Origin of the sequence: Streptomyces sp. NPDC012794 (assembly GCF_042901085.1) — a bacterium.
Lineage (GTDB): Bacteria > Actinomycetota > Actinomycetes > Streptomycetales > Streptomycetaceae > Streptomyces.
In genome coordinates this window covers 222,210-278,933 of record NZ_JBIBCI010000001.1, presented here as the reverse complement: position 1 = coordinate 278,933, position 56,724 = coordinate 222,210, and the positions used below count along the sequence as shown (strand labels likewise).

Below are 56,724 nucleotides of genomic sequence, written 5' to 3'. Positions count from 1 at the left end.
GAGCGGCACCCACGGGGAGCTGATCGCCGAGGACGAGCTGTACGCACGGCTCGCGGCGACCCCGCTCCTGCTGCCGGCGAGGCGCCCCGGCGGGTGAGGGGCGTGCCGCCCCGCCCGCGCTACCGGGTGGCCAGCACCAGTGCCAGACCGATCAGCGCCGGAACGGTCTGCACGAAGAGGATCTTCCGGCTGGCCGTGGCGGCGCCGTACGCGCCGGCGACGGCCACGCACGCCAGGAAGAACACCTTCGCCTGGAAGCCCACCGGGTCGGACGCCACGACGCCCCACACCAGCCCGGCGGCGAGGAATCCGTTGTACAGCCCCTGGTTGGCCGCGAGCGCCTTCGTCGCGGAGGCGAACTCGACGCTCGTCCCGAACGCGGCCCGGGCCCGGGGCCCGGTCCACAGGAACATCTCCAGGACCAGGATGTAGACGTGGAGAGCGGCGATGAGCAGCACCACGACGGTTGCGAGGATCGACATGGGCACCAGGCTCGCACACGCGCCAGGGTCCCGATCCCCGGCCCGGACACGGACTTTGGTGGCACACCTTTGCGGACGCTAGGGTCTGACGCCTTGATGAGGGAGGCGGGAATGGGGCTCATGGACGCGGACCACGCGGGGCTGGTCGTCGCGGCGCAGGCCGGGGACGACCGGGCGCGCGAAGAACTGATCGCCGCCTACCTGCCCTTGCTCTACAACATCGTCCGGCGAGCGGTGAGCGGACACGCCGACGTCGACGACGTGGTCCAGGAAACGCTGTTGCGCGTGGTGCGTGATCTTCCTGCGCTGCGCGCCCCCGACAGCTTCCGCTCCTGGCTGGTGTCGATCACCCTCCGCCAGATACAGACCCATGGGCAGCGGCACCGCGTCCTGGCGGGCCGGACGGCGGTCATCGACGAGGCCGTCCACATACCCGACGCGGGCCCCGAGCCCGAGGACGCGACGATCCTGCGCCTGCATGTGTCGGCCGAGCGCCGTCAGATCGCCGAGGCCGGCCGGTGGCTCGACCCCGACCACCGGGTGCTGCTGTCGCTGTGGTGGCAGGAACGTGCCGGACTGCTGAGCCGTGAGGAAACGGCCGCCGCGACGGGCCTCACCGTCGCCCACGCGGGAGTGCGCCTGCAGCGCATGCGCGAGCAGCTGGACCTGAGCCGGACGATCGTCGCCGCGCTGGAGGCCCGCCCGCGCTGTCCGCAGCTCGGCGAGACCGTCGCCGGCTGGGACGGTCTGCGTACATCGGTGTGGCGGAAGCGGATCGCGCGGCACACCCGCGACTGCCCGGTCTGCACGGCGACGACGGTGAACCGGGTCCCTGCCGAGCTGCTGCTCCTCAGCGTCGCGCCCCTGGCCGTCCCCGCCGGACTCGTCGCCGCGCTGACCGCCAAGGGCCTGCTGTCGGGTTCGGCCGCGGGCGCCGCCGGGCTGGCCACGGCGCCCGTCGCCGTCGGCACGGCTACGGCAACGACGGCGACGGCGACGGCGGGAGGCGGTCTCAAGGGCGCGCTGACCGGGAAGCTCCACGTGGTGACCGCCCATCCGCTGGCGAGCCTCGCCGCCGGCGCGGTGCTCGTCACCGGTGCCGCCACCTACGCGGCCTGGCCGGAATCGGTCCACCGGGCACCCGGCGTCAGCGCCGCTCCCACGGCCGGCGCTCCCACGGTCGCCGCTCCCACGGCCGGCGGTCCCACGCCGGTCCCGTCGAGCACCCCCACGTCGGCCGGACCGCCGTCCGCGAGTCCGTCCGCGGCCGCGGGCACGGTTCCGCTGGGCGCGCAGTCACTGGAGTCCGTGGACGAACCCGACCTCTACCTGACGTATTCCGGCGACTTCGCGACGCTGGGCGGGGTCTCCGCGTCCAGCAGTGCGCAGGCGCGGCAGCGCGTCACCTTCACCGTGGTCCGGGGGTTGGCCGACACACGGTGCGTCACCTTCCGTGCCGCCGACGGCCGTTATCTGCGGCACCACCTTCTGCGGCTGCGGCTGAGCACCGACGACGGCAGCGAACTGTTCCGCAAGGACGCCACCTTCTGTCCGCGCCCCGGGGCGGTCGCGGGGTCGGTGACCCTGCACTCCCACAACTACCCGGGATCGGTCATCCGCCACCGCGACGGCGGCATCTGGCTCGACGGCTCCGACGGCACTCGGGCCTTCGCCGGCCAGGCCTCCTTCGTCGTCCGCAAGGCCCGGTCCTGAGGACCGCTCCGTGACCCTTGCGGGCCGAGCCGCGCGGTGACGGCCTGCGAGCCGCCCGCGTGCCGCCGCGGATCCGGGGCCGGTCCCCGCGCGTCGACCGGCACCTCGCCGAACCGGACGACGGCCTGAAGACCGAGCTACGAGTACCGAGCACCCCGCACGGCGGCCGCCCACCGGTGCCGCGGGAGACACCCCCGCTGAGCAGGGCGGCCTGCCCTCCCACACCGACGGCCGGACCGCGGGGCCCGGCGTAACACTTTTCGGCTGCGAGATCTGTCACGGGGCGATCGCCGGGGGTGGCGCCGCTTTTCCGTTACGCGGCCTCGCGTTCGGGAGCCTCCACTTCGTGGGGGTTCTTCCCGCCGCTCATCTCTCGAGCCGGCGTGAGCGGTCCCCCACCTCCCGACCGCACATCCGCAGAAGAAAGCCCCCCATGACGCGACACACCCGTGAACCCCGCGCGACCCGTACGCAGGACCGGCGCCTCGTCCTGCTCCGCACCCGCCCCGCGGCGGACCAGGCCGTACCGGCCGGCGCACCCGCGGTCACACACCCCGAGGCCGCCCGAGACCAGCGAGGAGCAGCATGAAGGGCCTGCACCGGCGCGGCCGGCGCCGCCGGACACTGACGATCGGACTCTCGGCCGCGGCGCTGGTGGCGGGTGTCGTGACGCTCCTCCCCAGCTCCGCCGGAGCCGCGACGCCCCTGGGCACGCAGGCGGCGCCCTCGGGCAGGTACTTCGGCACCGCCGTGGCCGCCGGCAGGCTCGGCGACGCGAGGTACGCAGCCGTCCTGGACCGGGAGTTCAACGTGATCACCCCGGAGAACGAGATGAAGTGGGACGCCGTCGAACCGTCCCGCGGCAGGTTCACCTTCGGCCCGGCCGATCAGATCGTCAACCGTGCGGCGGCGCACGGCCAGCGCCTGCGCGGCCACACCGCGGTCTGGCACTCCCAGCTCCCGTCCTGGGTCAGCTCCATCGGCGACGCGAACACCCTGCGCGGCGTGATGAACAACCACATCACCACCTTGATGACCCGCTACAAGGGCAAGATCCACTCCTGGGACGTGGTCAACGAGGCGTTCGCCGACGGCTCCACCCAGCACCGAGCCTCGGTGTTCCAGAACGTGCTGGGCAACGGCTTCATCGAGGAAGCGTTCCGCACCGCCCGGGCGGCCGACCCCTCCGCCAAGCTCTGCTACAACGACTACAACATCGAGAACTGGTCGGACGCCAAGACCCAGGGCGTCTACAGCATGGTCAAGGACTTCACGTCCCGTGGCGTGCCGATCGACTGCGTCGGGTTCCAGAGCCACTTCGGCACCGGCGGCCCGCCGGCGAGCTTCCGGACCACCCTGTCCAACTTCGCCGCCCTGGGCGTCGACGTCCAGATCACCGAGCTGGACATCGCCCAGGCGTCACCGGCCCACTACGCGAGCACGGTGAAGTCCTGCCTGTCCGTGGCCCGGTGTACCGGCATCACGGTCTGGGGGATCCGCGACAGCGACTCCTGGCGCAAGGGCGAGAACCCCCTGCTGTTCGACGGCAACGGCAACCCCAAGGCCGCCTACACCGCCGTCGTGAACGCCCTCAAGACGTCCCCCGGAACCGGCACCGGCACCGGCACCGGCACCGGCACCGGCACGATCAAGGGCGTCGCCTCCGGCCGCTGCATCGACATCCAGGGCTCCACCACCGCCAACGGGACCCAGGCGCAGCTGTGGGACTGCCACGGACGGACCAACCAGCGCTGGACCCACACCGCCGGCAAGCAGCTGACGATCTACGGCAACAAGTGCCTGGCCGCCAAGGGCAAGGGCACCGGCAACGGCACCGCGGTCGTCATCGCGGACTGCGACGGCGGCGCCGGCCAGCAGTGGAACGTCAACACCGACGGCACCATCTCCGGGGTCCAGTCCGGACTGTGCCTCGACGCGGTCGGTGCGGCCATCGCCAACCGCACCAAGATCCAGCTGCACACCTGCTGGTCCGGCGGCAACCAGAAGTGGACCGGCCCGTCCGGGACGCCGGCCCCGGCCACGCCCGCGCCGACGGGCACGTGTGCTCTTCCGTCGACGTACCGGTGGACGTCGACGGGTGCGCTGGCGCAGCCGGCGAACGGGTGGGCCTCGCTGAAGGACTTCACCCACGTGACGTACAACGGCAAGCACCTGGTCTACGGGTCGAACTTCGCGGGCTCCTCCTACGGCTCCATGATGTCCGGGCCCTTCACGAACTGGCCGGACATGGCGTCGGCCCGCCAGACCGCGATGGGCCAGGCCGCGGTTGCCCCCACACTGTTCTACTTCGCGCCCAAGAAGATCTGGGTGCTGGCGTACCAGTGGGGGGCGTGGCCCTTCATCTACCGCACGTCGAGTGACCCGGCCGACCCGAACGGCTGGTCCGCGCCGCAGCCGCTGTTCACCGGCAGCATCCCCCGTACCGAGTCCCCCACCGGCCCGATCGACCAGACGCTGATCGCCGACGACCGCAACATGTACCTGTTCTTCGCCGGTGACAACGGCAAGATCTACCGGGCGAGCATGCCGATCGGGAACTTCCCGGGCAACTTCGGCTCCTCGTACACGACTGTCCTGAGCGACGCGCCCGACAAGCTGTTCGAGGCGCCGCAGGTCTACAAGGTCCAGGGCCAGAACCAGTACCTCATGATCGTCGAGGCGAAGGGCGCGAACCAGACGCGCTACTTCCGCTCGTTCACGGCATCAAGCCTGAGCGGCTCGTGGACCCCGCAGGCGGGCAGCGAGAGCAGCCCCTTCGCGGGCAAGGCGAACAGCGGCGCCACCTGGACCAACGACATCAGCCACGGCGACCTGATCCGCGACAACCCCGACCAGACCATGACCGTCGACCCCTGCAACCTGCGGTTCCTCTACCAGGGCAAGGCGCCCACGGCGGACGGCCCCTACGACCGACTGCCCTACCGGCCGGGTCTCCTCACCCTGCAGCGCTGACCTGCCCCGATCCACAGTGACACGCAAGGAGAACAACTCCCCATGAAGAACCCCACGAGCGGCGAGCGCCGCGGACGTCACCGCCGTCGCCGGATCGGGACCGGAGTGCTGATCGGTGTGCCCGCCGTCCTCGTGCCGTACCTCCTGTACGTGCAGGACGACTCGCAGGCCGCGACGGTCGACGGCGACGCCTACTACCGGCTGGTCTCCGTACGCAGCGGCAAGGCGCTGGACGTCAACGCCTTCTCCACCGCCGACGGCACCCGCATCCAGCAGTGGACCGACCAGAACACCGCCAACCAGCAGTGGAAGCTGCGGCCCACCGGGGACGGCTACTACGAGCTGGTGAACCGCAACAGCGGCAAAGTGCTGGGCATAGCCGGCGACTCGACCGCCCAGGCCGCCGCCGCCGAGCAGCAGGCCGACGGCTCCTCCGCCTCCCAGGAATGGCGGATCGACGACGTGAGCGGTTCCGACGCCGTCGTCCTCACCTCCCGCAAGAGCGGCCAGGTCCTGGACGTCTCCGGCAGCTCCACGGCGGACGGCGCGGCAGTCGTCCAGTACCGCGGCCACGGCGGCACCAACCAGCAGTGGAAGCTGGTGAAGACGGCCGGGACCAAGGCGCCCGGATCCGGCCCGTACACGTGGCGGAACGCCCAGGTGGTGGGCGGCGGCTACGTCACCGGCCTGGTGTTCAACCCGCGGGAGAAGGGCCTGCTGTACGCGCGGACCGACATGGGCGGCGCCTACCGATGGGACGCCGGGGCCGAGCAGTGGATCCCGCTCACCGACTGGATCGGCGAGAAGGACTGGAACCTGCTGGGCATCGACGCGCTGGCCACCGATCCGGTCGACGCCAACCGGCTCTACCTCGCCGCCGGCACCTACACCAACGACTGGGCGGGCAACGGAGCGATCCTGCGCTCCAAGGACCGCGGGCGCACCTTCCAGCGGACCGACCTGCCCTTCAAGCTGGGCGGCAACGAGGACGGCCGCGGGGCGGGCGAGCGGCTGGCCGTCGATCCCGCGGACAACGGCACCCTGCTGCTGGGCACGCGCAAGAACGGCCTGTGGCGCAGCACCGACCACGGCGCGACATGGAGCCAGGTCTCCTCGTTCCCCGTCAAGAACGGGGCGGGCAGCGGCGCGGGCATCTCCTTCGTGACGTACGGCCCGGCCGGCAGCAAGACGGTCTACGTCGGCGTCGCCGACAAGTCCACATCCCTGTACCGCTCCACCGACGGCGGCAGCACCTGGCAGGCCGTCCCCGGGCAGCCGACCGGCCAGATGCCGCAGCACGGCGTGCTCTCCGGTGACGGCTCGCTGTACCTGACGTACACCAACGCCCTCGGCCCCAACGGCGTGACGGGCGGCTCGGTGTGGAAGCACACGCCGGCCGCCGGGGCGTGGCAGAACGTCTCCCCCTCCCAGGGCAACTACGGGTTCTCCGGCCTGGCCGTCGATCCGCGCAAGCCCTCCACGGTGATGGTCACGACCCTCGGCCGCTGGTGGCCGGAGGACGAGGTCTACCGGACCACCGACGGCGGCGCGACGTGGAAGGCCCTGGCCGGCAAGTCGGTGCGGGACGCCTCCGCCGCTCCGTACGTGGGTACCGGGACGGGGCACTGGATGACCGCCCTGGCCATCGATCCCTTCGACTCCGGGCACGTGCTGTACGGCACCGGCAGCGGCATTCTGCGCAGCAAGGACGCCAACGCCTCCGACAGCGGCGGCACCAGCCACTGGAGCGTGGGGGCCCGCGGGCTGGAGGAGACCGCACTGCTGGACGCGATCGCCCCGCCCGGCGGCGCCCAGGTCATCACGGCCATGGGCGACCTGGGCGGATTCCGCCACGACTCGCTGACCGAGGTGTCCGCCGGGCGGCTGAAGAACCCGATGATGACCAACAGCACCTCCATCGACTTCGCGCAGTCCAACCCCTCGATGATGGTCCGCGTGGGCCGTGGCGGTGCGCAGGACGGCGCCTACTCCACCGACGGCGGGCGCAGCTGGAACGGCTTCGCGTCCGAACCGGTGGCCGGCGCCGACAGCGGCCGGGTGGCGCTCTCCGCCGACGGTTCGGCCATCGTCTGGACGCAGGCCGGCCAGGCCCCGTACCGCTCGACCGACAAGGGAGCGAGCTGGTCGAAGGTCGGCGGCCTGGGCACCGGAGCCCTCGTCGTCGCCGACCGCTCCTCGGCCAGGACGTTCTACGCACTGGCCGGCGGCACGCTCTACGCCAGCACCGACGGCGGGGCGACCTTCAGCGCCCGGGCCGCCAACCTGCCCGCCGACGGCCGGCTCAAGGCCGTTCCCGGGGTCGAGGGGGACCTCTGGATCGCCGGCGGCGGCCAGGGGCTCCTGCACTCGACCGACGGCGGCCGCACCTTCACCAGGCTCACCCCGGTGAAGTCCGCCTCCGCCCTCGGCTTCGGCAAGGCGGCACCGGGCGCCTCCTACCAGGCCCTGTACCTGATCGGCACCGTCAAGGACGTCACCGGGGTCTTCCGCTCCACCGACAAGGGCGCCACCTGGCTCCGCGTCAACGACGACGCCCACCAGTGGGGCAGCATCGGCGGCACCGGCGTCATCACCGGCGACCCCGACACCTTCGGCCGCGTGTACGTCGGCACCAACGGACGCGGCCTCCTGTACGGCGACCCGTCCTGACCCCGTCGCCCGGGCGGGACCGCCGGCACCCCCGTGCCGAAGCGGCCCCGCCCGGGCGACGGCACCGCAACCGCCGGCGCGAGCGGAAGCCCGCCACCTCAATGGCCGGGCGTCGTCGGCGTAGCCGTCGCGACGGTGGAGCAGGCCGTCCGGGACGCGGCTCGTCAAGGTCGCCCCTGTCCGGGTCGGCGGTTGGCCCGAAAACGATCAAGGGGCCGTTTTGGATTGCTCCAAAACGGCCCGCCGGCGACGATGACGCCCGCCCAGCCCTGCTCGATGCGCTTTTCGATGGCCTGGAGGGGTAGGACCTCCGCTCGTCGAGAAGACGATGTAGAGCTGGTCGGCGGCGTACGAGTAGTTTCGCAGCGCCCGCAAGTGAGCAAGGGTAACGGGCTGGCGATCGAAGACAGCGGTGTCGTCGAGCACCCCGGGCCGCACGGAGCCGGAATACGCTTCGGGGACGGCCTCCGCCGGCGCGGCTCCCGTCCCGCCGCGCTCGCAAACGAGGGCGCTCGAGGATGCAAGCAGCCTGTCGGCGACGAGGGCCGGGACCTTCAGCGTCAAGATGGTCGGCTCCAGTCGGCGGTCACGGTCCAGGTCACCACCACCCCGAGGGTCCACCGATCCAGGCCGTCCAGGACGTCACGTGTATCCCCGCGCGAAGGCGCCTCCGCGCCCTCCGGCAAGCGTGCCGTGACCCATACCGTCGGTGTCGCATCCGTCGCCGCGGCAGCGGCACGGGCCTCGTCCTCCCACGACTGGATGAGGCGGCCGGCTCCTTCCAGAGCTTCCATGCGCCCCTTCTTGTTGGACCTGATGCCCCTCACGAGGTCATAGCGCCCGAACGCCCGGGAGGCCGGCCCCTCCCGGCCGCCTTCGGCCGCGGACTGCCACCTGCGCCACAATGCGCTCAGGGCGGTGGAAATTTGACTGCGGTTGCCGAGCACCTCGAAGGCAGGATCGTCGGCGGGCAGCGAGGGCGTCCCCAGTTCCGCTGCCGCAGCGGCTACGACGAGGCCTGACGGATCCACGAAGAGGGCCGCCTGCGCCCGGAGAGTCTCAAGGTAGCCCTCCTTCGCCAACAGTTTCGGCCTCGCCCAGTCCGTCAGCCAAGGGAAGTGGGCGATGACGGCCTGCGCTCCGTGAAGGCTCCCCGCGGCATGACGCCAGAGGGACAAGACCTGCTCCTGCAGCTCGTCGGCCTCCCTGCGGGCTTCCCACCGCCCGTCGTCGTCCTCGTCATCCTCGTCCGCAGCATCCCGCTTCGAGCGCAGGAGCTCGGCTGCGGCCCGCACCTCGTCTTGAGTCCAGTACACGTCCTCGTCCGGCTCCGCATAAGCCTGCAGCTGGTGAAGCAGTCCCACGCCGCCGAGCGCCCCAATGAAGATGCCCAGCCCGGACGTCGGCCGCGCCCTCGGCCCCCAGTCCGCCCAACCCGAGCAGAACCTGTCCACCACGTCCGCGCTCAACGGGATGTCGGTCGTCGTCACGTTTGGCCGTGCGGAGCTGGCCCCATTCCCTATGGACATGCAGTCTGGCGTTCTTGCCCCTCGCCGAGTAAACGGTGATCTTGGCGCCCTTGAACGGCCTTTCTCCCCCTTCTCCTGCCTCGCGAGCTTAGAGCCGAGCAGTGACAAATGCCGCCCACCGATGAATCTCCAGCCCCTCCGGACGCCAGACGGATCCGATGTCAGTTCGCGACCTTCTCCGGGCGCTGGAGGACCCGCGAGGCGGACCAAGGCCTGGAAGCGGGCCTTGGGGGCGGCGCAGCCGAAGACCGTGAGGACGGCTGGGCCCAGATGCAGACCAAGGTGGACGGCATGCTGGACCCTCAGTGCTGTCCCGGACTGCGCATAAAGTCGGTGTTTCTGCCGCTATGCCGAGGTGCAGGCTGCGGTGACTCGGTTGCGGAAGTCTGCGATGTCGAGGCCGAGGCGGTCGGCGATTTCCGGGATGCTGGTGTGCGGGATTCGGGCGGCGAGTCGGACGGCGTCCTCGTCCCAGGCGCATTCGAGCGGGGTCCCGCTGCGGAGGAAGTTCCTGGCCTGGGTCGCGGCATCGTCGACGAGGGCGTGCAGGTGCTCGGTGGGGGGTGCGGGAGGGGCGGGCGGAGACCACGCTCGGGGGCCGATGCCGCCGCCCGGCGGGAGCTGGGCAGCGCCGAGTCGGTGTCCGACGTGCTGGTGTGGCGGCTGCGCCGCGCCGCAAACCTGCCGGCCGACGCCCAGTCGACGCCCCTGCCCGACGGCAGCTCCTCCCCTCGGGCCCCGCCGGGCGGAAGGCCGAGTGTCCCGCCCCGCTTCACGTTCCTTCCCGGAAAATCCGCTGATCAGAGGAGAGGCAACCCACGGGAAGCGCCGTGTCCCTGGCGGCATGTGAATCTCCCCGCCTTGTGGTCCGGCGGCGCAGGGGTCGTGGAGGTGCCGCGACAACCGGGGATGACTGTCCTCTTTCGGTCGGTTTTGTTCCGGTCTCCGGGTGCGCCAGGTGCGGTCTGCGGCGACAGTGGAGGACGGGTGATACACAGCGTGTCACCGGGGCCCGTAGATCGGAGACGTAACCGTGAGCAGCAGGGACATCGTCGTCACGGCCGCAGGCGAGTTGTTCGGTCGGAAGGATCCTGGTGCGGTGGACCGCTGGGTGTCCGCCACCTACCGTCAGCACAGCAGTCTGGCGGCGGACGGCCCTGAAGCGTTGCGCAAGCTGGTGGCAGGGTTGCCGGAGGCTTTCCGCTACGAGGGCGCCCGGGTGATCGCCGACGGGGACCTGGTGGTGCTACACGGGACGTACCACGGCTTCGGGCCGCAGCCGCTGGTGGCCTTCGACCTGTTCCGGGTCGACGCGGACGGCCATCTGGCCGAGCACTGGGATGCGCTGACGCCTCTTGTGGCGGAGACGGTCTCCGGTCGCTCGCAGACCGACGGCCCCACCGAGCCCTCCGACCTTGGCAAGACCGAGGCCAACCGCGCCCTCGTTGTGGAGTTCGCCGAGAAGGTCCTCCAAGGCGGTGACTACTCGGTGCTCACCGACTACATTTCCGCCACCACCTACCGCCAGCACAATCCGGAGGCCGCCGACGGGCTGGACGGCTTCGGGGCCGCCGCCGCGAAGTGGGCCGAGCAGGGCAAGAACCTCGTCTACAAGACCGTCCACAAGGTCGTCGCCGAGGGTGACTTCGTGCTGCTGCAGTCCGAGGGCGAGTTCGGCGGGCCGGTCGCCTACTGGGACCTGTTCCGCATCGCCGACGGCAAGATCGTCGAGCACTGGGACATCATCGCCCCCGTCCCGGACAGCCTCCCCCACTCCAACGGTCTGTTCTGAAGGGCAGGGAAGATACGGTGAGCAGTCCGACCTACGCGGGCAAGACCTTCCGGTTCAGCGTCGACAACGGCGTCGTCTTCCACAACGTCTACGCCCCCGACGGCACCCGGCTCCACTACGAGACCGTCGCCGGACCGGCCAAGGGCGCCGTCGAAGACGTCGAACTGCACGCCGCCGAGGTCAGCCCCGGCATCTTCATCCTCGGCTGGGTCGAGCAGTCGGGCATGACCATCACCCACGCGATGAATCTGCACACCCACACCGTCCACGCCTTCTGGACCTACGAGACCCCAGACGGCCGCGTGGGCGAACTCCACACCGGCACTCTCCAGGAGATCTGACCGAACCGGGCCATCCAATATGCCGACGGCCCACACCACAAAGGCACCACGCTGGTCACCGCCTGCGGCGCTGCTTGCCCTTCGCCACCTGGCCGACTTTCAGGACTTTGCGAGTTGCCGCAGATGGGGGCGGGGGGCACGCTTCTTGACCCGCCGCCGTGCGCGGGGAGTCAACTCTGGGAGGGGAGTCCGGGTGTTCGGTCGCAGGAACGCCAAGCAGGAGCAAGGGGAGATGGGGCCAGCGGGTGATGACCTGGCGGGAGACGATGTCGATCATGGTGGCCAGATGGAGCCAGTCCTCCCCGGTCGGGATGTAGGTAATATCTCCGCACCCGCGTGCGTCCAGGCCGGTGGAGTCGGGGTGGAAGTTCCGGACGATGAGGCCGAGCCGCGAGGCTTCCCCTGGACCGGCGATCGTGGCGCCGGCGTCGCTGCCGGACCTCAAGCCCCACCTCCCGCGTCAGCGAGCGACCCGGCGTCGCCCGCACTCCTCACCCTCGCGTCGCAGGACGCCGTGGACACGCGGGCACCGTAGGTGCCCCGCGAATGCTGTTGGACCTGAGTGATCAGGTTGGTCAGCTCGGCGTCACGGACCGAGCGGGGGCCGAGCTTGCCGGTGCGGCGGGCATAGAAGGCGGTTCTGGAGACCTTCAGCAGCTCACACGCCCGTTCGACGCTGTGACCTGCACGTTTCTCCGCCGCGTCTCCGTCGCGAAGAAAGCCGTCGCACGCTCGAGGACCTCCACGTCCTCCCGCAGCCTGCGGTTCTCCCGCCGCAACGCGGCCAGTTCTTCACGCTCGTTGCCAGTCAGGCCATCTCGCTCACCGTTATCGACCTCAGCGCACTTCCCCCAGTCCCGCACCGCGGTCTCGGTCAGAGCAAAGCCTTTGGCGATCCGACCGACCGAGCGGTCACCGCGCCTGCACGACTCGACTGTCTCCGGCGTGAACGGGAGGCGAGAGCGGGCTTCTTCTTCCCCACGCTCTCCATGATGGACATCCCCCCGGGGCTGAACCCCTGATCTCGGATGTCCGTCAAAGCGGATCAAGCCCAACCGCCTGGCCGTCCCGTGAGGGCTACGACAGCGGCGACCCGCCGCTCCGCTGCTTGCCACTGCCGTTCCCCTGGCCGGGATAGCGGGCCGGCGGTCAGGCGACGTGCGCTGCCCGGAGCAGCAAACGAACTTGATGCGGCCCTGCCAAAATCATTGAAAAAGCCATATGACATGTGCCATTTTACAGCGCAGCCCGTCGTCGACGGGACCTCAACTCCCATCCCCAGGAGTGAACTTTGCGCGCCATGGCCGTCACCACCGCCCTGCTCATAGCCGCCATCGCAGCCTCCCCCGCCCAGGCCTCCCAGACCTCCCAGGCCGATCCCAAGCCGGACCACGTCTTCGCTGACCCGGGCCAGCGCCCGGCCCACGGCAATGCCAATGCCGCTCCCGGCGAGACCGGGACCACCGGCGGCAGACTGGAGTCGCGCATCCTGCCGATCGTCCACAGCTGCAGCCCGACCCTGCGGATCCGCGCCCAGGAGATGACCGCCGCCCAGCTGACGGCGACCTGCACGAGCCTGGCCAACCAGGACGCTTACTTCCACGGCGTGGTCAAGGACTCCGGACCGGTCGTGAACGACTACAACACAACCCTGGAGGTCGACGTCTTCAACTCCAGCGCCGACTACAAGGCCTACGCGAGGAAGATCTACGGAATCGACACCAACAACGGCGGCATGTACCTGGAGGGAGACCCCTCCAAGACGGGCAACCAGGCGCGGTTCATATGCTACGAGCGCACCGATGCGAGCCCCGGCTGGCAGATCTGGAACCTCAACCACGAGTACACCCACTACCTCGACGGCCGCTTCAACCTGTACGGCGACTTCAACGCCAGCCAGACCACCCCCACCGTGTGGTGGGGCGAGGGCATCGCGGAGTACATCTCCTACTCCTACCGCGGCGTCACCTACTCGAACGCGCTGGCTGAGGCCGGCAAGCACACGTACTCCCTGCGCACGCTGTTCGACACCACCTACGCCAACAGCGACGTCAACCGCACCTACAACTGGGGCTACCTCGCCGCCCGCTACATGATCGAGAAGCACCCGGCCGACGTCAGCACCGTCCTCGGCTACTACCGCGCAGGAGACTGGACCGCCGCCCGTTCCTTCCTCACCTCTTTGGACTATGAGAGCGACTGGAACGCCTGGCTGACAGCCGTGGCAGCGGGCGCCTGAGCCGTACGCCTGTTACGGCCGGACTCCCCCGAACGAGCATCAACAGCCCCTGAAAGGACGAAGGTTCCGTTCGATCTTTCGATCGGACGGGACCTCGTCACCATTCGTGAGCCAATACGGCAACTCGAAGGGCAGGCTCCAGAATCTCCGCCGTGAGGGTACCGCCCCGGTTGCCGCCACCCTGGAGCAGGCCCGCTGCGGGGAGGTTCAGCACCATCGCTCGGTGGTTCCATGCCGCCCGACGTGGCTCCTCCACGCGTCGAAGCGCAGGGATACGGCCTTCGGCGTAAGTCCTGGTGCCGCGCCCTTCGCAGCTCCACGGAGTGCGGAGCGCGCAGCATGCGCAGGCTAGGGTTCCCACCACGGAAGGGAACCGGCGCTGCCACTCCGCGTCCAGCTCGTAGACGTCTTGGGTGAGCGGGATGTTCTTACGGCACCGGCAGCACCTGCTGCGGAACGCAACGGACACGGCGGCGCGGCTCTCCCAATCACCCTGCAAGCCAGACGGGGTCAGCCTGGCATCCGGCCCGGGCCGGGCACCGTCGTCATGCCTCGGCGGGCCGTCCGATGTGCAACACGTCGTGCAACGCGGCTGCAACACCCACCTGCAACCGCCTCCGCATTGCGGCTTTGACCTGCTGAAACAGGCGCCCAGGCGGCTGCGCGCGCGGGTGTGTTGCGCTACGCCCGGGGCAGGCGGGATGCCGTGTCACCGGTCCTCGCTGATGCGGATCTGCCGGTCCTGCGCGAGCTGCCGCCACCGGGTCCGGACGGCGTCCGGCCCGTCCAGCCAGGTCGTGGGGGAGGGGGCAGCCACGGGCAGGCTGGCCATGCAGTGGGCGATGTCGGCGTAGTAGGCGTAGTCGCCGCGCGGCGAGCCGGCGCAACCGGTCGATGGCGGTGCGGACTTGTCTTGTTCGCCGAGGACGACGTGGTGCAGGGCGAGGACGGCCTCGGCCGAGGTGACCCCTGCGGCGCGGATCTCGGTCCGCAGGGCGCGGGCGCCGTCGAGGTCCGCGAGGGTGCCGGCGTCCCGGGCGAGGGCGGTGACCAGGCAATGAACCGGCGTTACTTCGCCACACACAACATCGAACCGCTCTCGTGGGACGTGGTGCGCTCGTACCGGGATCTGGCCCGACATTCCCTGCCCTTACTCATGCTCGCACTGTACGACGCGACCGGGAATTCGCTCCGTCGCCTGGGCGGCCGGGACATCCGCCGCGTCGATCTGTACGAGCGGCTCCTGGTGGATCTCGTCCGACGCCAGGTCGTCAAACACGACGACCCGTTGCCACCTTCTGCCGAAGCCGAAGCGGTCGAGAAGGAGCCCGGGCGACTGGGCGCGATCGCCATCGGGACCGTACCAGTGACGGGCTGTCCGACGTCACGTACCGTCCAGCCGCTCGGAGGCGCACCGAACGGGACGCGGTCTACGAGGCGAACCTCCTCCTGCTCGCCCTCGTCGTCGAAGACGGCGTCCGGGCCTCGGACTTCCTGGCGGTTGCGGATCCCGTCGACCGGTGGTGGCGATGCGCACAGTTCTGGCGCTCCCAGTTCGGTGAGGCGTCCTGGGAAGCCTTCGCCCGCTCGGTGTCTGTGGAGAGAGCCACCACCCCAGCCGACGGCCCCCGCACGGGCAACCTACAGATCTCCCTTCAGGCGACCACCGAACTCGCGGGCGACGTGTCCTGGATCCTGCGCCGCAGTGTGCTGGGGCCGGCCGCCTACCACGACGCACGAGGGGTGGACGCCGCCGATCTGACCAGGCGGCTGTCCCTCCTGTGCGACACGGACGTGCAGCACGTACTCCACGCTCTGGCACCTCTATTGCGGAGCTTGCCAAACACCCTTCACACGTACCGCGTCGACCAGGAGCAGCGGGCCGTATCGGGGGCGGCCGCCCCCTTGGGCTTGTTGTGCCGGCGGCGTGACCGAGCACGCCTTCGATGTCGCCGCCCGGCCCTCCGCACTGCGCCTGCGCGAGCGCCTGGACAGCCTGAGCAAGCGCGAATGCCGGAGTGTTCTGATCGTCGGCGACGGGCTGACGGGCATCGAGACGGCCACCGAGATCGCCGAATCCCGGCCCGGCCTGTCGGTGACGCTGGTCGCCCGCGGAGAGCTGGGCGACCGGCTCTCCGCCGCAGCCCGCAGCCACCTGCGACAGGCCTGCGACCGGCTGGGCATCACCGTCCTGGAGCACGCCGAGGTCGAAGCCGTCGAGGCAGCGCGGGTGCTGTGCGCCGACGGCGCCGCTCTGGCGTCGGACGCGACCGTGTGGACGGCCGGGTTCGCGGCCGGCCCCATCGCCGCCGCTGGCGGGCTGGAGGTCACCGACAGCGGACGGATCGTCGTCGACCGCACCATGCGCTCGCTCTCGCACCCGAACGTCTACGCCGTCGGCGACAGCGCCTACGCCATCGGCGACAACGGCCGGCCGCTGCCCATGTCCTGCGCTTCGGCCGGCTTCACCGGCATGCAGGCCACGAACGCGATCGTGGGACGCCTGACCGGCCGCAAGATCGCGAACACCAAGCTGGAGTACCCGGGCAACCACATCAGCCTCGGACGGCGGGACGGAATCCTGCAGATGGTCGACCACGAAGGGCAGGCAAAGCCGAAGTACATGGGCGGCCGGAAGGCCGCGCGGATCAAGGCAGGAATCCTCAAGTTGTCGTTGTGGACCAACTCCCACCCGACCTTCGGCCTGCCCAAGCGCAAGCACCACCTGGCCGCTGCGCCGCACACGTCCCCCGAGAAGGCAGCCGCGTAGCCGCCCCATAGGATGATCCGCGTGGACAGCACCGCCATCGATCGCTTCGACACCAGTCGGTTCGAGGCCAGCCGCAACCGGCTGGCCTCGCTGGCGTACCGGCTGCTGGGCTCCGCCGCCGACGCCCAAGACGCCGTGCAGGACGCGTTCCTGCACTGACAGGCCGCCGACCGGCAGCAGATCAAAGTGCCCGAAGCATGGCTGACCAAGGTCGTCACCAACCTGTGCCTCGACCGGCTCCGCTCGGCACAAGCCCGCCGCGAACGAACCGTCCGCGCCTGGCTGCCCGAACTCCTCCTCGACGGTGACCCAATGCTCGGCCCGGCCGACACCTTCGAACAGCGCGAATCGGTCTCCCTGGCCGTTCTGACCGTCATGGAGCGCCTGTCACCCATCGAGCGGGCCGTCTACCTCCTGCGCGAAGCGTTCTCCTACGGCCACGCCGAGATCGCCGAGATCCTCGACATCACCGAGTCCGCAAGCCAGCAGCACCTCCACCGCGCCCGGACCCGCATCACCGCCGCGCGCCGCCGCCGCGGCGAAGTCGACCCGGCATCCGCCCGCAGGATCATCGAGGAATTCCTCGCCGCTGCAACCTCGGGCCGTACCGATCGGCTGGTGGCGATGCTCACCGACGACGTGGTCGCGATCTCCGACGGCGCCGGCCTGGCGGAGAAGCTGCTGCGGTTCGACACCCCGCAGCGCGTCGCCGCCATCGCCCGGGGCGGCTTCAAACCCACGCCCGCGAAACGACGGCTCGCCGGCGGCGCGCCCGCCATCCACTACGCGCTCGTCAACGGCGCCCCCGCCATCCTGTTCGTGCTCGGGGACCAGGTCATCGGCGCCGTCACGTTCGACATCGCGGGCGACAGGATCGCGACCGTGCGCGGCATCGCCGCCCCCACCCGCCTCGTCCGCCTCACCGAAGCCTGGCAGCAGCACGGACCGGACAGGCCGCTCATCGCCGAGTGGTGACGGGGCCCCACTGCCCCACTGTCCTTCGCCGGCCCGCTCCCACCCGAGTGAGGTTCGTGCTCATCACTCCAGCAGCACCCTGAGCGCCACCAGGTCCTTGTGCTGCGCGCGGCGCCGAGAACACCTCGGCCGGGCCGGTGACCTCCAGGAGTTCCACTCCGGGGAAGGCTGTGATGACGACGCGGTGCGGTGCGCATGGCTCGATCACTTCGCCCCGCCGCGCATGTCTGCAATGACGAGGTCCTCTCACATCCGGACACGTCTCATCGGCGGGCAGTGCTGTGCCTCCGGGCGACCCCACACACGCTCCCGGTCCACTGCGGAGGACGGGGTATACGGTCCGATCGGGTGGATTCCACCTCTGCCGGAGCACCCCGTCCCGCCGTGAGGCGAAACATGGAGGGTGACCGCCCACGACTCCGAGGGATGGAACAGCGGCCCGTACGCGGCGGCGATCCACGCGCAGCAGGGTGATCTTTCGCTGCGCGACGCGGAGGGCTGGTGCCTCTCGCTGGATCTCAAGCGATGGTGTGCGCGGGCGGACGCCGGCGACCGTGCCGTACTGCGGCGGTGCAGGGGGCGCGTGCTGGACATCGGCTGCGGGGCCGGCCGGCTGGTGGAGGCGCTGACCCGTCAGGGGCACTCCGTGCTCGGCATCGACGTGTGTCCGTCAGCAGTGAGCGCGACCGTCTCCCGGGGCGGCGCCGCACTGCGCCGGTCGGTGTTCGATCCGCTGCCCGACGAGGGCGGGTGGGGAACGGTATTGCTGATCGACGGCAACATCGGCATCGGTGGGGACCCTCGCAGACTGCTGCTCAGGATCAGGGACCTGGTACACGGGCAGGGACTGCTCTTGGTGGAAACAGCTCCAGGAGATGTGGACGAACGCCGCCGGGTCCGCATCCATGCGGGTCACCGGCCGGTGGGCGCGGCCTTCCCCTGGGCCGCTGTCGGTACTGCGGCACTGGACCGTCACGCCCGGGCCTCGGGGTGGACGGCGACCGAGTGCTGGTCCTCCGCCATGGGCCGTCACTTCGTTGCCCTGCGCGCCCGCGCCTGAACCCTTGCGGCACGCCTGGCGGCCTTCGTCCCCTGCCACATCCTGGCGAGGAGGACGGCTGCGGAGGCGGCGAAGAGACCGGCGGTGATCAACAGCCAGCGCGCGAGGAACCCGTCGGAGGGGAGGCCCGTGGCGGCGGTGAAGTGCTCCACCCGGTGGAGGATGAGGGGCCACCAGACGAGCAGGAGGACGCCGGCGATGAAGGACGGTACGCGAACGTGGTTGACGCCCACCCGCGCCAGGGGACCTCCCACGTGCGCGTCCCCGAAGGCCGCCCGCACCGCCCGGTCCGTCATCGAGTACAAGGGCAGCAGCACCAGATCATGCAGGAGCGCCGCTCCGACGAACCACAGGGCCACGCCGAGGGCGTCGCCCTTGAGGAGTCGCAGGCCCGCGTAGACGGCGAGGGCGAAGGAGGCGAGGACGAGGAGCAGGTGGAGCGGGGAGGCCCCGTAGCGGCGGCGGAACGCGCCTGTGGCCGAGGTCGGCAGGACGGGTCTCATGCCGGGTCTCCGAAGGTGAGGCGGGTGACCCATTTGGTGTTGTGGACTCCGGGCGCTCCGGGGACGATCACCCGGGCCGGGTAGCCGTGATCGTGCGAGAGCACGGCACCGTTGACGCGCACGGCGAGCAGTGAACGGTCGTCCCGGGCCTGGTTGTCGCGCAGGACCACCGACCTGAACGGCCCGCCGCGCTGCACCGACTCCACGAAGACCTGCGGGGTGTTCGTGCCGAGCCCGACCAGTGCGGCCAGGTCCGTGAGGCGGACTCCGCTCCAGTGCTGGTCGGAGGTCGACCAGCCCTCCACGCAGGCGATGGGCAGGGACGACTCGTTCTGGGGCAGGGCCAGCAGTTGGTCGTAGGTCAGATCGATCTGCTTGCCGGCACCACGTACGGTCAGGCGCCAGGCGGAGCCGATGTCGCTGGGCCGGATGCCGACCGAGGCTGCGGTCTTGTTGATCTGGAAGCCGTTCGGCCCGGAGCCGGGATCCTGTCTGTGCGGGGCGAGGAGCGCCGTCTGCCTGAACCAGCCGCCCATGCTCTGGCCCGCGGTGACCGCCAGCAGCACCAGGGAGCCCAGCCCGACCATGCCCAGTGCGCCCCGGCGGGAGATCGTCGGCGCCGCCGGACGGGGCGAGACCAGTCCGGCCGCGTCGTGCGTACCGGCCGCCGACTCGCCCAGCCGGTGCCCCACCGCGCGCAGTGCCCCGGGCAGTCGGAAGGCCACGTGGACCACGAAGGCGCCGATGAAAACCCAGGCGCCGTAGAAGTGCAGTGTGTAGAAGGAGCCGGGGAAGATGTAGTGCAGCTGCACGTTGAGGATTCCGGTGACGAACTCGAACCCGGCGCCTCCCACCAGGAGGAGCAGGGACAGCCGCTCGATGCCGTGCGCGGCCGACCGCACCGGCGGCCACTCGAACAGTTTGGGGATCACCGACCACAGCTTGGCCAGGAGCACGGGTACGAGGACGATCCCGAGCGTGACGTGCACCCCCTGGGTGACCCGGTAGAGCCAGTACGGAGACGTCGGCCAGGGGAAGAGGTAGAACCCGAGCCACCCCTTGCCGGGCGTCTGGTCGTTCACCGCTGCCAGATCCGGGTTGTACGCCGCGTACGACACCAGGCCCGTGACGAAGAGGACGGTGATCCCGAAGAGCAGGATCAGCCCGAGCACCGAGGTCAGCCACGGACCGCGCAACGGGCTCCGCCAGAACTCCGGGCGCGAGGGCCCTGGCGGCGGACCGGCCGTCCGTGCGGATTTCACAGCCGACCGGAGTCGCGCCGGCCACCTCGGCCCAGATGCGTCCGCGTCCGGTTCCTCACCGGAGGGCCGACCGGCCGTAGCCGGTTCACCGGTGTCCCTTGGTCCCTGGTGCCCGCGTTCCGCGTCCCTCGGCATTGGCCGCGGGGTCTCGTCGGGATCGCGCTGCCCGCTACCGCTCGCGCCCAAGGGACACCTCCTCAGACTCCGACCGAACCGGGGCTCACGGAAAATCGCCCGCCGAGGAAAACATGCCGCACACAGGCCATGGGAGCCCACGTGACACGCCAGACCTGATGTTTCCTCGCTACGACCGCGGCCGCCGGCTCCCGCCCGCCGCTACTCGAGCCGGTGCGGGCAGTCGGCGCCGCCGGACCGCATGTCCTGCATGGACGGGCCCCCGCACGGTCACCGCACACCCTCTGCATTCACGCGACGGGCCCGTGCTGCAGCCTGCATGAAGAACACCGCCGCCACGACGGCGAGTCCCACCCCCATGGCCGTGCACGCCATGGTCAGACCGGCGGGGGCGTCCAGCATGCGCGGCACGGTGTTCAGGCACGCCTGCGCGTACAGGCCGAGCATGGCGTAGGCGTAGGCCCGGGCCACGGCACGGCTGCGTAGCCTCTGCGGGGTCCACCCCCGCAGGAGTGCGACGGGAAGGGGAAGCAGGAGGAGCGTCGCCACCGCCAGAACGACAGCGTGGACGGTGGGATTTCCGTTCATGGGTACCTCTCTGGTGCGGCTGCCACCGTACGGCTCGACCACCCGTCGATCTCATGCCGGAGTCCGGCAGTATCGGCTCCCTGTGACTGCCGTCGGAGGACTCGTCAACGCTCCGACACGACCGCAGGAATCTGCGCTCCGAGGCCGTCGTCTCACGTGCCGGAGGCGGAGACCGTGCCACGGCCGAGCAACTCGGCCAGGCCTCTGCGGGTAGCGGCCGGAACCACCCGGTCCTGCGCCTTGATGACGTACCCGGGGTGCAGGTCCCAGACCAGGCCCGCCTCAGGAATCCGGGCCTCCTCGGGTGCGGCGGCCAGGTCCGGGCGCCGTTCCTCGGGTGCACTGGTGTCCAGGGCGATCACGCGCCAGGCACCGGGCCGGAAAGATTCCGCGATGGTCCGTCCTTCCAGCTGCGGGTGACCGGCCACCACGAGCGCCGCGAACAGCAGCACCCGCCGCTCGACCGGTATGGCCCCACGAAACCGGCGAGGATCTGCAGGGTCTTGCGCCCGGGCGGCTCCTCCACCGCGGGGTCGTTGATCGCGAAGATGTCGAGGAGGGTGATGTACGCCGCGTGCAACGGGTGGTCCCCGGTGGTGGCCCAGGAAGCCACCGTCAGTGCGCCCACCGCCGCGACGATCCCCGCCAACGACCAGCGCAGGCGGCGCGAGAACAGCGAGGCGACCGGGAACGCGGCCCCGGCCAGACGGCCTGAGGACACGGCGGGGCCGGCGTGGGAGACGGCTTCCAGGGCGACGATGCCGCGGCCTGTCGCAGCGGCGACCGCGCGATCGTCCGGCAGCAGTTGCGGCCCGCGCTCACCGCTGAGTTCCGATCCTTCGGCTCCGGCCGGGTCGCCGGTGGTCGCTAAGAGCAGCGCCAGGGTGCACAGCCCGGGGTCCGCGACCTCCCCCGGCCCGGCGGAGTGCGCTCCATCGCCCGCAGCAGGAACCCGTCCGCCTGCACGATCTTGCTGGTCCCGGCGACGGCCGAAGCGGCGAGGGCCGGCGCCGCCGTGTCGGCGTCCGACAGGACCGTGGTCGACGCGTCCAGTTCCCGCAGGTCCAGTCCGGGCCCTGCGATGATCGCCGCCTGGTCAAGCAGCTCTTCCAGGCGCTGTCCCAACTTGCGGTTGTACAACCTGATCACCAGCCGGAGCCTGGGGTTGAGCCGGCGGGCCACCAGGGCCGCCCGCACGTTCGCCTCGTCGTCCTCGTACACCAGCGCCAGCGCGGCCGCATCCTCCACCCCGGCTGCGGCCAGCACCTCCTCGTCAGGTTTGGCGGCCTCCACGACCCGCAGGTGCGGGTCCGCTTGCCCGGCCCCCGGGGGCCCGGGAGTTCCTGGCTGCAGGTACGCGGCCGAGCAGTCCGAGAGCCCGGCCGGGCCGCGGTCCCACCGCCGGCTGCTGTGTGCGGGCCTCGGGCACCACGAGCGTTACGCGTTCCCTGTACACGTCTCGCAGTTCGCCGGACAGCCGCCTGGCCAGCCCGTCATCGCCGCAGACGACCACCCAGCCACTGTGCACGGAGAGTTGGGGCCGAGAGGCATTCGTCACTGATCAAGAATGCATCGACGGCAGGGCAGTTGCCCCAGCGGGTCCACATCGTGAACCAGTCGCCGTTGCCTCAGGCGCATCCGTGATCACCGATGGGACGCGCTGTCCACCGGTCGCCGTGTTCGACCGGCTGCTGTTGGCCAGGGCCTGGCTGGGCTGCCCTGCGAGGAGGCAGGTGTGGCCGGGGAGGGCTGAGCTGCTGGGGCGGCATCCGATGCGTCGCCCGTGTTGAAGTGGCCTCAAGGGCGCAACCGTTCCGAGAGCTGACATGTCCGATCCGTACACGGAGGCTTCACGCCTTCCCTGTGCCCGGGACCGGCCATTCCGCGTCGGTGTCCGCTTTGGTACATGCCAATGGGGCCGTGATCGCGCCATGATCGCGCCGCCGCCGGTCCGGCGGCCGTTGACACGTGTGTGATCAGGGGGATCGAGCCATGCCCGAAAGTACCCGCACGACCAGAACCCGTACCCGGATGTGGCGCCGCGCGCTGGCGACGGCAGCCGTCCTGGCAGCGACCGGAAGCATCCTCACCGTCGCCCCGCAGCCCGCCCACGCCGCACTGCCGGCGCAGTCGATCGCCGACCCCGTGCACTACTGGAACGACGTGCTGCAGGACATCTTCCGCAAGACGGGCGGCGGCCCGGTTCCGATGACGCGCGCGGCCGCCATGATGAATGCCGCGATCTACGACGCGGAGAGCTCGTACCAGCTCAAGTGGAAGGGCCGGATGACCTCCGAGGAGTACATCCACGCGGAGAAGTACGCGGGCTGGGTCGAGGGGCCGGATGAGGAGGAGCGGGTGATCGGGCGTACCGCGTACAACATCCTGCTCAACCTCTACGGCGTGAACCGGCCCGACAAGAACGCGCCCGACTTCACGGCCTACCTTGACCAGCGCTTCCGCGACCGGTTCGGCACCGACCCCACCCAGGGCGACCTGCTGGACGTCACCGTCGTCGGCAAGATGGTCAACCAGATGATGACCGCCCGCGCCGGGGACGGCTCGGACAACAAGCAGGCCTACACGGGCGACAACAGGCCGGGGTCCTGGCGGCCGACCAGTTACCCCGACATGGTCGACCCGAAGTGCCAGGTGGACGGTGACGCGGTCAACCCGTTCTGGGGGCAGGTCAAGCCCTTCTCGCTGAGCTCGGGCTCGCAGTTCCGGCCCACCACGCTCGCGCAGTACGGCACGTACGAGAACCTCGTGGCCAGCCCGGAGTACAAGGCCCAGGTCGATGCGGTGCGCAGGGTCGGCGCGGCCGCTCCCACGGCCGCCACGCCGGTGATCAACCGGACGGCGGACCAGTTGAACGCCGCCTGGTTCTGGGCCAACGACAACGACCTGACGTACAAGCCCCCGGGCCACATGCTCCAGGCCACCCGTGAGGTCTCCAAGGCCCGTGGTCTGAGCACGTACGCCAACGCCCGGCTCTTCGCGCTCGTCTCGATCGCGCTGGCCGACACCGGCATAGCCGTCCGGGACGCGAAGTTCTCCACCCCGATCGACCTGTGGCGTCCCGTCTCCGCGATCCGCGAGGGCGGCCTCGACCCCCAGTGGAAGCCGCTCCTGAAGAACAACGACGGCGTCAACGTCAACCCGTGCTTCCCTGCCTACGTCTCCGGCCACGCTTCCTTCGCCGGCGCTTGGGCGGGCATCATGAAGCGCTACTTCGGCAGTGACAACATCGCCTTCGACCTCACCACCGACGAACCCCTGGCCCCCGTCAAGCAGCGCCACTTCACCAGCTTCAGCGCCGCCGCCAAGGAGGACGCCGATAGCCGCGTCTGGCTCGGCGTCCACTACCCGTGGGACGCCACCGACGGCCTCACCCTCGGCGACAAGGTCGCGGGTCAGGTGTTCAGCACCAAGCTCCGCACGCTGTGACGCCCGCCGCGGGGGCGGGGTCCCGTACCCCTGCCCCCGCGGAATGGGAGGCTGGAGCCGTCTGCTTCTCCGTCCGTGCCAGGAGACACGCTCATGTCCCGCCGTTTCGGTACCGCGCCGATCTCACCTCTGATCGTCTTCGGCGCTGTCCTGACCGCCGCCGGCGGGGCGATGTACCTGCTGCCCGGCACCGGCCTGCCGCTGCCGGCGCTCGGTGCGTTCGTACTCGCGACAGGGGCCGCCGTGTGGGCGGCTGCTCGACACCGCTGAGGCAGGGGCCTGCCCCAAGGCCGTAAGCATTCCGTCATCCGGTCCGACCTGGCATCCGGCTGCCGCACTGCACTTGAATGTGCTGACGAACCCGTGAGGAAGAGGCATCGGCGATGGCAGGCAGAGGGCGGCGCGGCAGGATCGCACTGGTCGCGATGGTCGCGGCAACGGTGGTGCTCGGCGTGGGGCTGTACTGGTTCCAGCCGTGGAAGCTCTGGCAGGACGAGACCGTCCGCGAGGCCCTCCCGACGACATCGGCTGCCCCGAGCGCGCCCGGACCGGCCTCTTCGGCCGCACCCTCCGCCCCGGCGGGCCCGCAGACCGTGGCCGAGGGCAGTCTGATCAGCCACGAGCACACCACCACCGGCACGGTGAAGCTCGTCCGGCTGCCCGACGGCTCCCACACCCTTCGCCTGGAGAACCTGGACACCAGCAACGGCCCCGACCTGCGGGTCTGGCTCACCGACGCCCCTGTCAAGGAGGGTGTGGCCGGCTGGAGCGTCTTCGACGACGGCAAGTACGTGAGCCTGGGCAAGCTCAAGGGCAATAGGGGCGACCAGAACTACGAGATCCCGGCCGGCGCGAACCTCGCCGACTTCAGCAGCGTCACCATCTGGTGCGACCGCTTCGACGTGTCCTTCGGCGCTGCCGCCCTCAAGGCCGTCTGACTCCCCTGCCCGTCACCGGCCCGGATGCCGCCTCTCCCCCGTGCTGCGAGGTTCGGCATCCCGGCCGGTTTCGGCTTGCCCCCGTGCACTGATCCTGCCCGTCCCGGACGCGGCAGCGCATTGCCGGTGACCGGCAGTCTTTACGGTGCCTTGATGCCGATGGCGGTTCCTCGCGCAGCACGTGTCACCCTGGTCCCCGCGTCAAGGACTTATCAGTGGCGCGTCAGGATCACGGGAGGGCCGTGACGGACCGGGAAACGTCGGAGAAGCACGTGGCGGGGTACGCCGAGATCCTGCTGGACGCATGTTCCACGGGACGTCGGCTCACCCGCGCCGAGCTGGAGTCCCGCCGCGCGCAGGGCGAGCGGGCGGCGGAGGCCGGACTGCCGCTGCGCGGGCTCATACGGGTGCACCTCGCCGCGGCGCAGGAGATCCCGCCCCGGCTGACCACGGCAGCGGTGGGTTCGCTGCTGGCGGTGGTGGAGCAGGCGGTGGACGTCTTCGCCGAGGGCTACGAGCGGGCCCAGCACCACGCGGTCCGCCAGGAGGAGGCCGCGCGCCGGGAGTTCATCGACGACCTGCTGTACGGGCGTAGCGACCTGGGCCGCCTCGCCGAGCGCGCCGAACGCTTCGGCCTCAGGCTCTCCCAGGCGCACGCGGTCGCCGTTGCCGCCGGGCCCGAGCCGTACGGTGACGGCTACCCGGTGGCCCGGGGGATCGAGGAAGCGGTCCTCGCCCGGTTCGGCAACCGGCAGATCCTGCTGGCCACCAAGGACGGCCGGCTCATGTGCGTGGCCCCCGGCGACCAGCCAGACGTACTGGCCTACTTCGCCAAGCGGGCCTACGCGGCCACCGATGGCGGCCGGGTCGCAGGACCACGACCACCTCAGCCACCACTGAATTCCCACCCGAGGCACCCGGCCGTCACGCTCCCGTCGCCGTACCCGGCGCACCGTGTGACGGAAGTCTTACGTGCGCGCGTGGGAGACCCTTCGCATGGCCCGCGCTGCGTAGCGTCAGCAGTATGCGCGTACTCGTCACCGGAGGGGCCGGATTCATCGGCTCCCACATCGTCACCGCCCTCACGGACCGAGGACACGACCCCGTCGTCCTCGACGCCCTGCTGCCCGCTGCCCACCCCGGCACGCCGCCCCTGCCCGACGCCGAGTTCGTGCGCGCCGACGTACGGGACGCCGTCGCGGTCAGAGCGGCGCTCCGCGGAATCGACGCGGTGTGCCACCAGGCGGCCATGGTCGGCCTCGGCAAGGACTTCGCGGACGCCCCGGACTACGTCGGTTGCAACGACCTCGGGACGGCGGTGCTGCTCGCGGAGATGGCAGCTGCCGGGGTGGGCGAGCTCGTGCTCGCCGGATCGATGGTGGTCTACGGGGAAGGCCGGTACACGTGCGAACGGCACGGGACGGTACGACCCGGGCCACGCCGGACCGAGGACCTGACGGCCGGCCGGTTCGAACCCCGCTGCCCCGACTGCGGAGCCGAACTCGCGCCGGGCCTGGTCGGCGAGGACGCCCCGACGGATCCGCGGAACGTCTACGCGACGACGAAGCTGGCCCAGGAGCACCTCGCGGCGAGCTGGGCCCGGTGCGTGGAGGGCCGGGCGGTGTCACTGCGCTACCACAACGTGTACGGGCCCGGCATGCCGCGCGACACCCCGTACGCCGGAGTGGCCTCCTTCTTCCGCTCCTCGCTCGCCCGGGGCGAGGCGCCCCGGGTCTACGAGGACGGCGCGCAGCGAAGGGACTTCGTCCACGTCACGGACGTGGCCGCGGCCAATGCGGTGGCACTGGAGGCGGTTGCCACCCGGCAAACGGGCGCGCTCACGGCGTTCAACACCGGCAGCGGGGACCCGCACACGGTCGGCGAGATGGCGGTCGCGCTGGCCTCGGCGCACGGCGGTCCCGCCCCGGTGGTGACGGGCGAGTTCCGCCTCGGCGACGTACGGCACATCACCGCCGACTCGGCCCGGCTGCGCAAGGAGCTGGGCTGGCGCCCGGTGATCGGATTCGCCGACGGCATGGCCGAGTTCGCGCGGGCCGGCCAGCGTGCTTCGGCGGTAGCGACCCGCTGAGCCGGAATCCGGTCGACGTCGTCGGCCGGAGCGGCAAGGCCTACACCGGTACGGGGAGGGTCAGTTCGAAGCGGCAGCCGCCGGGCACGTTGTGGACGTCCGCGCGCCCGGAGTGGGCCTCGACGATGCCCCGGACGATCGCCAGGCCCAGGCCCGCGCCCGAGGGAGGGGTGCGGGCCTGGCTGCCCCGCCAGCCGGTGTCGAAGACCCGGGGCAGGTCTTCCTCCGGGATTCCGCCGCAGGCGTCGGTGACGGACAGCACCACCGCGTCCGCGCGGCGTTCCGTGGCGATCGCGACCGTTCCGTCGGCCGGGGTGTGGCGGATGGCGTTGACGAGCAGGTTGGACAGCACCCGCGTCATCTCCTTACCGTCGACCTCGACCGGTAGCGGGGCCACGCCCGCACCTGCCAGGCGCACTCCGTGTTCACGCGCGAGCGCATCGGTTCCTGCCAGTGCATCGCCCACCAGGTCGTAGAGGGAGACCCTGGTGGGGTTGAGGGAGAGTGCGCCAGCATGGATGCGGGACAGCTCGAACAGGTCGGTGACCATGGAGTTGAGGCGGTCCACCTCGGCGCGCATCTGGCGGTGGTAGCGGGCCGGATCCGCGGCCATTCCGTCCTCGAGTGCCTCCGACATGACCCGCAGCCCGGCCAGCGGTGTCCGCAGGTCGTGCGAGATCCAGGCCACCAGCTCGCGCCGCGATGTCTCCAGGGCCCGCTCGCGGTCGCGGGAAGCCGCGAGGCGTTCACTCGTGAGTGCCAACTCGCGGCTGAGTGCCGCCAGTTCGGCGGGGGCCGGTACGGCCGGCGCCGTGAAGGTGCCGTCCTCCCCGAAATCGTGTGCCGCTCGGACGAGTTCCCGGCAGCGCCGTACGACCTGGCGGCCCAGCAGCAGCGCCGTAATCAAGGAGACGGCGGCGGCCATCGCGACGACGGTGGTCACCACGGCCAGGTCGTGGGAGGACAGGAACATCGCCCAGGCGACCGCGAGCGTCCCGGCGAGCATCGCGGACACGGCGACCGCCGCGACCACCGCCAGGGACACGGCGACGCTGCGCCGGCGCAGTATCCGCAGCGCCACGGCTCCGAGGAGCCCGGCGGCCGCCGCGCCGAGGAAGGCGTACAGGGCGATCAACAGCACGTCACGCATGGCCGTCCTCCGTACGGGCACCGGCTGCGACCTGCTCGCGGCCGGTCGGGACGGGGCCCGCTTCGAAGCGGTATCCGGCCCCCCACACGGTTCGGATCAGCTGCGGATCGGCGGGGTCCTTCTCGATCTTGCCCCGGAGCCTGCGGACGTGCACGGTCACCGTGGAGAGGTCGCCGAAGTCCCAGCCCCAGACCTCGCGCATCAGCCGCTCGCGGTCGCAGACCTGCCCGGGGTGCCGCAAGAAGTAGGTGAGGAGGTCGAATTCCCTGAGGGTGAGTGCCAGTTCCACTCCGTCCCGCGTCGCCCGCCGGGCAGCGGGGTCTACGGTCAGGCCGGCCTCCGCGAGCAGGGGCTCGCCGGCCGGGACGGCCGACGATGCCCTGCGCAGGACGGACCGGACGCGCAGAACCAGTTCGCGCGGGCTGAAGGGTTTGGTCACGTAGTCGTCCGCGCCGACTTCGAGGCCCAGGATCCGGTCGTCCTCGTCGCCGCGCGCGGTGAGCATGACCACGGCCACGGAACGCCTCCCGTCCCCCTGCACCCGCAGCCGACGGCAGACCTCCAAGCCGTCCATGCCGGGCAGCATCAGGTCGAGGATGACGAGGTCGGGCCGGTGCCGGGCGGCGGACTCCAGCGCGGCCGGGCCGTCCGCGGCCCGGTGCACGGTGAACCCGGCCCGCTCCAGGTAGCCGGCGACGACCTCCGAGACGGTCGGATCGTCGTCCACCACCAGGACGCGGCCCGCGGCGCCTCCGGAGGCCGGGCCTCGGTCGGTTTCGTTGCTGGTTGCCATGCCTCCAGAGTGACACCGTGCGGTGCCGGGTGGACCTGGCCCTGCCGCCCTGGGACGCGGTGTCCGCGTTTCGTAAGGTCTTCGGGCGCCCTTCTTCGCCCTTCGGTTCCTACGGTGTGGAGGGTGACTCCTTCTGCTTGTCGTCCGCCTCTCGCGGACCTCGTACTGCCGTGCCTCAACGAGGCGGAAGCCCTCCCCTGGGTCTTGGGGCGGGTGCCGGCCGGGTGGCGGGCCATCGTCGTCGACAACGGCTCCACAGACGGCTCGGCGGACATCGCCCGCTCACTCGGCGCCACCGTCGTGCGCGAGACCCGGCGCGGCTTCGGCGCCGCCTGCCACGCCGGGCTGCTCGCCGCCCGCGCCGAGCTGATCTGCTTCTGCGACTGCGACGCCTCCATGGACCCCGGACTGCTCGCGCCCATGGCCGAGCGCGTCGCGGCCGGCGAGGCGGACCTCCTGCTCGGCCGGCGCCGTCCGCAGGGCCGCGGCGCCTGGCCCGCGCACGCGCGTGCCGGAAACATCGCCCTGGCCCGCATGCTGCGCCGCCGCACCGGCCTGCGGCTCCACGACCTCGGTCCGATGCGGGTCGCCCGCCGCGAGGCACTGCTCGGCCTGGACCTGAGCGACCGGCGCAGCGGGTACCCGCTCCAGATGGTCGTACGGGCCGCCGACGCGGGCTGGAAGGTGGCCGAGACGGACATCCCGTACCTGCCCCGATCCGGGAAGTCCAAGGTCACCGGCACCTGGCGGGGCACCTGGCACGCCGTTCGGGACATGCGCAAGGTGCTGGCCGAGCCGCCGGGCGCCCGCCCCGCACCGACCGAGGGGATCCCCGCATGAGCACCCTCCTCGTCATCGCCAAGGCTCCCGTCGCCGGACGCGTGAAAACACGGCTGACCACGCAGTTCACCCCGCGGCAGGCAGCCGACCTGGCCCTCGCCTCACTCCTGGACACCCTCGCGACGGTCCTGGCGACCCCGGCCGAGCGGCGCGTCCTGGTCCTCGACGGACAGCCGGGGCCTTGGATCCCGGACGGCATCGAGGTCGTCCCGCAAGGGACGGGCGGCCTGGATGTCCGACTGGCCGCTGCCTTCGCCCTGGCCGAGGGGCCGGCCCTGCTGATCGGCATGGACACCCCGCAGGTCACCCCAGGCCTGCTCGCGCCCGGGCTCGACTTCACCGAGGCGGACGCCTGGTTCGGGCCCGCCGACGACGGCGGGTTCTGGGCCCTCGGCCTCGCCGAACCCGACCCGGCCCTGCTCCTCGGCGTCCCCATGTCCGTGGCACACACCGGAGAGGTCCAGCGGCGGCGCCTGACCGATGCCGGTCTTTCCGTACGGGACCTGCCCGAACTGTGCGACGTGGACACCCCCGCCGACGCGGAACGGGTCGCGGCCGCAGCCCCGCGGACGCGCTTCGCCGCCCTGCACCACGGCCTGTGCGCGGTGACCCGATGACCACCCAGCTCGCCGAGCCCGCCAGCCGTACCTGGCAGGCGGACCCGTACGCGGACGCCCTCCGCACCGGGCGGGGGCCGCTGTTCCTCCGTCGGCGCGACGGCTGGCTGCTTCCGCTCGAAGTCGAGCGGTGGTGCGCCGAGCCCGACGCGGCCGACGACACCGTCCTCGCCCGGTGCACCGGGCCCGTCCTCGACATCGGCTGCGGACCGGGCCGACTGGTCGCCGCCCTCGCCCGGCTCGGCCGTACAGCGCTCGGTGTCGACGTCACCCCCGAGGCCGTGGCCCGTACCGAGCGGGCGGGCGGCAGCGCCCTGTGCCGGTCGGTGTTCGACCCGCTTCCCCGCGAAGGCGGCTGGGGCACGGTCCTGCTCATGGACGGCAACATCGGCATCGGCGGCGACCCCGCCGCCCTGCTGCGCCGGACTGCCGAACTGACAGCCGCCGGCGGCTCCCTGCTGGTCGAGGTCGCCGCCGCCGACGTCGACGAACGCGTGGAGGTGCACGTCGAGGACGGCGGCGGCGGGCGGGGAGCCTCCTTCTGGTGGGCCAGGCTCGGCACCCGCGCCTTGTGCGCCGCGGCGAGGTCCGCGGGCTGGACCCCTTACGACACCTGGCAGACGGCGGGCCGGCACTTCGTGCACCTCACCCACTGACGGATGCCGAGCGGCGAAATGCCGGGTGGGATCCGCAGCAGTGCGGGTCCCACCCTGAGCCGCTGACTCTCGGCCAGGCACCCCTCGGTGGGCTGGACGGGTTTGCAGGGCACCGGCCTGGACCTTGGCGTACATCTCGTCCAACGGCACGCCGGTGAGCGGGAATGCGGGGGTGCCCAGGACGAAGGCGCTGCCGAAGAAGCTGAGCCGGACTCCGCTGGGGAGGTCGGCGATCGGGTCGAAGTCGCGTACAGGCTCGAATCCGCCCGGGAAGCCGAGCTGGCAGACCCGGCCGCGCGGCCGGACCGAGGCCGGCGAGTCACGCAGGACGCTGTTGCCGACGACGTCGAACACCGCGTCGACGCCGATCCCCCGCTCCGCGACTTGGGGGGCGAGCGCGCCGTCGTCGATAAGCACGTCGGCAGCCCCGAGCTCCTTCAGCAGGGGCGCCCGCAGCGGGTCCCGGGTCGTGGCGAAGACGGTAGAGCCGTGGTCGACCGCCAGGTTGACCGCGGCTTGGCCCAGCGAGGAGGTAGCTCCCCTCACCAGGACGGTTTCGCCCGGTCGCGGGTCCGGATTGCCGAACAGGACGGTGGCCCGTACGCCTCGCCGTCAGGCGAGAGCGGCGAAGGCGCTGTCGACGATCGCCCGCAGGAGCGTCTCGTCGGGGTTCGCCTTCCCGACGACCATCAGCCCCTGGCAGGTGGCGACCAGCAGCTTGGCGCTGCCGGCACAGTCCAGCGAGGCGCGCACCTGCCCCCTGCGGGCCGCGTTCTCCAGCGCGTGCGTCATGCACCGCTCCAGCCGCGCCAGGTGACCGCGGACGACGGCCGCCGCCTCGTCGTCCTCGGCGGCGTTCTCGATGGCCGTGTTGACGAGCAGGCAGCCCTGCCTGCCTTCGGGGCTGAGCAGATCGCGCACCAGTCCGTCGAAGTAGCCGCGGATCTCGCCCACCGAGGCGCCGGGAGCCTCCAGCTCGCCCAGCTTCTGGGGGACGACCAGCTTCGAGTACCGCTCCAGCGACTTCAGGAACAGCGCACGCTTGCCGCCGGGGAAGGCACCGTAGAGACTGCCGGGCTTGACTCCCGTCGCCTTCACCAGATCCTCGACGGACACCGCCCGGTACTCGCGCTCCCAGAACCGCAGCATGGCTACGTTCAGAACAGCGTCGGGCTCGAACTCTCGTGGTCTGGGCGCGCGAAGAAAATACGTGAGCGACCATTCAAGAATGGTGCGCGAACCCGGCGGATTCTCCGCGGCACCGCTCCGATCAGGCCCGACGGCCCACCCGGCGCGCCACGGCACGCACACCGACGTACCCAAGGGTGAACAACGCGACGGCGGCCATGGCCAGCAGCCAGTTGCGCAGGTAGTCGAGCGGCAGGACGGTGGGGTTGGCCACGCCCCCCGGACGCAGCAACGGGGGAAGCGCGATCGCGGTGAGGGAGCCCGCGACGATCAGGGCCGCACGCGGAACCCCGTGCAGGCGCAGGCCGGCCACCGCAACGACGGCGGCGATCGCCATCACGACGGGCGCGACGAACCCGTCGTGCACCACGACCGCTCCCCCGAGCCAGACGGCGATCCGCCACGGCTCGGGCTGCTGAAAAAGCAGCCACCCGCCCCAGGCCGCGCACACCAGCCCGAATCCGCCGGTCACGTACCGGAAGTTCATCACGCCACCTCCAGTCGGCCGACCCACTTGGTCTGCAGGACGCCGGGCCGGTTCGGGGCGATGATCCGTGCCGGGTAGCCGTGGTCCAGGGACAGCACCTCGCCGTTCAGCCGGAGCGCGAGCAGCGTGAGCGGGTCCTGTGCGTAGAGGCGTCCCATCTCCATCACCCGGTAGGCGCCCGCCGCTTCGAGGGACACCACTCGGGCCCGTGATCCCGGGCCACCTCCCGCACGTTCCAGGAGGTCCCGTACCCGAACCCCGGTCCAGTGCGCGGACTTGCTCCACCCTTCGACGCAGGCGATGGGCATGACGACGTCATGCTGCGGCATGGCGCGCAACTCCTCCAACGTGAGGCTGTAGGGACGCGGCCCGTCCACGGTCAGCCGCCAGTCGGCCAACGAGGCCTCGGAGACGCGCGCGGCGGCGGCCGTCCGGTTCACGGGGAGCCCTTGGGCCCCGTGGGCAGGGCTGCGCGGGCCGAACAGTTCCAGCGATCCGAGTGCGGTGACGGACTGTCCGACCGTGGTGAGCGTGACTGCTCCGACCGCGGCAGTGACGCCGAGGAGGAGCTGCCGGCGGTCGGGCCCATCGGCCTCGGGCAAGGCCAGGGTGCCGGGGGAACGAAGCGTGAAGTGGTCGCGGATCTTCGGCCATTGCACTGCGACGTGCAGCAGGAGCGATCCCAGCAAAAGCCAGGCGACTGCGTAGTGCACTGGAACGAAGCTGAAGGGCCACGGGTACCACTGGAAGGTGTTCAGCAACCCGGTGAACAGCTCGAACAGTCCGGCCGCGACCAGGACCGCCACCGAGATCCGCTCCAGCGCGTGGAGGACCGATCGCACCGGAGGCCAGGCGAACAGCCGCGGGTAGACCACCCACAACTTGGCGAGCAGCAGTGGGATCGCGGCGATCCCGGAGGCCACGTGCAGACCCTGGGTGAGCCGGTAACCCCAGTACGGACGGCTCGGCAGCGAGTCGGCCAGCCATCCGGGCGGGTGCTGGAGGTAGTGGCTCAGCACACCGGTCGCGAAGCAGACGGCCATGGCCAGGCCGAGCCAGCGGCCGATGGCGGTCGCGGTGCGGGCATCGTGCAGGCGCGCCTTGAAGGTGACGGGCGGCCCGGAGGGCAGGGTGAAACGCATGCCCCCATCACACCCCCGACGAGGCCCGAGCAGGCCTCGGGAACACCTTACGAAACACGGACATCCGAGGTGGCACGGCCCGCGGGAGAGCCGATCCCTGGAACGATTCCGCAGGTGAAAGCCCCTACCGCCCTCACTCCTCGCACCGCGCCGGTGGCCACCGCCCTCGCCCTCGCCGCACTCACGACGCTCCTCGCCCGCACCATCGTGTACGGGGGCTACTTCAGCGACCCGGTCGGCCTGTTCTGCTGGTACGCGGCCTGCTGGGTGCTCTTCGCCGTCGCGCTGCTGGCTCTGCGCCAGGTCTCGGCTCGCCACGTCGCGTGGCTGATCGCCGCGGGGGCGGTCGCCGTCACGGTGACCGGACTGATGGGACCACCGCGGACCAGCACCGACTCCTACCGCTACGCCTGGGACGGCCGCGTCCAGTCCGCCGGCGTCTCCCCGTACGACCACACCCCCCAGGACCCGGCGCTCGCCCGGCTCCGCGACCCCTGGCTCTTCCCCACCGGCGCCGCCTGCACCGGCCCGGACCTCGCGCCCGTCCCGCCCACCGAGGGCACGCGCCACTGCACCCGCATCAACAGGCCCGCCGTGCACACCATCTACCCGCCCGTCGCCGAGGCGTACTTCCTGGCCGTCGACCGGCTCTCCCCCGCCGGCGCCCGCCACAAACCGCTCCAGATCGGCGCCGCCCTGGTCTCCCTCGGCGTCACGGGCGCACTCCTCCTGATCCTGCGGCGGCGTGGCGACGACCTCCGCAAGGCCGCGTACTGGGCCTGGTGCCCGGCCGTTCCCGTCGAGGCGGTCAACAACGCCCATGTCGACGTCCTGGGCGTGCTCCTCGCGGTCGCCGGCCTCGGCCTCGTCGCCTCCCGGGCACTGACCCGGCGGGCGGCGGGCGGCGTGCTGATCGGTGCCGCCATCGCCACGAAGCTGATGCCGGCCGTCGTCCTCCCCGGGGCGCTGTCCGGGGTCCGCCGTGTGCGCGACGCGGCCGTCGTACTGCTGCCCGCCACTGCCTTCGTCGTACTCGCCTACTTCCCTTACGTGCTCCTCTCGCACGGCTCGGTCTTCGGCTACCTCGGCGGCTACGTCGAGGAGGAGGGCTACGACGACGCCTCGGCCGGGTCCCGCTATTCGCTCCTGCGCCTGGTCCTGCCGGGCACCTGGGCCTTCCCCGTACTGCTCGCCATCGTCGCGGGCGTCTGCCTGTACGTGATGTGGCGCGGGGACCCGCGACGCCCCTGGAGCGGTGCTCTCCTGATCACCGGGTGGTCCTTCGTCCTCCTCACCCCCGGCTACTCCTGGTACGCGCTGCTCCTGATCGCCCTCGTAGCCCTGGACGGCCGCTGGGAATGGCTCGGCATCCCCCTCGCAGGCGCCGCCGTCTACGTCCTCGCCCCGACGCTCCACTTCCAGCCGTCGCTGAGCAACATCGCGTACGGGGCCGCAGCCGCCCTCGTCCTCATGATGAGCCAGGTCCGACGAGGAGCCTCGACTCAGCCGGTCGACAACCCGGCCACGCCATAACAGCAAGGCCCTCCCCCGCCACCGCCCCAGAGCCAGGCGAACGACGCCCGGTGTCGCTCGAGGGACACGACACAGGAAGCCGCCCGGCACCGCATCTCTCGGGGCCTGATCGCGGGCGCGGACAAGGCCATCCCTCCGGCCCTGGACCGCTTCCCGGAACGGCGTTCAGCCCGGAAGTCGATCTTCCGCCGCTCTGCTGCGGGCCGGCACCATTTCACGTGGGCCATGCCGTACCAGCCGGGGACGACCAGACGGATCGGGTACCCGTGCTGCGGGGGCCGCAGGCGCGGTCCTCGTGGCCACCGGGCTCCGGGTCCGCAAGCTCTTCCACTGCTCGATCACGTTGTCCGGGTCGATGGGGGCACGGTGGGTCGGCGATCGGTCACGTCGTTTCGCCGGGCGTATCGAGCGGCTTCCGACCGACTGGCCATGCCGAGCTTGCGCAACACTGCGGCCACGTGGTGCTCAACGGTGCGCCGTGACAGAAACAGCTCGTCGGCGATCTCGGCATTGCGGAGTCCGTCGGCCAAGAGGGTGAGCACCTCCTGCTCACGGGTACTCAGCCCGTCCGGGCCGGCAGCGCGGGTCGGGCGTCTGGGGATGTCGCGCACCCCGAGCCTGCGCAGGCGACGGGCGGTGATGTCGCGCATCGGCCGTGCTCCCAGGCGGTCGAAGGCCGCCAGCGCCTCGCGCAGCATCCCCTCATCGGCGGTGTCTGCGAGCGCGAGCGCGGCCTCGTAGGGGCAACCGATCTCCTGCCAGAGCTCTGCCGACTCGCGCGGGCGGCCCGACAGCTGGAGCCGGTACGGTTCTGCGGCCCGCGCCGGAACGGCGGCCGGTCCGTCCGCGCGCGAGAGCCAATAGGCCAGCTCGCCGAGGAGCCACGGCTCACCCTGCGCTGCGGCGGCGGCCAGGGCCGGGGTTACCACCGTGCGTACTTGATCGAGGTCGTCGGCATACGCCGCGGCCTCCGCCAGGGCGGGCGTGGAGCCGATGATCCAGCCGACGACCGGCTCGGCGGTGACCATGACCGAACCCACCCGAGTCAGCAGGGGGTGCGGATCGCAGTCGCCTCGGCGGGCGCGCAGCCGGCCCGACACCACCATGGCGATCATCCGGCGTCCGTCGTCCACGCCCGCCGTGCGCAGCACCTCCGAGGCGAGCGCCTCGGCCTCGTCCCACCGGCCCTGGTCGAGCAGCGCCCGCGACCGGAAGGCGCGCAGCCACTGGCGCCACACCTCTTGCCCGTGATCGTCGGTGAACGAGAGGGCCTCCCCATACCACTGCTCGGCTTCCCGGTACCAACGGCGGGTCACGCAGATCAGCTGGAGCCAGAAGTAGCCGAGTCCGGCCTGATCGTGGGCGGATGCCTGGCGCGCCAGCCGGACGCTCTCCGCGATCAGGCCGAGGCCGGCCACGTCGCCGTCCTGGGCGCGGCCGATGCCGATCGAAAGCAGCGCGAGCGCTCGTTCCAGCGGCCCGGTGTCCTCTCCGGCCGTGGCGAGGAGCCGCTGGCCCCAGGTGACCGCGTCGGCGTTGCGGAACGCCATGGCCGAGAGCTTCCCGCGGATGGCGCAGGCGAGCGCGTACTCGGGTCCCGGTGGCTGCCCCGCAAGCAGCGCGAGTGCCTCGTCGCAGGCCTTCTCGCCGAGCGGGATCTCCCGGGCCAGGTGCGCCGCGGTGATCGCCAGCCCGACCAGCGCCCCGCCCCGCCGACGGTCGTCGCCGACCTCCCGCCACGCCTCGACGGCCTCCTGCCGGGCGCGCAGGGCTCCGTCGAGGTCGTCCGCGAGATGGCACTGCCGACCGAGTTCTTCCAGGAGCCCGGCCCGGGCGGCGTCCGGCCTGCCCCCGAACACGTCGAGCGCGTGGCGAAGGTGTGCTGCCGCCTCCGTGTGGGCCCCCAGGCTGGATGCCCGCTCTGCCGCGAGGGGCGCGTACGTGAGCACGGCGGCCCGGTCGTCGGCACGCTCCGCGTGATCGGCGAGCCGCGCCGGTTCCACTTCGCCGGGCGGCCGCGCTCCGAGCACCGCCAGTGCCCGTCGGTGCAGGTCCGCCGCGCGTCCCGGCGGGATCGCCTCCATGACCGCGACACGGACCAGCTCGTGCCGGAACGCGACCGTACCGTCATCGGCGGCTACCAGTCCGCGGTCCACGCAGGCGTCGAGGTCGTCGGCCGCCCGGCCTGAAACGGCCTCCACCAGCCAGGGGACTGCCCGGGTCCCGAGACAGGCGAGGGCATCGAGCGCGTCCCGCGCACCCGGTTCCAGGCGTGCGGCACGAGCGAGCACCGCGTCCCGGACCGTAGGGGGAACGGTGGCCCGGCCGTCACCCAGGACCTGGGTCACGAAGAACGCGTTGCCGCCCGTGCGGCGGTACAGCTCGGCCGGGTCGATGTCCGTTCCCGCCGCAAGACGTGCCACGGCCGCCTCGGACAGCATCGGCACGGTCAGTCGGCGTACGACCGGCAGCGCCGCCAGGTCCCCGGCCAGGACGCGCAGGGGGTGGCGCGCCCCCACTTCGTCCTGCCGGTAGACCACGACGAGCATGGCCGGGCATGCCTCGATGCGGCGGCCCAGGAAGCGCAGCAGGTCCAATGTGGCCTCGTCGGCCCAGTGCGCGTCGTCGAGCACCACGAGGACGGGATCACCAGCGTCGCGCAACTCGTCGAGCATCAGTCGGCGTGCCTCCACCGGATCGGCCGGGCCGGTGAGCTGCCGACGCAGCGGCGGCGACAGGCTGTGGGCCATGTCGCGGAGCGGACCGAGCGCGAGCGGCGTGGTGAGGGGTTCACAGCTGCCACGGAGCAGGCGTACGTCGCCCAGCCTCCGGGCGAACTCCTCGATCAGTACGGTCTTGCCCGCGCCCGCGTCACCGCCGACGAGAACGAGCCTTCCGGTGCCGGCGCACGCCTCACGCCACCAGCGGGTCAGCGACGCGAACTCGCCGTCCCGCTCCTCCAGCGTGCATGGGCCGACCGTCACCTTGTCCATGGTAGGCAGGCCGCCGCCACAAGGTTGGGTATCGGCTACCGATGTCCGCCACCGGCCCGGCTGCGCATGCTGCGTCATGACCGAAGGAACGGAACGCAACGGCGGAGGCAGTCATGGACGACTACGACGTGATCATTGTCGGCGCGAGCATCGCGGGCTGCACGGCGGCGACGGCGTACGGCCGGGCCGGGCTGCGGGTGGCACTCCTCGAACGGCATCGCAGTCCCCAGGCGCACAAGACGCTGTGCGGCCACTTCGTGCTCGGCGGCACGCACGACGTCCTGCAGCGACTGGATTTCTGGCAGCCGATGGTCACGCACGGTGCGGCCGTGACCACCGGCCTCGGCATGTGGACCGAGCAGGGGTGGATCGCCCCGCAGCCGGACAGCGCGGTTCCGCCGGCGATCAGCCTGCGCCGCAGCAAGCTGGACCCACTGCTGCGGGAGATCGCCGGTGCGACCCCGGGCGTGGAACTCATGCAGGGACACAGGGTCGTCGACCTCCTCCAGGACCACGCCGGCGGCGTACGGGGAGTGGTCACCGAGAACGGCGAGGCCGGGCACACCGAATTCCGCGCCCGCCTGGTCGTCGGCGCGGACGGCCACCACTCCACCGTCGCCCAGCTCGCACAGGTCCCTGAGGACCGCGCCCCGAACGAGCGCTTCCTGTTCTGGACCTACTACGAGGGCGCGACGATGAACGGCCCGGGCGACGGCCAGGTCTGGCCCCTGGGCCGGGACGTCGCGATCTGCATCCGCGTGGACGACGGGCTCACCCAGGTGGGCGTCTTCCCGGCGAAGGACCGGCTGCCTGAGTTCACCGCCGAGCGGCAGGCCGCGTTCGACCGGTTCGTCGGGCACCTGCCGGACGGGCCCTCCCTCGCCGGTGCCCGGCGGGTGTCGAACCTCATCGGCACCACCGACTACCCGTGCATACGCCGCGATCCCGCACCGCGGCCCGGGCTGGCCCTGATCGGCGACGCCGCCACCGCCTCGGACCCGGTTCCGGCAGTGGGCTGCGGCTGGGCGTTCCGCAGCGCCGCGTGGCTGGCCGACGCGACTGCCGAGTCCCTGGCCCAGGGCCGGGACCTGCACCGCGCGCTGCGCGTGTACCGCCGGGCACACCGGTTCATCGACGCGTACGACACTCTGGGCCGGCGGGAGGCACTCGCCAGGCCACCCGGCCCACTCCAGCGGGCGGTCCGCGCGGCAGCCGTGTCCGACCCGTACATCTCCCGTCGGCTCGCGGTCTTCGCGATGCGGGCAGCGCCCCCGTCCGTACTGCTGAACCCCAAGGTCATGATCCGGGCCGCGGTCGCATCCCGGGCGCCGAAGCCGCGGGGCATGCAGCGGACTCGTCCAGCCGATCATGACGGGGTTCCTTCACGAGGCCCGGGACGGCGGCGTACGGAATGATGGGAAGGAGAAGCATGTGCCATGGCCGCTCGCCGCAGGACTGTCGCGAGCCTGCTGGAGGTCCTGATGCTGACCACTCCTGTATGCCGCCTTCTCGGTATCGATGCCCCGATCGTCTGCGCGCCCTTCGGCCCCTGGGACGAGGTCGATCTCGCAGCCGCGGTGTGCCGGGCCGGTGGGCTCGGCAGTCTCGGCACGGCGGTGCGACCCCTTCCGGAACTGCGGGAGCAGTGGGCCCGGCTGCGACGGCTGACCGACCGGCCGTTCGCGATCAATCACACGACCCGGCCCCTCGACGAGGAGGCGTTCCAGGCCACGGTCGAGGAGCGGCCGGCAGCGATCTCCTTCCACCTGGCGGTGCCGCCCGACCTGATCGCCCGGGCCCACGACGCCGGCATCCTGTGGATCCAGCAGGTCTCCAGCCGCGGTCAGGCCGAGGAGGCCCTCCGCGCCGGGGCCGATGTGATCGTCGCGCAGGGCGGCGAGGCCGGCGGGCAGGGCGGGGACGTCGGCACGATGGTGATGGTCCCCGACGTCGTGGACCTGGCGGGCGAGGTACCCGTCCTCGCGGCCGGCGGGATCGCCGACGGCCGCGGCCTGGCCGCGGCCCTGGCGCTGGGGGCGCAGGGGGTGGTGATGGGGACGCGCTTCCTCGCGTCGGTGGAGATGAGCGTGTCGCAGGCGTGGAAGGACCGGGTCGTCGCGTCGGGCGCCGCGGACACGGTGAAGGTGGTGGGCAGCGAGCGGATCCTGCCGCCCTTCAACCGCCCCGGTAGTGCCGGGGTGCCGCGCTGCCTGCGGACTCCCCTGGTGGACGCCCTGCGTGAGGACCCGTACCAGGTGGACCCGGCGGAGACCGTGCCCCGCGTGATGGCGGCGATCCTGGCCGGCGGCGGCGAGGAGTACCTCCCGTTCACCGGCCAGTCGACCGCCCTCGTCCACGAGGTCCTGCCCGCCGACGAGATCGTCCGCCGGACGGTGAAGGAAGCCGAAGTGGCGCTGGCGGCGGCAGCCCACGCGATCGGTCCCGGGCCATGACGGCCCTCAGTCCCAGGGTTGTGGAGGCCCTTACCGCGCTCGATGCCACCGCCCAGGCGCAGTTGGTCCGTACCGGCGAAGCCACGGCCGAGGACTCGTCACGCCTGCCATCACCCGCGTCGCAGCCCTGAGCCCGCAGCTGAATGCCGTCGTCACACCGGTGTTCGAGCACGCCCTGGAGCAGGTCCCCGGGCCGGACTCCCGGACGGCCCGTTCACCGGAGTTCCTACGTGGTCAAGAACCTCATCACCGAGCGGGAGGGCGTCCGCTTCTGCGAGGGGTCGGTCTTCCTGCGCGACCACATCTCACGACACGATCAGGAGCTCGTACGGCGTGCGCGCCGCTGGGCCGGTCATCCTCGGCAAGACCGCCACCCCGGAGTTCGGCACGAGCCCGACCTGCGAGTCCACCCTCTACGGGCCGACGCGTAACCCGTGGACCCCACCCGGACTACCGGCGGCTCCAGCGGCGGCTCGGCAGCTGCCGTCGCGGCTCGGCAGCTGCCGTCGCGGCCCGGATGGTGCCCGCGGCGCACGGCAACGACGTCGGCGGCTCGGTCCGCTTCCCCGCGTCCTGCTGCGGGCTGTTCGGCCTCAAACCCAACCGCGCGCGGGTGCCGCTCGGAGCGGCATACGGGGACGCCTTCGGGGGCTGGGCCTGCGAGCACGCCCTGACCCGCTCGGTCCGGGACTCCGCCGCGCTGCACGACGCCGTCGCCGGGCCGGCACCGGGCGACCCCTACCCGGCCCCGACCGCACCGGGGCCCTTCGCCGACCAGGCCCGTCGCGCACCGGGCAGGCTGCGGATCGCGTTCAGCGTACGCCGGGCGGAAGGCCACCCCGTGCACCCCGACTGTGTCGCGGCCGTGGACGACGCCGTCCAACTCCTCGCCGGACTGGGCCACGAGCTGGTCGAAGCCGACCTGCCCGGCCTCACACCGGACGTCGGCGACGCCATCGGCACCGTGTACGGCGCCGGCGTGTCCTGGATCCTCGCGTACTGGGTCCGCGAACTCGGCCGCGAGCCCCGCCCGGACGAGCTCGAACCAGGGCGGCTGAAGATGGTGACGAAGGACGGGGAGGAGATCTACGAAGCGGGCCAGGCCTTCTACTGGCCGCCCGGGCACGCCCCCGTGGCACTCGAAGACTGCGAATACGTGGACTTCTCACCCACCGAAGCCTTCATCGCTGTCATCGACCACATCAAGTCACAGGGCTGACCTGACCCGCTCATGCTTGGCGCCTGCCCCGCGCAGCCCATGCCCGCGCACGCAGCGGGATAGAGCCGTCCGCTTCCCGGGGGAGTGCCGACCGCAACCGCTCACGCAGCTCAACGCGGCCCTCCTCGGGGAGGGCGGCCACGTAGGAGGGCGCCGGTCCCTGCCCTCCCAGGAACGGCTGCCAGTAGTCATCGAAACCCGAGAAGCGGGTGAGCACGCTGATCTCATCGACCTCGACATCCTCAAGCCCCGCCCCGACCAGCAGCTCACCCAGCGGCGCCCGCCCGCACAACGGAAACCTGACGGCCTCGTCCGAGGCACAAGCGCCCGAGTCCAGGGCGCACGCGGCGTCCCAGAAGGCACGGATGGCCTCCATGCCTCCCTCCCCGTAATCCCAGACATACGCCCCCACCAACCCCCCGCGCCGGACCACACGAACCATCTCGGCCGCCGCCCGCGGCGCGTCCGGTACGAAGTTGAGCACGAGCCCGCTCACCGCGACCGACGCCGTGGCCTCGGCGAAGGGCAGATTGACAGCGTCGGCCAGGACGAACCGGGCCCGTCGGTCACCGATGTTCCTCCGGGCGTACTCCACGTAGCCCTCCGACGGATCGACGCCGACCACCATCACCGGTTCGGCCACGTCCAGCACGGCCTGCGTCACCGCACCCGTGCCGCACCCGATATCGCGCCAGCTCCCCGCAGGAGCCGCGCCCATCCAGCGGACGAACCGGTGTGCCACCAGGCGGCTCCACCGCCCGACGTACGGCTCATACGCCTCACCAGCCACCCACATCGGCTCAAACCTCTCCCGAAGTCGCCACCCGTGGGCCAGCCTGCCTCGCCGACAGGCCAGATGACAGCACCACCAAGCCGACGCGCAGGCGCCGCACCCTGCCCCGCGCGCCGCATTGGGCCTCAGTGGTTTCCGTCGTGCCTCAAGCGGGTGATCGTGGCCTTGCCGATGCAGTACGCCAGAGGCGAAGAACGGTGATCCCCGGAACCCCGCCCCTTGGCGCCCAGTAAAGGGAAACGCACTGGTCACGGTCGGCATGAGGAGCGTCGTGGTCGCATGTGGTCGCACGAGACTGGAGGTGTCGGCCCTTCCTCCGCCTCCTGGAGGCGATCCTCATGCGCACCACCGCCGACCGCGGCCGCATCTACCGCCGATGTGGCTGCCGGGACACACTGCATCACCAGCTCGGAGCGCACTGCCCCCACCTGCTCGCTGACGGTGACCACGGGACGTGGACCTTTGCAGTCGACGTCCCGACCCCACGCCGCCACCGGACGACCGTGCGCAGGGGCGGCTTCGACAGCCACGACGCAGCCGAGACCGAACTCCGCAGATTCCTCGAGGGCGAGGCCGGCGGATTCAACGCCGACCCGAACCAGAGCATCGACGACTACCGGAGTACCTGGCTGGCCGCCAAGGCGCTCGTGCTCAAGCCGACCACCATGGCGCGTTACCGGGACTACGTCCACAACGACCTCGCGCCCGCCTTCGGCACCCCCTCAAGCTGGACGAACTCGGACACCGTCACATCGCGGCTTTCGTCACCAGCGAGCTCGCCGCAGGCCGCGGCAAGACCACCCTCTACCGCTGCCTGGCCACCCTCTCCAGCGCTCTCGGCGACGCAGTCCGCCACCACCGCCTCGCCCACAACCCCGCCAGTCCCCCAGCCCTGCACCGTCCACCATCTCCAGAGCGGCAGATCTGGACCGCAGACGAGGCCGTCCGCTTCCTCCAGCACTGCCACCAGGCAGACCCGGACATGGCCGACCTGTTGAGTTCCTCATCGGCACCGGCATGCGCAAAGGCGAAGCCCTGGGAATGCACTGGGACGACGTCATCTAAAAGAGCGCGTCCTCTACGTGCGGTGCACGCTCTCCGCGATCGACAACAATCGCCTCGTCATCACCAGCCCCAAGACCCGTACCAGCAAGAACTGGGTCGCGATCTCCCCCCGCGTCGCCACCGTCCTCGACGGGCTCCGGCAGCTGTCCCGAGAAGCTGGCGTACCGCGGGTGACCGTTCACGACCTGCGACACCTGGCCGCCACGATCACCATCATCGCCGGCGTCCCCCTCACCGTCGTCTCCAAGACCCTGCGGCACTCCACCCTGTCGACCACCGCCAACATCTTCAGCCACCTCACCCAACAAGCAGCCCGCGAAGCCGTCGACACCATCGACCACACCCTCACCCGGGCCCAAAAACGAAACGACCGACGGGCCTGGCTGGAACGGCTGCGACCACCGCGCGACCACATCCAGCACCTCCGCGAAGCCCTCCACCGGCTCCGCTCCCCCGCCCCAGCCGGCTTCCACCCCACCGCCAACCAACCCCAAAGCGGGCGCGCGACCACAATGCCACCACCAGCACTCCGGGCACGGAAAAGGCCGTCCTCTCATGTGTGAGAGAACGGCCTCCGACCTGCGTAAACGCTGGTCGGGACGACAGGATTTGAACCTGCGACCCCTTGACCCCCAGCGGCTCAGGGGGCGATGTGGCGCCACTCCCCCTCGGCCCGGCTTCGCGGGACGTGGACGACCTCACACTGCGCCGCTGCCCACCGCGGCGGAGGCGCCGTCGGATATGTCGGCCGCCGCCTGGGCGGCGCTGGCCACGAACTAGTCCGAGTTGTCCTCTCAAGCGTAGTGACGGTAGACCGCTTGTGCCACACAGGCCGGCTTGGCGCTGCCCTCGACCTCGACGGTAAAGGTGAGGGGCATCTGCACGCCGTCGCCCTTGATCTCCTCCACGGTGCCGACGACGCCGTGCAACCTGACCCTCGCGCCGACGGGGACGGGGCTGGGGAAACGGACCTTGTCCAGGCCGTAATTGACGCTCATGGAGATGCCGGTGATGTCCAGGAGCTCGCCGAACATCGGGATGACGAGGGAAAGGGTGAGGTAGCCGTGGGCGATCGGGCCTCCGAACGGGCCGGCCTTGGCCTTCTCCGGGTCGGTGTGGATCCACTGGTGGTCGTCGGTGGCGTCGGCGAAGGTGTTCACCCGTACCTGGGTGATCTCCTGCCATGCGGTGTGGCCGAGGTCGGCTCCGCTGAGGGCGGTGAGGGCGTCGAGGCCGTGGGCGGTGACGGGCATGGTGAATCGGTCCGTTCGGTAGTGGGTGACGGGGTGGGAGCGGCCAGGCGGAGAACCGGCTCCCGACGGGGTACGGGTGACGCACGGGGAGGTTGAGGTCACTCCACGTAGCGGTCGCGTACGGCGGGTTTGACGATCTTTCCGGAGGCCGTGCGGGGCAGGGCGTCCGTGAAGACCACCGACTTGGGAATCTTGTACTTGGCAAGTCGGCCCTGGAGATGGCCGAGCAGGTCGTGCTCATCCGCGCGGCGGCCGGGTCCGAGGACGACGACTGCGCGGCCCACCTCGCCCCAGACCGGGTCCGCCACGCCTACGACGGCACATTCCTCGACGTCGGGGTGGGTGAGGAGGACGTCCTCGACCTCGGCCGGGTAGACGTTCTCGCCTCCGGAGACGAACATGTCCTTCACCCGGTCGACAACGTAGGCGTAGCCGTCAGCGTCGAGCCGGGCGACATCGCCCGTACGCAGCCAGTCGCCGTCGGTGAAGGCGGCCTCGGTGTCCTCGGGCCGGTTCCAGTAGCCGCTCATCACGTTCGGGCCTTGGACGAGTACCTCGCCTCGCTCCCCAGGAGCGGCGTCCTTCCCGTCGGTCAGGACAACGCGCGTATCGGTGAAGAAGTGAGGTACTCCGGCGGAACCGGGCTTGGCCGCGACCTGCTCCCGGTCCAGGAAGAGGACGCCCGGGGACGCCTCGGTCATCCCGTAGCCCTGGCTGAAGGCCAGGCCGCGGTCGAGATACGCGGCGATGGTACGGGCCGGGACCGGCGCGCCGCCGCAGTTGAGGGTGCGCAGACTGGACAGGTCGGCGGTGGCCCAGCGGGGCCGGGCGGCCATGGCGTCGTACATCGTGGGGACGCCGAACATGTAGGTGACACATCGGCGTTCGACGGTTTCCAGGACCCGGTCGGGGTCGAAGGCGTCGAGCAGCACCACCTGCCCGCCCTTCAGGAGGGTGGGCAGGCAGGTCATGTTGAGGCCGGCGGTGTGGAACAGCGGTGCCACGACCAGGGTGACCTCGTCGCCGGCGAGGTCGGTGTCGACGATCACGTTGACGCTGTTCCAGATGATGTTGCCGTGGGTGAGTACGGCGCCCTTCGGCCGGCCCGTGGTCCCGGAGGTGTACATGATCATGCACGGGTCGCCGGGGGCTACTGCCTCGTTCAGGGGCTCGGGTCCGTTCGCGGCGAGCAAGTCCTCGTAGACGAGGCCCGCGTGCCCGGGCGCGGCGAGCGTGATCCGGTGCCGCACCACGCCGGCCTCGTCGGCCGCGGCCCGGGCGGCCTCCGTGTGCTCCGGCGCGTGGACGAGGATCGTACTGCCGGAATCGGCCAGGTTGTACGCCAGTTCCGGTGCCGCGAGCCGGGTGTTGAGCGGGACGAAGACCGCTCCGAGCACACCGGCGGCGAACAGTGTCTCCAGGAACGCCGGGTGGTTGGGGCCCAGGTAGGCGATCCGGTCACCGCGCAGGACGCCGAGGGCGCGCAGGGCGTTGGCGAGGCCGAGGACGCGCTCGTGCAGTTCCCGGTAGGTCCGGGTGCGGTCCTGGTGGACGAGGGCGATGCGGCCGGGGCTCCTGCGGGCCCGGCGTGCCGGCCAGGAGCCGATGCCTTGGTTCAACACGGCGATTCCTTCAGTCGGTGAGCAGGCCGAGCAGCCGGGCGGCGTTCTCCTTGAGGATCTTCGGCCGGACCTCGGGCTTGATGTCGAGCGTTTCGAAGTCGGCGAGCCAGCGGTCGGGGGTGATGACCGGGTAGTCGGAGCCGAACAGGACCTTGTCCTGGAGGAGGGTGTTGGCGTACCGCACGAGTTGGGGCGGGAAGTACTTCGGGGACCAGCCGGACAGGTCGATGTGGACGTGCGGCTTGTGGGTGGCCACCGCCAGGGCCTCGTCCTGCCAGGGGAAGGAGGGGTGGGCGAGGATGATCCGCAAGTGCGGGAAGTCGACGGCGACGTCGTCGACCAGCATCGGGTTGGAGTACTTCAGCCGGATGCCACCGCCGCCCGGGACTCCGGCGCCGATGCCGGTCTGGCCGGTGTGGAACAGGGCGGGAACGCCGAGCTCCTCGATGGCCTCGTACAGCGGGTAGGCGAGGCGGTCGTCCGGGGCGAAGGCCTGGAGGCTGGGGTGGAACTTGAACCCCCGCACGCCGCACTCCTCCACCAGGCGCCGCGCCTCCAGTACTCCGGCGCGGCCCTTGTGCGGGTCGATGCTCGCGAACGGGATCAGCACGTCGGCGTGGGCGGCGCAGTTCTCCGCGATCTCTTCGTTGGAGATCCGCGGATGCCCAGTGGCGTGTTCGGCGTCGACGGTGAACACGACCGCCGCCATGCGCCGTTCGCGGTAGTGGTCGGCCATCTCCTCGATGGTGGGCTGCCGGTGTCCGTGGGCCTTGAAGTACTTCTCGGAGGCGCCGAGCAGTTCCGGGCCGAGCGCCGTGCGGCCGTCCTTGGAGACCTCGGCGTGTGTGTGCATGTCGATGGCGGTCAGCCGGTCGAGGTCGAGCGCGGGTTCGTAGGCACGGGGGCTCATGTCAGACCTCCGGGGCCTGGGGCGCGGGGATGCCGTACGTCTCGGGTTCGGCTCCGACCCCACCGGGCCATTGCGCTGCGATCGCCTCTGCGCTCCACCCTCCGTCGGCGAAGGCGGTCGCCTTCTCCTTGGGGTGCGCCCACAGGGCGAGCCGGTCGCCGCCTATGCCGATGGCCTGTCCGGTCACGTCCTTCGCGGCGTCGGAGGCGAGGAAGGTGACGAGCCCGGTGACGTCCTCGACGGTGCCGAGGCCCTCGCCCTTGCGCAGCCAGTCCGGCAGCGGACTACCGGTGCGCTCGGACTCCTCGATGACGGGGGCGAAGGCCGGGATGGTCCTGGTCATCTCGGTGGCGGCGACCGGGACGACCGCGTTGACGGTGATGCCGGCGCGGCCCAGTTCCATGGCCCAGGTGCGGGCCATGGCCACGATGCCGGCCTTGGCCGCGGCGTAGTTGGTCTGACCGAAGTTGCCCCGCTGTCCGGCGGGCGAGGAGATCAGGACGAGACTGCCGCCGCTCCCCTGCTCCCGCATCCGGACGGCGGCCGCCCGGGCGCAGGTGAAGGTGCCGCGCAGGTGGACGCGGACGACGTCGTCGAAGTCGTCGTCGGTCATCTTCCACAGCACGCGGTCGCGCAGGATGCCGGCGTTGGTGACGAGCACGTCCAGGCGGCCGAATTCCCGTACCGCGGCGTCCACGAGCTCCTGGGCCGCCGCGCTGTCTCCGACGGCCGCGACGACTCCGGCCGCCGTGCCGCCCTCGGACCGGATCGCGGCGAGGGCGGCGTCGACCGTGTCCTGGTCGACGTCGTTGACGATGACCGCGGCGCCGGCGGCGGCGAGGGCGCGGGCGTATCCGAGGCCGAGGCCGCGACCGCTGCCGGTGACGACGGCGACCTTCCCGTGCAGATCCATGAGGGTGCCTCTCGTGAGGGGTGGAGATGCCGGAGCACCGGCGGACGGCCGGGCTCGATCGACAGGAATCCTGTCGAATGACAGTCTCATCAACCAACAGGATTCCTGTCAATGTCTTAGGGTGTAGCTGCCATCCACCCGGGCACCACCACAGGAGGACGAACGTGAGCACCTCGCTGCTCTACCTGGTCAAGCGGACGGAACTCGCGGTGCGGGCTCGTCTCGAAGAGCTGGTCAGACCTGCGGGCATCACCGCCCTGCAGTACACCGCCCTCACCGTCCTGGACCGGCACGACGGCATCTCCGCCGCCCAGCTCGCCCGCGACTCGTTCGTCACCGCCCAAACCATGGCCGACATGGTCCGCGCCCTTGAGAGCCGCGGCCTGATCCGCCGCGAGCCGAACCCCGCCAACCGCCGGGAACGCCTCGTCCTGCTGACCGAGGCGGGCAAGGGGCTCCTGGACGAGTACGCCCGACCGGCCCGCGCGCTGGAGGAACGCATGGTCGCCGACCTGACCCCGGAGGAAGTCGACGGGTTCCGGCGGGCGTTGCAGCTCACGTGGCGCTCCCTGACCTGACCGCGCGGGGCGCCGCCCGCCGGGTTCGCGCCCGCCGTCCGGCCCTCAGCCGCCTGCGCCCAGCGGAGTGCCGCGCCGCGGCACCGAGCCGAGCAGGAGGCGGGTGTACGGATGGTCCGGGGCATCGAGCACCCGGTCCACGGGGCCCGACTCCATCACCCTGCCCGACTTCAGGACGAGCACCTCGTCCGCGATGTGGCGTACGACGGCCAGGTCGTGGGTCACGAACAGGAAACCGATACCCGCCTCGCGGCGGATCTCACGCAGCAGTTCGAGGATCTGGGCCTGGATGGACACGTCCAGCGCGGCGACCGCCTCGTCCAGGACCAGCACCCGGGGCTCCACCGCGAGGGCGCGCGCGATCGCCACGCGCTGGCGCTGGCCGCCGGACAGGTCGCGCGGCAAGGCCGCCGCCTCGCGGGTCCCGAGGCCGACCTGATCCAGGTGTCCGGCGACACGGATCCGGCGCGCGGCGGCGTCCAGGTCGGTGTGCAGCCGCAGTACCTCGTCCAGGCATCCGCTCACCGTCACCCGCGGATCGAGCGACTGGTAGGGATCCTGGAAGACCATCTGGATCTCCCGCGCCCGGGAGATCCGTTCGGCGCGGCCGCGGGCCCGGGCCGAGCGGTCCCGGCCGTCGAGCCGGACCGTACCGCCGTCTGAGCGCTCCAGGCCCACGAGTACCCGGACCGTCGTCGTCTTGCCGCTGCCGGACTCTCCGACGATCGCGAGCGAACCACCGGGCGGCAGCGAGAACGACACCCCGTCGACCGCCGTGTGCTCCCCGTACCGCTTGTGCAGCCCCTCGACCACCAGTCCCTTCGTCACAGCGTGATTCCTTCCTCGGCGCGCAGGCACGCGGCCAGACCCTCGCCGTGCGGTGCGAGTACGGGCGTCTCCTCCGCGCAGCGCGGCACCGCGTGCGGGCAACGGGCGGCGAACGCGCAGCCGGGCGGGTCCTCCGACAGTGAGACCGGCCGGCCCTGGATGGGCCGGGGCGGGGGCGCGCCCGCTTCGATGCGCGGAGTGGAGGCGAGGAGCCCCGCCGTGTACGGGTGGCGGGGCCGGTCGAAGAGTTCGTCGGTGGAGCGGGTCTCGACGACCCGGCCGGCGTACATCACGTACACCCGGTCGCAGATCGCCGAGGCCAGCTCCAGGTCGTGCGTGACGAAGAGCATCCCGGTGCCGCGCTCGGCCCGCAGCCGGGCCAGGATCCCGATCACCTCCGCCTGGGTGGTGACGTCCAGCGCGGTGGTCGGTTCGTCGGCGAGGAGCAGGGCCGGCTCGGCGGCGAGGGCTGCGGCGATGACGACCCGCTGGAGCATGCCGCCGGAGAACTGGTGCGGGAAGCGGCGCAGGGCGCCGCGCGGATCGCGGATACCGACGGCGTCGAGGAGTTCCTCCGCCCGAGCGGCGGCGCGGTCGGCGGGGGTGCCGCAGGCGCGCAGCCCTTCGGTGAGGAAGTCACCCACTCGGCGGAGCGGGTTGACGGATGCGCGCGGGTCCTGGAAGACCATGGCGACCTCGCGGGCCCGCAGCCCGGCCAGCTCCCGCGGGCGCATGCTCAGCACGTCCCGCCCGGAGACCCGGACCTGACCGCCGGCCCGGGCGCCCGGGGGCAGCAGTCCGAGGACGCTGCGGCAGGCGACCGACTTGCCCGACCCGGACTCTCCGACCAGGCCGACGGTCTCCCCGGGCCGCACGGTCAGGCTCACCCCGTCCAGGATGGGCCGGGCGGCCCGGTCGGCCGGGAGCCGTACTCCGAGCCCGTCGATCTCCAGGACGGGTGTGGTCGATGGCGTGGTCATGGTGTTCACCTCTCCCGCCTCGCGATCCGGTCGGCGAGCCCCTCGCCGACGATTCCGAACGCCACGACCGCGAGCACGACGCACGCGGCCGGCGCGAGCGCCGGGAGCATCGCCCCTTGCAGGACGGCCCCCTGACCCTCGTTGATCATGGCGCCCCAGTCGGCGGCCGGCGGCTGGACGCCGAAGCCGAGGAAGGACAGGGCCGCCAGGTCCATCAGCGCGTACCCGAAGTTCATCGCGGACTGGGCGAGAACGGTCGGCGCGATGTTCGGCAGGAGGTGGCGGACACAGACCGTCCAGCCGGACCAGCCCTGCACCACGTACGCCTCGATGTACGGCCGTTGCTTCTCCTGCCGGGCGATGCCGCGCACGAGCCGGCCCACGTACGGGGTGTAGGCGATGGACATGGCGATGACGGGTGCGGTCATGCCGGAACCGAGGACGGAGACGAGCAGGATCGCCAGCAGCAGACCCGGGATCGCGAAGACGAGGTCCATCGAGCGGGACAGGAGGGTGTCCGCCCAGCCGCCCCGCCAGGCCGCCACCACACCGAGCAGCAGGCCGAGCAGGGTGGAGACGGCGACGACGAACAGCGGCCCCAGGAGCCCGGTGCGGGCGCCGTGGAGCAGCCGGGACAGGATGTCCCGCCCCGACTGGTCGGTGCCGAGCAGGTGGTCACCGCTGGACCCGGCGAGGCTCGCGCCGAGGTCGAGCGCCTCGGGGTCGTACGGAGCGAGGACCGGGGCGAGCACGGCGACAAGGACGAGCGCGGCGAGCACCGCGACCGAGCCCGCGAACAGTGGCCCCTGGCCGAAGAGGCGCAGTCCGCGCAGGCCCGGCCTGCGGTACGCCGCCGTGGTGAGGGTGGAGGTCATGGAGAGCCTTCCCCGGGGGAGAGACGGGGGTCGATGAGCGGGGCGAGCAGGTCGACCGCGAGGTTGACGAGGACGAAGGCCGCCACGCTGAGCAGGGTGACGGCCTGGACCACGGCGAAGTCCTGCGCGGTGACCGACTGCACGAGCAACGAGCCGAGCCCCGGCACGTCGAATGCGGTCTCCACGATCGAGGTGCTGATGAGCAGGCCGGCGAGCATGGTGCCGCCGACGGTGACGACGGGACCCAGCGCGTTGCGCAGCACGTGCCGGCGCACCACGGTCCGCCCCGCGACGCCCCGGGCACGCGCCACCTCCACGTGCTCGCGGCCGAGTTCGTCGAGCATCGCGGAGCGAGTGACCCGGGCCAGCAGGCCCGCGAACGTCAGGGCGAGGGCGACGGACGGCAGGGTGAGCTGGTGGAGCCGGGCACCGAAGCCCTCCGCGGCGCCGCCGCCCGGGCCGGGGAACCAGCCGAGCTGGACCGAGAAGACCGAGACGAGCACGATCGCGGTGACGAAGGACGGAGTGGCGGTGGCCACTCCCGTGCCGATCAGCACCATCCGGTCGACAAGCCCGGGGCGCAGCGCGGCGAGGATGCCGACGCCCACCCCCAGGACGACGACGAGCAGGGCCGCGTAGCCGACGAGGAGGGCGGTGCCGGGCAGCCTGGAGCCGAGGAGCGCGGTGACGTCCTGGTGGTACTGGGCCGAGCGGCCGAGGTCGCCGCTCAGGACGCCGCCGAGCCACTTGCCGTACTGCACCACCACGGGGTCGTTCAGGTGGTGCTCGGCGCGCAGGGCGGTCACGGCCTCGGGGGTGGCCGGGCGGCCGTGTAGGAGGAAGGTCACCGGGTCACCGGGGGCCAGGTGGATCGTGCCGAAGACCACGACCGAGGTCACGAACAGCACGGCCACCAGGCCCAGGAGCCGTCCGCCGAGGAAGCGGGTCATTTCTGTGCGGCCCCGATCTTCGCGGCCCACGGGTAGTAGAGCTGGGCGATGCCGGTGGGGGCGCCGGTGATCCGCTTGCCGAGGAAGACCGAGTACGGCGCCTCGTACACGGGGATGACCGGCAGCTCGCGCAGGGTGATCTCCTGGAGTTTCGCCGTGAGGTCGGCGCGCTTGGCCGGGTCCGGCTCGGCGTTGGCCCGGTCGAAGGCGATGTCGAATTCGGCGTCGGACCAGTAGCCGTAGTTCCCGAAGTCGCCGGTGCGCAGGTACTGGTAGAACTCCAGCGGATCCGGCGTGTTGTCGTAGCCGTTGGTGATGACGAGGTCGAGCCCGTCACGGGACTTCGGGTCGACGAAGATGCTGCTGTACGCGTCGGGGGAGACGGCCTCCAGCTTGACGTCGAGGCCGATCTGGCGTCCGGCCGCCTGCACCGCGTTGGCGACCACGCTGATCTCGGGGGCGAGCGAGCTCGTCACGAGGGTGATCGAGTGCCCGGTGGCACCGGCCTCCTGGACCAGCTTCTTCGCGGCTTCGACGTCCTGGGGCAGGTCGGGCAGCGTGTCGTAGTGCTCGGCGGCCTCCTCCGGGAGGAGCGCCCAGGCACCGCGTGCCGCAGGAGCCTTGGCCGGGACCCCGACGCCGCCGGCCGCCGCGTTGATGATGTTCTTCCGGTCGAGCGCCATGGACAGGGCCTTGCGGACCTTGATGTTGCCGAGCGGGCCGTTGAAGTTGAGGACGGCGAGGTTCGCGGCCGCGGTGTTGGGGCCGAAGAGGAGCGTTCCGTTGCCGCTCGCCTTCAGCTGGGCGAGGGAGGAGGACGGCACCATGTAGCCGCCGTCGGCGGTGCCGGACAGGAACGCGTTGGAGCGGGCGGCCGGGTCCTCGACGAAGGTGAACTTCACGGACCGGGACTTCGGAACGAGTGCCTTGTCCCAGTACGCCGGGTTCTCGCGCAGGGTGATGCTGTCGCCCTGCGCCCACTTCTCCAGGGCGTAGGGGCCGGTGCAGTTCAGGGCGCCCTTCGGGGTGCCGTAGTCCGGGCCCGCCTTGGCGAGGGAGGCCGCGCTCACGACGGTGCCGGGAGAGGCGGCCATGAGTTCGTGGAAGAGGACGTCGGCCTGGGCGAGGCGGATCGTCACCTCCAGCGGGCCGGTCGCCTCGATGGACTTGACGTTCTTGAAGGTCGAGGCCCACGGGGAGCCGGTGGCCGGGTCCATCTGGCGCTTGAGGGAGGCGACGGCGTCGTCCGCGGTCATCGCCGTGCCGTCGTGGAACTTCACGCCCGGCCGCAGGGTGTAGACGAGCGTGAGCGGGTCGGGCTGCGACCACTTGACCGCGAGACCGGGCTCGATCTTCAGGTCGGGGGTGACCCGGAGCAGCTGCTCGCAGACGTTGGCGAGCACGGTGTTCGGCGGGTAGTCGTACGCGAGGGCGTAGTCGAGGGTGTACGGCTCGGCGTACAGCGACCACGTGAAGGAGTCCAGGGGGCCCTGGGCCGGCGGCGAGGTCGGGGTGACCTTGAAGGCGGCGCCGCCGGTGGGGCCGGTCTGGGGCCGGGTGGCGCCGGCGCAGGCGGTGAGAGAGGAGGCCGCGAGCACGGCGGTGCAGGCGAATGCGATGAATCTGGGTGTACGCATGCGGATCCACCCCTTTACGGGTGTTGTGACGGGCACGGGGGGATGGAGTGAGTATTGGTGCGGGAACGTTCCCGCACAAGACTTCGGCGAGGGATTGCGGGAACGGTTTTGCAAAGGTCGGGAGGGTGGCAGCATCGGTCTCATGACCAAAGATTCAGGGCTCGGCGAACAGCCCGGCCCGCGCGTGCGGCTCGTGGACGTCGCCCGGGAGGCGGGCCTGTCCAAGACGACCGTCTCGGCGGCGCTCAACGGCACCGGCCGGCTCTCCCCCGACGTGCGGGAGCGGGCCCGCGAGACCGCGCGCAAAATGGGCTACCGGCCCAACGCCACCGCACGACAGCTGCGCGCGGGGCGGGCCCGGCTGATCGGATACGTGGTCGGCGAGCTGGCCGACGCCCCCTGGACCTTCCTGGAGTCGCCGTACTTCGCCCGGCTCACCGGGGCCACCGCCGCCACCGCGCTCGGACGCGGCTACGCGATGGTGCTGCTGCCCGCCGGCTCCCTGCAGAGCGAGTGGTCCGCGCTGCCCCTCGACGCCGCGATCGTCGTCGATCCCGTCGCCGAGGACCGGATCGTCGAGGACCTGCTCGCCGCCCGCATCCCGGTCTTCAGCGACCGGTCCGTGGAAGGCCGGCCGGACGCCCACTGGGTGGACGTCGACGCGGTCGGCGCCGTCCACCGGACCCTGGACCACTTCCTGGACCAGGGCGCCAGGCGGCCCGTGCTGGTCGTCCCGGACAGCACCACCCGCTTCCACCGCGAGGTGTTCGCCGCCCACCACGACTGGTGTACGGCGCACGGGCTGCCGGAGCTGGCCGTACGGGCCGCGCAGCCCGGCAACGGGCCGGTGCTCCGGGCCGTCGAGACCGCGCTGACGGCCGGGCCGGATCGCCCCGACGCCCTCTTCGTGGTCGCCGAGGCCAGCCCGCCCCTCGTCCTGGACGCGGCAAGGCGGCACGGCTACGGCGTTCCCGGCGACCTGCTCGTCGCCTGTGTCAGCGAGGACGAGGCCGCCGTGTACACCGAACCGCCGGTGACCACGCTGAGCCTGCGCCCCGACGCCGTCGCCGAAGCCGGGATCGAACTGATGGTGGCCGTTCTGGAGCACGGCCGGGGGGAGACCGTCGGGGTGCTCGTGCCGGTCCACCTCGATGTCCGCGCCTCCTCGGTACGGCATCCTCAGCCTCCGAACACGAGCTCGCCGCCCACATAGGTCCGCTCCACGCGCGCCTCGGCGATCTCCTCCGGGGGCGCGGCCAGGATGTCCCGGTCGAGCACCACGAGGTCGGCCAGATGGCCGGGGAGGAGGCTGCCCGCGTCGTCGAGCCGGCTCACGTGCGCGGAACCGGCGGTGTAGGCGGCGATCGCCGAGAGGAGGTCGATGCGCTGCTCGGGCAGGAACACCCGCTCGTCGTCGGTTCCCGGCTCCCGCCGGTTCACGGCGACGTGGATGCCCGCGAGCGGGTCCGGGCTGGAGACCGGCCAGTCGCTGCCCGCCGCCAGGGTGGCCCCCGACCGCAGCAGACTTCCGAACGGGTACTGCCAGGCGGCGCGCTCCGGGCCCAGGAACGGGATGGTCAGCGCGTCCATCTGCGGCTCGTGCGCCGCCCACAGCGGCTGGATGTTCGCGATGGCGCCGAGCGCGGCGAACCGGGGCAGGTCGTCGGGGTGGACGACCTGCAAGTGGGCCAGGTGGTGCCGGTTGCCGCGCCGCCCGTTGGCCGCCACGGCGGCCTCGACCGC

The 56,724-nt window shown here is 71.4% G+C and carries 45 protein-coding genes and 7 pseudogenes (1 of these 52 cut by a window edge); 26 read left to right on the top strand and 26 right to left on the bottom strand.

Annotated elements, in window-relative coordinates:
- Positions 1 to 119: 119 nt before the first annotated feature.
- Positions 120 to 482 (bottom strand): DUF1304 domain-containing protein, encoded by a 363-nt coding sequence (locus tag ACFY7H_RS01325; protein ID WP_388931354.1) that lies wholly within the window; start codon positions 480 to 482, stop codon positions 120 to 122.
- Positions 483 to 593: 111 nt separating this feature from the next.
- On the opposite strand from ACFY7H_RS01325, the gene ACFY7H_RS01320 reads away from it, so the two are divergent.
- The 4 genes from ACFY7H_RS01320 (at position 594) to ACFY7H_RS01305 (ending at position 7,838) form a co-directional block, all read left to right on the top strand.
- Positions 594 to 2,195, top strand: coding sequence for a sigma-70 family RNA polymerase sigma factor (locus tag ACFY7H_RS01320; RefSeq protein ID WP_388931351.1), 1,602 nt, complete (start codon positions 594 to 596; stop codon positions 2,193 to 2,195).
- Between the two features lie 433 nt (positions 2,196 to 2,628).
- Positions 2,629 to 2,784 carry a hypothetical protein gene (locus ACFY7H_RS01315; RefSeq protein WP_388931348.1) on the top strand — a complete coding sequence of 52 codons (156 nt, stop codon included), beginning with the start codon at positions 2,629 to 2,631 and terminating at the stop codon, positions 2,782 to 2,784.
- Positions 2,781 to 5,168, top strand: a complete 2,388-nt coding sequence (locus ACFY7H_RS01310) for a non-reducing end alpha-L-arabinofuranosidase family hydrolase (protein WP_388931346.1) — start codon at positions 2,781 to 2,783, stop codon at positions 5,166 to 5,168. Before ACFY7H_RS01315 ends, ACFY7H_RS01310 begins: the two co-directional genes overlap by 4 nt.
- A gap of 42 nt (positions 5,169 to 5,210) precedes the next feature.
- Positions 5,211 to 7,838: an RICIN domain-containing protein gene (locus ACFY7H_RS01305; protein ID WP_388931344.1), complete on the top strand. Its 2,628-nt coding sequence runs from the start codon at positions 5,211 to 5,213 to the stop codon at positions 7,836 to 7,838.
- Between the two features lie 560 nt (positions 7,839 to 8,398).
- Here the strand turns inward: ACFY7H_RS01305 and ACFY7H_RS01300 are convergent.
- Entirely contained in the window at positions 8,399 to 9,328 is a 930-nt protein-coding gene (locus tag ACFY7H_RS01300) for a hypothetical protein (protein WP_388931341.1), read from the bottom strand.
- Between the two features lie 1,072 nt (positions 9,329 to 10,400).
- Between ACFY7H_RS01300 and ACFY7H_RS01295 the strand changes: the two genes are divergently transcribed.
- The 3 genes and pseudogenes from ACFY7H_RS01295 to ACFY7H_RS01285 form a co-directional block, all read left to right on the top strand.
- The gene (locus ACFY7H_RS01295) at positions 10,401 to 11,159 is read left to right on the top strand and encodes a nuclear transport factor 2 family protein (RefSeq protein WP_388931338.1); all 759 of its coding nucleotides are present in this window, start codon (positions 10,401 to 10,403) and stop codon (positions 11,157 to 11,159) included.
- Positions 11,160 to 11,176: 17 nt separating this feature from the next.
- A complete protein-coding gene (locus ACFY7H_RS01290; protein ID WP_215020074.1) occupies positions 11,177 to 11,500 on the top strand; it encodes a hypothetical protein in 324 nt (107 codons plus the stop codon).
- A gap of 1,423 nt (positions 11,501 to 12,923) precedes the next feature.
- Positions 12,924 to 13,733 (top strand): annotated as a pseudogene (locus tag ACFY7H_RS01285) (collagenase); the annotation flags it as partial.
- Positions 13,734 to 14,448: 715 nt separating this feature from the next.
- Here the strand turns inward: ACFY7H_RS01285 and ACFY7H_RS01280 are convergent.
- A complete protein-coding gene (locus tag ACFY7H_RS01280) occupies positions 14,449 to 14,823 on the bottom strand; it encodes a hypothetical protein (RefSeq protein WP_388931334.1) in 375 nt (124 codons plus the stop codon).
- An 840-nt stretch (positions 14,824 to 15,663) separates the two neighbouring features.
- Between ACFY7H_RS01280 and ACFY7H_RS01275 the strand changes: the two are divergent.
- From ACFY7H_RS01275 to ACFY7H_RS01265, 3 genes and pseudogenes are all read left to right on the top strand, one after another.
- Positions 15,664 to 16,509, top strand: a pseudogene (locus tag ACFY7H_RS01275) (NAD(P)/FAD-dependent oxidoreductase); the annotation flags it as partial.
- A gap of 21 nt (positions 16,510 to 16,530) precedes the next feature.
- Positions 16,531 to 17,484 (top strand): annotated as a pseudogene (locus ACFY7H_RS01270) (sigma-70 family RNA polymerase sigma factor).
- A 403-nt stretch (positions 17,485 to 17,887) separates the two neighbouring features.
- The gene (locus ACFY7H_RS01265) at positions 17,888 to 18,544 is read left to right on the top strand and encodes a methyltransferase domain-containing protein (protein WP_308345441.1); all 657 of its coding nucleotides are present in this window, start codon (positions 17,888 to 17,890) and stop codon (positions 18,542 to 18,544) included.
- Here ACFY7H_RS01265 and ACFY7H_RS01260 read toward each other — a convergent pair.
- From ACFY7H_RS01260 to ACFY7H_RS01245, 4 genes and pseudogenes are all read right to left on the bottom strand, one after another.
- Positions 18,514 to 19,047 (bottom strand): hypothetical protein, encoded by a 534-nt coding sequence (locus ACFY7H_RS01260; RefSeq protein WP_388931329.1) that lies wholly within the window; start codon positions 19,045 to 19,047, stop codon positions 18,514 to 18,516. The two genes, ACFY7H_RS01265 and ACFY7H_RS01260, sit on opposite strands and share 31 nt — an antisense overlap.
- Positions 19,044 to 20,243, bottom strand: coding sequence for a molybdopterin-dependent oxidoreductase (locus ACFY7H_RS01255; protein WP_388931327.1), 1,200 nt, complete (start codon positions 20,241 to 20,243; stop codon positions 19,044 to 19,046). The genes ACFY7H_RS01260 and ACFY7H_RS01255 overlap by 4 nt, the downstream gene beginning before the upstream one ends.
- Before the next feature lie 471 nt (positions 20,244 to 20,714).
- The gene (locus tag ACFY7H_RS01250) at positions 20,715 to 21,032 is read right to left on the bottom strand and encodes a hypothetical protein (RefSeq protein ID WP_388931324.1); all 318 of its coding nucleotides are present in this window, start codon (positions 21,030 to 21,032) and stop codon (positions 20,715 to 20,717) included.
- A gap of 152 nt (positions 21,033 to 21,184) precedes the next feature.
- Positions 21,185 to 22,545: pseudogene (locus ACFY7H_RS01245) on the bottom strand (NAD-binding protein).
- 479 nt (positions 22,546 to 23,024) lie between these two features.
- Here ACFY7H_RS01245 and ACFY7H_RS01240 point away from each other — a divergent pair.
- The 5 genes and pseudogenes from ACFY7H_RS01240 to ACFY7H_RS01220 all read left to right on the top strand — a co-directional run bounded on the left by ACFY7H_RS01240 (position 23,025) and on the right by ACFY7H_RS01220 (position 27,506).
- Positions 23,025 to 24,479, top strand: a complete 1,455-nt coding sequence (locus tag ACFY7H_RS01240; protein ID WP_388931322.1) for a vanadium-dependent haloperoxidase — start codon at positions 23,025 to 23,027, stop codon at positions 24,477 to 24,479.
- 93 nt (positions 24,480 to 24,572) lie between these two features.
- Entirely contained in the window at positions 24,573 to 24,749 is a 177-nt protein-coding gene (locus tag ACFY7H_RS01235) for a hypothetical protein (protein ID WP_388931319.1), read from the top strand.
- Positions 24,750 to 24,862: 113 nt separating this feature from the next.
- Positions 24,863 to 25,417: a DM13 domain-containing protein gene (locus ACFY7H_RS01230; protein ID WP_388931317.1), complete on the top strand. Its 555-nt coding sequence runs from the start codon at positions 24,863 to 24,865 to the stop codon at positions 25,415 to 25,417.
- A gap of 242 nt (positions 25,418 to 25,659) precedes the next feature.
- A pseudogene (locus ACFY7H_RS01225) lies at positions 25,660 to 26,301 on the top strand (PucR family transcriptional regulator); the annotation flags it as partial.
- Between the two features lie 140 nt (positions 26,302 to 26,441).
- Complete coding sequence (locus ACFY7H_RS01220; RefSeq protein WP_388931315.1) at positions 26,442 to 27,506, top strand: NAD-dependent epimerase/dehydratase family protein; 1,065 nt, start codon at positions 26,442 to 26,444, stop codon at positions 27,504 to 27,506.
- Positions 27,507 to 27,546: 40 nt separating this feature from the next.
- Here ACFY7H_RS01220 and ACFY7H_RS01215 read toward each other — a convergent pair whose 3' ends face one another.
- A complete protein-coding gene (locus ACFY7H_RS01215; RefSeq protein ID WP_388931312.1) occupies positions 27,547 to 28,656 on the bottom strand; it encodes a sensor histidine kinase in 1,110 nt (369 codons plus the stop codon).
- The gene (locus ACFY7H_RS01210; RefSeq protein WP_388931309.1) at positions 28,649 to 29,449 is read right to left on the bottom strand and encodes a response regulator transcription factor; all 801 of its coding nucleotides are present in this window, start codon (positions 29,447 to 29,449) and stop codon (positions 28,649 to 28,651) included. Before ACFY7H_RS01210 ends, ACFY7H_RS01215 begins: the two co-directional genes overlap by 8 nt.
- Before the next feature lie 123 nt (positions 29,450 to 29,572).
- Here ACFY7H_RS01210 and ACFY7H_RS01205 point away from each other — a divergent pair, with 123 nt between their 5' ends.
- From ACFY7H_RS01205 to ACFY7H_RS01195, 3 genes are read left to right on the top strand one after another with little or no spacing between them, the layout of a single operon-like run.
- Positions 29,573 to 30,289 carry a glycosyltransferase family 2 protein gene (locus ACFY7H_RS01205; RefSeq protein WP_388931306.1) on the top strand — a complete coding sequence of 239 codons (717 nt, stop codon included), beginning with the start codon at positions 29,573 to 29,575 and terminating at the stop codon, positions 30,287 to 30,289.
- Positions 30,286 to 30,906, top strand: coding sequence for a DUF2064 domain-containing protein (locus ACFY7H_RS01200; RefSeq protein WP_388931304.1), 621 nt, complete (start codon positions 30,286 to 30,288; stop codon positions 30,904 to 30,906). The genes ACFY7H_RS01205 and ACFY7H_RS01200 overlap by 4 nt, the downstream gene beginning before the upstream one ends.
- Positions 30,903 to 31,562 (top strand): class I SAM-dependent methyltransferase, encoded by a 660-nt coding sequence (locus ACFY7H_RS01195; protein ID WP_388931302.1) that lies wholly within the window; start codon positions 30,903 to 30,905, stop codon positions 31,560 to 31,562. Before ACFY7H_RS01200 ends, ACFY7H_RS01195 begins: the two co-directional genes overlap by 4 nt.
- Positions 31,563 to 31,814: 252 nt before the next feature.
- On the opposite strand, the pseudogene ACFY7H_RS01190 reads toward ACFY7H_RS01195, so the two are convergent.
- The 4 genes and pseudogenes from ACFY7H_RS01190 to ACFY7H_RS01175 form a co-directional block, all read right to left on the bottom strand.
- A pseudogene (locus ACFY7H_RS01190) lies at positions 31,815 to 32,108 on the bottom strand (zinc-binding dehydrogenase); the annotation flags it as partial.
- Between the two features lie 66 nt (positions 32,109 to 32,174).
- On the bottom strand, positions 32,175 to 32,711 hold the full coding sequence (locus ACFY7H_RS01185; RefSeq protein ID WP_388931300.1) for a TetR/AcrR family transcriptional regulator: 537 nt from the start codon (positions 32,709 to 32,711) through the stop codon (positions 32,175 to 32,177).
- Between the two features lie 121 nt (positions 32,712 to 32,832).
- On the bottom strand, positions 32,833 to 33,237 hold the full coding sequence (locus ACFY7H_RS01180; protein ID WP_388931298.1) for a hypothetical protein: 405 nt from the start codon (positions 33,235 to 33,237) through the stop codon (positions 32,833 to 32,835).
- A complete protein-coding gene (locus ACFY7H_RS01175; protein ID WP_388931295.1) occupies positions 33,237 to 34,379 on the bottom strand; it encodes a molybdopterin-dependent oxidoreductase in 1,143 nt (380 codons plus the stop codon). Before ACFY7H_RS01175 ends, ACFY7H_RS01180 begins: the two co-directional genes overlap by 1 nt.
- A 114-nt stretch (positions 34,380 to 34,493) precedes the next feature.
- Here ACFY7H_RS01175 and ACFY7H_RS01170 point away from each other — a divergent pair, with 114 nt between their 5' ends.
- Positions 34,494 to 35,912, top strand: a complete 1,419-nt coding sequence (locus ACFY7H_RS01170; protein ID WP_388931291.1) for a glycosyltransferase 87 family protein — start codon at positions 34,494 to 34,496, stop codon at positions 35,910 to 35,912.
- Here ACFY7H_RS01170 and ACFY7H_RS01165 read toward each other — a convergent pair.
- A complete protein-coding gene (locus tag ACFY7H_RS01165; protein WP_388932230.1) occupies positions 35,882 to 36,196 on the bottom strand; it encodes a molybdopterin-dependent oxidoreductase in 315 nt (104 codons plus the stop codon). The genes ACFY7H_RS01170 and ACFY7H_RS01165 overlap by 31 nt on opposite strands.
- Before the next feature lie 54 nt (positions 36,197 to 36,250).
- Complete coding sequence (locus tag ACFY7H_RS01160; protein WP_388931288.1) at positions 36,251 to 38,896, bottom strand: ATP-binding protein; 2,646 nt, start codon at positions 38,894 to 38,896, stop codon at positions 36,251 to 36,253.
- Between the two features lie 122 nt (positions 38,897 to 39,018).
- Here ACFY7H_RS01160 and ACFY7H_RS01155 point away from each other — a divergent pair, with 122 nt between their 5' ends.
- The 4 genes and pseudogenes from ACFY7H_RS01155 to ACFY7H_RS01140 all read left to right on the top strand — a co-directional run bounded on the left by ACFY7H_RS01155 (position 39,019) and on the right by ACFY7H_RS01140 (position 42,577).
- Positions 39,019 to 40,320, top strand: coding sequence for an NAD(P)/FAD-dependent oxidoreductase (locus ACFY7H_RS01155; RefSeq protein WP_388931286.1), 1,302 nt, complete (start codon positions 39,019 to 39,021; stop codon positions 40,318 to 40,320).
- A gap of 21 nt (positions 40,321 to 40,341) precedes the next feature.
- On the top strand, positions 40,342 to 41,358 hold the full coding sequence (locus tag ACFY7H_RS01150; protein WP_388931283.1) for an NAD(P)H-dependent flavin oxidoreductase: 1,017 nt from the start codon (positions 40,342 to 40,344) through the stop codon (positions 41,356 to 41,358).
- 42 nt (positions 41,359 to 41,400) lie between these two features.
- Positions 41,401 to 41,852: pseudogene (locus tag ACFY7H_RS01145) on the top strand (amidase family protein); the annotation flags it as partial.
- Positions 41,853 to 41,875: 23 nt separating this feature from the next.
- Positions 41,876 to 42,577: an amidase family protein gene (locus tag ACFY7H_RS01140; protein ID WP_388931281.1), complete on the top strand. Its 702-nt coding sequence runs from the start codon at positions 41,876 to 41,878 to the stop codon at positions 42,575 to 42,577.
- A 10-nt stretch (positions 42,578 to 42,587) separates the two neighbouring features.
- Here the strand turns inward: ACFY7H_RS01140 and ACFY7H_RS01135 are convergent, their stop codons facing one another.
- Positions 42,588 to 43,319, bottom strand: a complete 732-nt coding sequence (locus ACFY7H_RS01135) for a class I SAM-dependent methyltransferase (RefSeq protein ID WP_388931278.1) — start codon at positions 43,317 to 43,319, stop codon at positions 42,588 to 42,590.
- 1,133 nt (positions 43,320 to 44,452) lie between these two features.
- Between ACFY7H_RS01135 and ACFY7H_RS01130 the strand changes: the two genes are divergently transcribed.
- Positions 44,453 to 44,998 carry a tyrosine-type recombinase/integrase gene (locus ACFY7H_RS01130; protein WP_388931275.1) on the top strand — a complete coding sequence of 182 codons (546 nt, stop codon included), beginning with the start codon at positions 44,453 to 44,455 and terminating at the stop codon, positions 44,996 to 44,998.
- A 231-nt stretch (positions 44,999 to 45,229) separates the two neighbouring features.
- Here ACFY7H_RS01130 and ACFY7H_RS01125 read toward each other — a convergent pair whose 3' ends face one another.
- The 4 genes from ACFY7H_RS01125 to ACFY7H_RS01110 all read right to left on the bottom strand — a co-directional run bounded on the left by ACFY7H_RS01125 (position 45,230) and on the right by ACFY7H_RS01110 (position 49,133).
- Positions 45,230 to 45,688 (bottom strand): MaoC family dehydratase, encoded by a 459-nt coding sequence (locus tag ACFY7H_RS01125; RefSeq protein WP_388931272.1) that lies wholly within the window; start codon positions 45,686 to 45,688, stop codon positions 45,230 to 45,232.
- A gap of 98 nt (positions 45,689 to 45,786) precedes the next feature.
- Entirely contained in the window at positions 45,787 to 47,310 is a 1,524-nt protein-coding gene (locus tag ACFY7H_RS01120) for a long-chain fatty acid--CoA ligase (protein ID WP_388931270.1), read from the bottom strand.
- Between the two features lie 10 nt (positions 47,311 to 47,320).
- On the bottom strand, positions 47,321 to 48,220 hold the full coding sequence (locus ACFY7H_RS01115; protein WP_388931267.1) for an amidohydrolase family protein: 900 nt from the start codon (positions 48,218 to 48,220) through the stop codon (positions 47,321 to 47,323).
- Between the two features lies 1 nt (position 48,221).
- The gene (locus tag ACFY7H_RS01110; RefSeq protein WP_388931265.1) at positions 48,222 to 49,133 is read right to left on the bottom strand and encodes an SDR family oxidoreductase; all 912 of its coding nucleotides are present in this window, start codon (positions 49,131 to 49,133) and stop codon (positions 48,222 to 48,224) included.
- A 164-nt stretch (positions 49,134 to 49,297) separates the two neighbouring features.
- Between ACFY7H_RS01110 and ACFY7H_RS01105 the strand changes: the two genes are divergently transcribed.
- Positions 49,298 to 49,711: a MarR family winged helix-turn-helix transcriptional regulator gene (locus ACFY7H_RS01105; protein ID WP_388931262.1), complete on the top strand. Its 414-nt coding sequence runs from the start codon at positions 49,298 to 49,300 to the stop codon at positions 49,709 to 49,711.
- Positions 49,712 to 49,756: 45 nt separating this feature from the next.
- Here ACFY7H_RS01105 and ACFY7H_RS01100 read toward each other — a convergent pair whose 3' ends face one another.
- Genes ACFY7H_RS01100 through ACFY7H_RS01080 form a run of 5 tightly spaced genes read right to left on the bottom strand, consistent with a single transcriptional unit; the run spans position 49,757 to position 54,981 of the window.
- Entirely contained in the window at positions 49,757 to 50,539 is a 783-nt protein-coding gene (locus tag ACFY7H_RS01100) for an ABC transporter ATP-binding protein (protein ID WP_388931260.1), read from the bottom strand.
- The gene (locus ACFY7H_RS01095) at positions 50,536 to 51,519 is read right to left on the bottom strand and encodes an ABC transporter ATP-binding protein (protein ID WP_388931257.1); all 984 of its coding nucleotides are present in this window, start codon (positions 51,517 to 51,519) and stop codon (positions 50,536 to 50,538) included. The genes ACFY7H_RS01100 and ACFY7H_RS01095 overlap by 4 nt, the downstream gene beginning before the upstream one ends.
- A 5-nt stretch (positions 51,520 to 51,524) precedes the next feature.
- The gene (locus tag ACFY7H_RS01090; RefSeq protein WP_388931254.1) at positions 51,525 to 52,394 is read right to left on the bottom strand and encodes an ABC transporter permease; all 870 of its coding nucleotides are present in this window, start codon (positions 52,392 to 52,394) and stop codon (positions 51,525 to 51,527) included.
- On the bottom strand, positions 52,391 to 53,344 hold the full coding sequence (locus ACFY7H_RS01085) for an ABC transporter permease (RefSeq protein WP_388931251.1): 954 nt from the start codon (positions 53,342 to 53,344) through the stop codon (positions 52,391 to 52,393). The genes ACFY7H_RS01090 and ACFY7H_RS01085 overlap by 4 nt, the downstream gene beginning before the upstream one ends.
- The gene (locus ACFY7H_RS01080) at positions 53,341 to 54,981 is read right to left on the bottom strand and encodes an ABC transporter substrate-binding protein (RefSeq protein ID WP_388931248.1); all 1,641 of its coding nucleotides are present in this window, start codon (positions 54,979 to 54,981) and stop codon (positions 53,341 to 53,343) included. The genes ACFY7H_RS01085 and ACFY7H_RS01080 overlap by 4 nt, the downstream gene beginning before the upstream one ends.
- Before the next feature lie 142 nt (positions 54,982 to 55,123).
- Between ACFY7H_RS01080 and ACFY7H_RS01075 the strand changes: the two genes are divergently transcribed.
- Complete coding sequence (locus ACFY7H_RS01075; protein WP_388931245.1) at positions 55,124 to 56,194, top strand: LacI family DNA-binding transcriptional regulator; 1,071 nt, start codon at positions 55,124 to 55,126, stop codon at positions 56,192 to 56,194.
- Here ACFY7H_RS01075 and ACFY7H_RS01070 read toward each other — a convergent pair.
- Positions 56,161 to 56,724, bottom strand: partial view of an amidohydrolase gene (locus ACFY7H_RS01070; protein WP_388931242.1) — the 3' portion only. Its footprint extends 1,071 nt past the window's final position; 564 of the gene's 1,635 nt are visible here — the last part of the coding sequence; the start codon falls outside the window, past its right edge; the stop codon is at positions 56,161 to 56,163. The two genes, ACFY7H_RS01075 and ACFY7H_RS01070, sit on opposite strands and share 34 nt — an antisense overlap.

Excerpts from the sequence above, each read along its gene's own strand:
- ACFY7H_RS01325 (WP_388931354.1), bottom strand. The coding sequence starts at position 482 with ATGTCGATCCTCGCAACCGTCGTGGTGCTGCTCATCGCCGCTCTCCAC.
- ACFY7H_RS01320 (WP_388931351.1), top strand. The coding sequence starts at position 594 with ATGGGGCTCATGGACGCGGACCACGCGGGGCTGGTCGTCGCGGCGCAG.
- ACFY7H_RS01315 (WP_388931348.1), top strand. The coding sequence starts at position 2,629 with ATGACGCGACACACCCGTGAACCCCGCGCGACCCGTACGCAGGACCGG.
- ACFY7H_RS01310 (WP_388931346.1), top strand. The coding sequence starts at position 2,781 with ATGAAGGGCCTGCACCGGCGCGGCCGGCGCCGCCGGACACTGACGATC.
- ACFY7H_RS01305 (WP_388931344.1), top strand. The coding sequence starts at position 5,211 with ATGAAGAACCCCACGAGCGGCGAGCGCCGCGGACGTCACCGCCGTCGC.
- ACFY7H_RS01260 (WP_388931329.1), bottom strand. The coding sequence starts at position 19,047 with ATGAGACCCGTCCTGCCGACCTCGGCCACAGGCGCGTTCCGCCGCCGC.
- ACFY7H_RS01250 (WP_388931324.1), bottom strand. The coding sequence starts at position 21,032 with ATGAACGGAAATCCCACCGTCCACGCTGTCGTTCTGGCGGTGGCGACG.
- ACFY7H_RS01240 (WP_388931322.1), top strand. The coding sequence starts at position 23,025 with ATGCCCGAAAGTACCCGCACGACCAGAACCCGTACCCGGATGTGGCGC.
- ACFY7H_RS01235 (WP_388931319.1), top strand. The coding sequence starts at position 24,573 with ATGTCCCGCCGTTTCGGTACCGCGCCGATCTCACCTCTGATCGTCTTC.
- ACFY7H_RS01230 (WP_388931317.1), top strand. The coding sequence starts at position 24,863 with ATGGCAGGCAGAGGGCGGCGCGGCAGGATCGCACTGGTCGCGATGGTC.
- ACFY7H_RS01220 (WP_388931315.1), top strand. The coding sequence starts at position 26,442 with ATGCGCGTACTCGTCACCGGAGGGGCCGGATTCATCGGCTCCCACATC.
- ACFY7H_RS01215 (WP_388931312.1), bottom strand. The coding sequence starts at position 28,656 with ATGCGTGACGTGCTGTTGATCGCCCTGTACGCCTTCCTCGGCGCGGCG.
- ACFY7H_RS01210 (WP_388931309.1), bottom strand. The coding sequence starts at position 29,449 with ATGGCAACCAGCAACGAAACCGACCGAGGCCCGGCCTCCGGAGGCGCC.
- ACFY7H_RS01200 (WP_388931304.1), top strand. The coding sequence starts at position 30,286 with ATGAGCACCCTCCTCGTCATCGCCAAGGCTCCCGTCGCCGGACGCGTG.
- ACFY7H_RS01195 (WP_388931302.1), top strand. The coding sequence starts at position 30,903 with ATGACCACCCAGCTCGCCGAGCCCGCCAGCCGTACCTGGCAGGCGGAC.
- ACFY7H_RS01185 (WP_388931300.1), bottom strand. The coding sequence starts at position 32,711 with ATGCTGCGGTTCTGGGAGCGCGAGTACCGGGCGGTGTCCGTCGAGGAT.
- ACFY7H_RS01180 (WP_388931298.1), bottom strand. The coding sequence starts at position 33,237 with ATGAACTTCCGGTACGTGACCGGCGGATTCGGGCTGGTGTGCGCGGCC.
- ACFY7H_RS01175 (WP_388931295.1), bottom strand. The coding sequence starts at position 34,379 with ATGCGTTTCACCCTGCCCTCCGGGCCGCCCGTCACCTTCAAGGCGCGC.
- ACFY7H_RS01155 (WP_388931286.1), top strand. The coding sequence starts at position 39,019 with ATGGACGACTACGACGTGATCATTGTCGGCGCGAGCATCGCGGGCTGC.
- ACFY7H_RS01150 (WP_388931283.1), top strand. The coding sequence starts at position 40,342 with ATGGCCGCTCGCCGCAGGACTGTCGCGAGCCTGCTGGAGGTCCTGATG.
- ACFY7H_RS01140 (WP_388931281.1), top strand. The coding sequence starts at position 41,876 with ATGGTGCCCGCGGCGCACGGCAACGACGTCGGCGGCTCGGTCCGCTTC.
- ACFY7H_RS01125 (WP_388931272.1), bottom strand. The coding sequence starts at position 45,688 with ATGCCCGTCACCGCCCACGGCCTCGACGCCCTCACCGCCCTCAGCGGA.
- ACFY7H_RS01115 (WP_388931267.1), bottom strand. The coding sequence starts at position 48,220 with ATGAGCCCCCGTGCCTACGAACCCGCGCTCGACCTCGACCGGCTGACC.
- ACFY7H_RS01110 (WP_388931265.1), bottom strand. The coding sequence starts at position 49,133 with ATGGATCTGCACGGGAAGGTCGCCGTCGTCACCGGCAGCGGTCGCGGC.
- ACFY7H_RS01095 (WP_388931257.1), bottom strand. The coding sequence starts at position 51,519 with ATGACCACGCCATCGACCACACCCGTCCTGGAGATCGACGGGCTCGGA.
- ACFY7H_RS01090 (WP_388931254.1), bottom strand. The coding sequence starts at position 52,394 with ATGACCTCCACCCTCACCACGGCGGCGTACCGCAGGCCGGGCCTGCGC.
- ACFY7H_RS01085 (WP_388931251.1), bottom strand. The coding sequence starts at position 53,344 with ATGACCCGCTTCCTCGGCGGACGGCTCCTGGGCCTGGTGGCCGTGCTG.
- ACFY7H_RS01080 (WP_388931248.1), bottom strand. The coding sequence starts at position 54,981 with ATGCGTACACCCAGATTCATCGCATTCGCCTGCACCGCCGTGCTCGCG.
- ACFY7H_RS01075 (WP_388931245.1), top strand. The coding sequence starts at position 55,124 with ATGACCAAAGATTCAGGGCTCGGCGAACAGCCCGGCCCGCGCGTGCGG.